Source organism: Priestia megaterium, from assembly GCF_041941685.1.
GTDB lineage: Bacteria > Bacillota > Bacilli > Bacillales > Bacillaceae_H > Priestia > Priestia megaterium_C.
In genome coordinates this window covers 3,114,199-3,170,571 of sequence record NZ_CP130958.1, presented here as the reverse complement: position 1 = coordinate 3,170,571, position 56,373 = coordinate 3,114,199, and the positions used below count along the sequence as shown (strand labels likewise).

The following is a 56,373-nucleotide window of genomic DNA, read 5'->3' as shown; positions in this document are numbered from 1 at the left end:
GCTCTCCATTCAGGGATGAGTTCATCATAGTCAGCAATACTTTGCATGCTATCTACCCATGGGAGCCATTCTTTTAGGTAAGGTCTTGACTCGTTAATAAGAGAAAGCAAGGGGAAAGCGTCAGTTGATTCAATCAAATGCAAACTAACTTCGTCATCAATTTTGTATTCAAACATACGAAAGCCTCCTGTGATGATGGGCCTGCTGAGATAAGCGTAGCGTGTAGGCAGTTCTAACATCTAGTTTTTCTTTATTCTACCACAAGTAACAGAAGGGAGAACGAGGAAGTTTAGGCTAAAAGTAAATAACGCATAAAGTCGATAGGATTTTAATGATTAAAAAAATTAATAATTGAAAGCACTTTTATCAATATTTTTACAGAAAAGAAGCATATACAGTGATACAATGGAAGAAGAGATAAGGCGTTGTATTTATACATACTTTATAACAAACATGATATTGGATTGATAAAAGCAGGTGGTAAAAACATGGATGTACAACTATTAATAACGGTATTTGCACTTGGGTTTTTCGGGTCATTTTTAGCAGGTATGCTTGGGATTGGAGGATCAGTTGTTTTGTACCCGCTGTTGCTATTTGTTCCGCCTCTTGTAGGAGTGGGAATGTTCAGCGCGCACGAAGTAGCTGGTATAGGAGCCGTACAGTCGCTGTTTGCGTCTGTTTCAGGAGCTCTTGCTTACAAAAAGGGCGGCTATTTGAATAAACCGTTAATTTTATATATGGGTATCAGCGTCTTAGTTGGCAGTCTCATTGGTTCAACACTATCAAACTCGTTTTCAGAAGGAATGATCAATTTCATTTACGGCGTGATGGCAACAATTGCTGCAGGATTAATGTTTATGCCAAAAAAATAATCAAGCGGCCGATTCATTCGAAGTGACGTTTTCAAAACCTTTGGCAGCAGTTCTGGCGTTTTTAGTTGGAATTTGCGGAGGGATTGTCGGAGCAGGGGGCGCATTTTTACTTGTTCCTATTATGATTACCGTGTTAAAAATTCCTGTGCGCGTAACGATTGCAAGCTCATTAGCCGTGACGTTTATTTCATCTATGGGAACAACATTCGGTAAAGTAATGACGCATCAAGTCCTTTTGCTTCCGGCGCTCATGATTATCGGAGCAAGCCTGCTAGCAGCTCCGATCGGTGCTTTCGTAGGGCAAAAGACGAAGGTAGCATCACTGCAAGCTATCTTAGCGATCGTTATTACGGCGACTTCGTTGAAAATATGGTTTGATTTACTGATGAAATCCATTCATTAAAAAAAGCTGCCTCTTTAAGAGCAGCTTTTTTTACGTTGTTTTGGATGACACAAGGTGAGCGACTAAAATATAGCGTTCAGGTGCCGAGCCAATGTAATTAAAAGGATAACAGGTACTGACGGTTAAAGTGGCTCTAGGCTTGGGTACAATAACGGTCCGGTCATTCGCATCCACAATTCGTACTTTGTTCACTTTGTATGTGAAGGTGCCTGCTGCCGTATTCACCACGAGCGAATCGCCTTCACCTACGTCACCAAGCTTACGAAAAACTGTATCGCGATGTCCTGATAAAACAGAATTGTCATTTTGACCAGGCAGCACGCTTCCAGCAAAATGACCGACGCCTTTTTCTAATTCATCTTCGTTTGTACCGTGATAAATCGGCAGCTTAGCGTTTAATTTAGGAATATATAATTCTCCCATTAAATCACCGATTTTCGGCTGTTTCGGATAAGAAACATTTGACACTTTTTGCTTTTTTTCTGAGTTAGCAGTACGAGAGTGTACCGCTTTTTTAGCTTCAACAGAAGAAGCTTCAGCAGAAGAGTCTGCTGTTGAATCTTCCTTGCTTTTAGAAACTGAAGCTGCGGCTGGTTCTTCTGTATTCATTGTTTTAAATGCTAAATAGCCTCTTGCAAATTTATAGGCATTTGTTGTTGTAAACCAAAGACCAAAGCAAATGGCGGCGGCTAAAAGGGAAAGAACAATCAACCGCTTTTTGCGATTGATTGTTCTTCTTGTTTTTCTTGGTTCCATTTTATGCGCGTCTCACTTTGCGGAAAAGAACAAAGCCAGCTGCTACAAGCACTAATCCAATTAATGTATTCGTTACATAATTAGAAGCCGTTTCCGGAAGTTTTGCACCTTTAACGGTTTTTTGTACAGCGCTGTTTGTTTGTTTCTTTACCGGTTCTTGCTTCTTTTCAACTGCTGGCTTTTGCGTTTCAGCAGGTTTTACTACAGCTTCAGCAGATTTTTCTACTTCTTTTCCTGTGTCTGTGATGATATCAGAATTGAACATATCGCCTGTGATCACCATGTCTGCTAAAAAATTACCGTCTGTCGTATAAAGAGAAATTTTTAGACTTGCATTTTTTAATTCTTCTAAGTTGATTAAATCAGTAAGAGAAAGCGGTTTTTCATTTCCGCCTTGTACAAGTGAAAATTTAGCGTCTAAATGGAAGATTGATAGCATTTCTTTATAAATAGACATTAATTCGGCGATTTGATCCGCAGATAATTCTGTTGCTGTATCAAAATCTTCGAATGCCGCTAAGCGCTCGCCTAATTGATCTAAGCGGTTAAGCGTCGCTTCGTTTGAAAGCTCATCTTCTAACGATGTAAAATGAGCTTCAATTCGATCTAATTCTTCTGATGTTAAGCCGAATTCAGACTGCATAAATGATAGTAAGCCCGTTAAATCTTCTTCGCTTAATTCATCATCATAAGAAGTGTCTTCTTCGTCATATGATTCATCATCTTCATACCAGTCATCGCCTTCTACATAGAAGCCGACATCATCGTATAAATCATCTAGATACACATAATCATCTAAGCTTTGGCCGTTCTCTTTTAATAACGCATTTAAGCTTGTTTTGTCTAAGTCAAAATCTCCATACACATCTTGCACGTTATGTAAGTCAGCTGCAATTGGCTCACCTAAAAAATCTTCTAAATCTGCGATTGTATCGTAGTTTTCAAGACTATCGTCATACAGTGAAAGTGAATATTCAACGTCGTCTTTGGTTACTTCAAAGCCTCGCGTTTGGCTTACCGATTTTAAATATTTGTTGAAATCTGCGTCAAATGTTGACGTCGCTGCGAATGAAGACGTAGGAAATACGCCAATAAACAGCAGAAATGATAATAAAATTGCCCCCAGTTTTTTCATCAATTTTCTCCTTTTTTTTACGTTTTCTACAAGATTATATAGTAAGAGTTATAAATTTACAATATATACTTATATTATATATACCTTGAATATAGTGGTAATTTTAGGTATTTGTAGAACTATAGATTTTAAAATCGCCGTATAAAAGGGAGTGGAAAGACCTAGATAAAAAAAGAAAAAGATTTATGAAATATTTTTGGTAGAAGCAGAAATAGAAAAAGCATCAAAAAAGAACAGCATTAATAGCCGTTCTTTTTGAAATGATATGTAAGCCGTAGCATAGATAGTTGAAATTCGATACCGTTCCGCTTTAGAAAAAGGTGGTTACGAGTTATGATTTTAGTAAGGATAAAGAAGAAAAGTGAGAGCGCGGTTTTGTCAGCTCTATTTTAATTCCTTTTAGTCTTAAACGTTCTACAAACTGTTTGCGTTTTTTTCGCTTTTCATGCGGGGATTGATTCATATTTGCCTCATCCTCCATATATAGTCAAATAGCTAACATATCATTATCATAATCAAAAGACGACGGTTACACAATAAACATTCTCAAATATTCACAAAGATTTAAAATTTGTTACATTGATAGTGTACATGTACCCGATTCTTTTTTTTTATAACATCTCGATGTGCTGTTTTAAATTGAAATTTTGCAATTCCTATTATATTATCAAAATTTAATTAAAGTAAGTTGATTTCATAAAGATTCGTAGAACTACTATTTATTTTAAGCAGCATATGATTGAACAAGTAGGTAGCTATTAAAATAAAAAAGAAACCCTTATTCATTAAGAGTTTCCGCAGCTCTTGCTTATTGGCATCGAGGCCAGTCCTTATTTTGCTTTATTGATCTTCTGGATCTACTTCAAGGCTTTCAACTTCGTCATTCTTTTTTACTTCTAATCGTACGATTTTATTTTTACTATCTCCTGACATATTATCATTATCTAGCTCAAAGTCTTTCGCTTTTTTATAGGTCTTTTCTCCGCTAGATACTTTTATGGTGAGGTTCTTATCTGTTTCATTAGTTAGTTTTCCAATTACGCTGTAATCTCCATCAGATTCTTTTTCATAGATACCGTTTGAATCAGCTTTTGCTAGAGGCGTTAATTCTAAGCTTTCAGCATTTTGATCTTTAGCATTAATTTCTACTTTTACCTGTTTTCCATCGATGTTCTTAGGTGTATCTTTTTCTTTCTCAAACGAATTCCTCTTAGGTATCTTCACCCGTTTATCATCAATGACAAGCGTTAACTCATCGTTCGTTTCTTTGTCTAAAGTTCCTATTAAATCAAAATCTTCATCCTGTTTACTGTCAGGGTCTTTAGAATACTGCTGTAAATTTGATTTGTTTTCAGAGGAGCTGCTTTCATTTTGAGATGTATTTTGAGATGAATTATCTTGATTGGAGCAACCCGTCAAAGATCCTGCGGCTAAAGCTCCAGCTAATGAAAAGGATAGCGTTAACATTTTTTTGTTCATATGGTTTATTCCTCCTTTTTTACTTATAGTTACTATTGCCTTTCTTTTATAGAAGTAAACAGGTAGAATTTTGACGAAATGTCTTACCAAAATGAACACGCAGACTTTTATATTTTGATTCATTGTGCTTAAAAGCTATACTAGTAGTGCGTATAGAAAAGAGGAAAACGAGATTGTACATCTCATCTATCCATATACAAAAAAGAAAGAGGGATTTTCATGAAAACAGAACAGCAGTATTTTGAAGAAGGAAAATCAATTCAAACATATATGAACGACATGAGTACATTAAAAGAGGAAAGTTTAGCTGTTTATGAACAATTTCAGCTTCCTAAAGATGGACTGGCTGAGAAATTAAAGGCTCACAAGCTTCACTTCTTAGCGATTACTGAAGATTGGTGCGGAGATGCGATGATGATTAACCCAATCATTCGTAAAGTAGCTGAAGCTGCCGGTATTGATGTGCGCGTTGCACTGCGAGATGCGGACACCGAATTAATTGACCGTCACTTAACAAACGGAGGACGTGCCATTCCGATTATTTTAATTTTTAATAATGAAGGGACGTTACTTGGGAAGTGGGGCCCCCGTGCTCCCGAAGTTCAGCAAATCGTCGATGAGCTTCGTGCCACGCTTCCTTCAAAAGAAGATCCTTCGTTTGAAGAAAAACAAAAAGAAGTCTTTTCTTCGTTACGAACAAGATATAAAGAAGAACCGGCTCTTTGGTCGTATGTTTATAACAGCTTTAAAGAAACGGTATTAGCTGTTGTGAAATAACTTAAAAAAGCAGGATAAAATGAAGCATTCATTTTATCTTGCTTTTTTTCTGGTTATCCCATCAAAATACGCTTGTATATCACTTTAACGGAAAGGCTGCTTTTAATAATGTATGTGTTCAAAACGCGCACTTTTAAGTAAGAAAATGTACAAAATTCTAAAAATAAAAATATTTTTTTATTCAAAACGCGTACTTTTTAACTTGATGATGATATAATAACAAATAATAAATGAAGAAAGGGGACGCGTGAATGAATGTAAAAGCTTTTGGTTAGTACTTTTAAGCAGCATTTTTAGAGATCAAAATGAATTTTATTTTTTAAATTTAATGAAAGCGCTTAATAACTAACTTCTCAGAAAATATAGAAGAAAGGTGTTAGATACATGAATAACTTACATAGAAAAATGGGAACGTTTTCTCTCATGATGGTTGGTCTTGGATCTATTATTGGATCAGGATGGCTGTTTGGGGCATGGAGAGCTGCTCAAATTGCAGGTCCCGCAGCAATTGCTTCTTGGATTATTGGAATGGTTGTTATTTTATTTATAGCTCTTTCTTACAGTGAACTAGGATCGATGTTTCCAGAAGCAGGAGGTATGGTTAAGTATACGCAATACTCGCACGGCTCATTTCTGGGCTTTATTGCGGCTTGGGCAAACTGGATTGCAATCGTATCGGTTATTCCTGTTGAAGCCGTTGCTTCTGTTCAGTATATGAGTTCATGGCCGTGGGAGTGGGCGAAATGGACAGGCAGTTTAGTAGAAAACGGGATTCTTACCGGAAAAGGCTTGGCTATTGCTACAGGACTATTAATCATTTATTTTCTTCTAAATTACTGGACCGTAGGCTTATTTTCGAAAGCTAATTCACTTATTACCGTGTTCAAGATTGTAATTCCAGGGCTTACAATTGGTGCTCTTTTATTTGCAGGATTTCACGGAGGAAACTTCTCCTCTGCAGGAGGCGTTGCTCCAAATGGATGGGCAAGCGTTTTGACAGCTGTTGCTACGTCTGGGATTGTGTTTGCTTTTAACGGTTTTCAAAGCCCCATTAATATGGCGGGAGAAGCGAAAAATCCGGGACGCTCTATTCCGATTGCAGTAGTAGGCTCCATTTTAATTGCGACCGTGATCTATGTATTGCTTCAAATTGCGTTTATTGGAGCGGTAAATCCTTCAGAAATCGTAAAAGGATGGAGTCATCTTAACTTTAATTCGCCGTTTGCCGATCTAGCGATTGCGTTAAATATTAACTGGCTTGTTATTGTTTTATATGCCGATGCTTTTGTATCGCCATCAGGAACAGGTATTACGTATACAGCTACCACGTCACGCATGATTTATGGTATGGAAAAAAATAAATATTTGCCGAATATATTGGGACGAGTTCATCCGCTTTATGGAGTTCCTCGTCAAGCCATGTTTTTTAATCTATTTGTCTCATTCATCTTTTTATTTTTATTTAGAGGCTGGGGAATTTTAGCCGAAATTATTTCTGTAGCTACGTTAATTTCATATCTTACTGGTCCTATCACAGCTATGACGTTAAGAAAAACGGGGACCGAGCTTTATAGACCTTTACGTATAAAAGGGTTAAATGTAATAGCGCCTCTTGGCTTCATCTTTGCTTCACTTACTCTTTACTGGGCAAGATGGCCGTTAACTGGACAGGTATTATTTATTATTTTAATAGGGTTACCGATTTATTTTTACTACCAAGCAAAATCAAAATGGAAAGGCTTTGGTCAAAACTTCCGAGCTGGCGTTTGGATGATTGTCTACTTATTATGTATGATGACAATCTCTTGGATAGGAAGTGAAAAGTTCGGGGGACTCAATATTATTAAATACGGCTGGGATATGGGTCTTATTGCAATTGTTGCACTTTTCTTTTATGCTTGGGCACTTAAAAGCGGATACAAAACAGAGTATTTAAAAGAAGCAATCGATGTTAATAATGAAATGAAAGCAGCGGAAGCACAGACTGCCTCAGCTAAAGAACAAATGATAGAAAAACAAATTAAATAAGTAGTAAAAAAGCAGCCTGAATAGTTGAGGCTGCTTTTTTATGAATAGATTTTATTTTTTTGAATACTAGATAGTAAAAAATGCTATAATGGTGGGCAAAATCATGCAGGGGGAGAACGACTTATGGATATCGTATCAATCACTTCTTTTTTAGGCGTAGCCGCTTTGCTTACGGTTATGCCTGGACCTGATAACTTATTTGTTTTAGCACAAAGCATATCAAACGGTAAATATGCAGGAATCTCGACTTCATTAGGGCTTTGTACGGGCTTGCTTGGTCATATAGCTGCAGCAACATTGGGTCTATCCGCTGTTATCTATCAATCGGCTTTAGCGTTTGCTATTGTAAAATACGCTGGAGCAGCTTATTTATTATATCTGGCTTATAAGACGTTTACAGCAAAAGATTCAGCTCTCGCTGTTGAAAACAAAGAAGCGGTTGAGTACAAGGTGCTATATAAAAAAGGAGTGATTATGAATCTGCTAAATCCAAAAGTTTCGCTCTTTTTTCTTGCTCTTTTACCTCAGTTTGTTCATCATTCAACCGGACACGCCACACAGCAAATGCTTGTTTATGGAGCTGTATTTTTAGTTCAAGCGCTGATTATTTTCACGTTAATTAGTCTATTTGCAGGGAAAGTAGGGGAGTTTTTGCGAAAATCTCCAGCGCTGTCTAAGCGGCTTAATCTCGTGCAAGGCTCTATCTTTACGCTTATTGGCTTAAAAATTGCTTTTAGTGAGAAATAGAAGAAGATAAGACGGTAAACCTGCTTTTTATCTCTATTAAAAGGCGTGGACATAGGTTAGTTAAAGGGAGATCCGAACGATAAATCCAATTCGTTCGGATTTTTTATGTCTATAGTAAAAGTAGGTTTCATTTATGTAGTTGCTTCTAGCTGGTGATTGGAGGGCAAGGCGAAGACTCCTGCGGGAAAAGCGAAATAGGTGAGACCCCGCAGAAGCGCAAGCGACGAGGAGTCTTACCGGCCGCCCGCGGAAAGCGAAGTCTTGCACGGAAATCAACAGCGGTGTAACAAGCAGTCCAGCTCATGTATCCCATTTGTTCATCTTTATTTTGTGCTTTAAAACAGCGGAGAATACCTAGCGAAATCCTGCTTTCTTGTGTGAATTTTTTCGAATGTTTTAAGGGGACGAACCCTTCTTGTCCAATCACATATATATATAGAATGAGAGATAAAACATCAGGCAAAGCCGGTGTTAATCACAAGTTCTTTCATATTATGATTGAAAGGAAAGGTTCACATGAAAAAAATATGGCTAGATGCAGGACACGGCGGTACAGATTCAGGCGCTTTAGGAAATAATTTGCGTGAAAAAGATATTACGCTGCAGCTTGTACTACACGCGCGGGCGTATTTAGAACATAACTATTCCGTAGATGTTCAAGTAACTCGTTCAACCGATGTGTTCGTTTCATTATCAGATCGAGCGAACCGGGCTAATGCATGGGGAGCGGATATTTTTGTTTCTATGCACATTAATGCTGGCAGCGGTACTGGATTTGAAACGTATCGGTATCCATCACAAGAGGGAAGTCAATCTTCTCTTTTACAAAAAGAGCTGCATACGGAGATTTTAACAATCATGCGGAAATTTGGAACGATTGCAGATCGCGGTTTAAAAACGGCCAATTACGCTGTACTGAGTGAAACAAATATGCCAGCTGTTTTAACAGAAAACTTGTTTATCGATACGACAGCCGACGCTGAAAAATTAAAAAGCGCTACGTTTCTTCGAGAAGTGGGAGAAGCGCACGCGCGTGGAATTGCTAAGTATTTAAACTTACCTTCTAATCAAGTTACATTCTATACCATTCAATCTGGAGATACATTTTATAGCATTGCAAAGAAGTATAATATCACCGTTCAGCAGCTGCAGGGTGCAAATCCTGGCGTAGATCCTACAAAACTGCAAATTGGTCAGCAAATTGTTCTTCCTGTCACTACGTATACTGTACAAGCAGGAGATACGTTCTATAGCATTGCGAAAAAATATAGCATGACCGTTCAGCAGCTGCAGGATGCAAATCCTGACGCAGATCCTGCAAAATTACAAATTGGTCAGCAAATTATCATTCCAGCTGTTTAATATCTGTAAATAAAAAAGATGACACGGCAGCGTGTCATCTTTTTTATTTATTGAACTAATCTTACAAGCATATGGGCAAGGTGATGCTGCTGTTCTTTGTCTCCAACTCTCCACAGTTCGTGAAGCAGGTTTTCCTCTCGATTGCGCGGCTCTTCGTGCTTAGCAAGGTAATCAGCTACTTTCTGAGCTGTTTTAGCCAGCTGTTCCTCATTCATCCCTAACTTTTCGCCTTTTGAGACCTTGTCCCCTAGATAACTTTTAAATCCTTCGAAGCTAGAGAGAATATCTTCTTTTTTCTCCTCGCTCATAGAATTAATTGCTCCTTCAACTTTTGCTGAATGATTTGTTTCTACAGAATTACTCATAGTTTTTTTCTCCTCTCATGGTTATATTTGGGTGTTAGAAAGCATATTCCCTGAGGATTCAGTAAATAAACGTCCAAATGTGTTATTTTTACATTATGGCGTTTTACAAGGACTTAAAAGCTGGGGTCAAACGAGATTTTATCATTTTTATACTTAAGCATCATACTTCGGGCGTAGGAGTAGGCGTAGCATAGCCTTCCTTATATTTATCATCAATTTCTTGACGAATGTCTTCTATGCTTTTGCCTTTGCTGTAGTCTACTACAGCTTGAGCTGCTATTTCTAAACAGACGCCGCATTTTGTTCCGTGATCATCCCACGTCACTGAGCCGTTTTCTTTGTTTTCGAAGATAAAACAGTCGTAGTTGTTTTGATGATTAGCTTCTTCTCCACATCCGCAGTAGCAAGGAATGTTTTCTAGTAAGGTTTGATGCTTAGCAGCAGCTGCATAAATAAGCTGCATGTCTTCGGGCTTGTCACTCAGAAAAGAGGGAAGAGTTTCACTATTTTTTGTTTCTTCTCGTTTATCACCTAATGTGTGCTGCTGATGTTCTTCATGTTGTGTTGCTTCAGTACGTTTGCTGCCTGAACTTTCTTTACTTTCGTTTCCTCAGCCGGAGACCACGCTTGCTGCAAGGACAACTGTTATGACCTTTGATTTCATCATCAAAATATTCATCCTTTCTTCAATTAAAGATAGACAATAATATGTACATCCATCCTGTTAAAAAGACATAATTCGTCTTTGAAGTCATTCATCAACTTTCTGCAGAATAATTTTCCGATACATACCTTTCAACATGACGCTTGAATTTTCCTTCAAGATAAGCTGATCTCGGCTTGCTTCAAACATATGTTCAAAAGAGAGTCCAATATCCGTTCCTAGTAATTTTACGAAAGGGCGGAATATTTTTTTAGGAAAAGCCGCTGATTTCTTTTTGGTTTCAAATTTATCAAAAATCAGGATAGTGCCCTTAGGCTTTACTACTCTTGTCATTTCTTTTAAAGCTTGCTCCGCAACAGGTACTACGCTAAGAATTAAGCTTGCTACAACCACATCAAACGAAAAAGAGTCGAACGTTAGCTGCTGAGCGTCCATTTGGTGGAAGGTTATAGATGGATTTTTGTATTTATCTTTTGCTTTTTGAAGCATTTCACTGGAATAGTCGATGGCTGTTACATTTACTTCATGAGGAATAAAAGCTAAATCCGCTCCTGTTCCAACGCCTACAAATAAAATGCGCTGTTCAGATGAAAAGTGGACGTCTTGAAAGACTTTTTTTCTGGCTCGATAAAACATCCCGTTATTAAAAAACGCATCATAAAAAGGGGCCCAACACTTATAAATAAATTGATTCCAGCGGTTATTCACGTAAACCCTCCTAGAAAATAAGCTTTCCAACGCCTGCTGGAAAGCTTATGGATTACATTTATTTTTTCATTTTGAGTAAGCGAAGGCTGTTTAAAATAACAAGTAGCGCTGCTCCTGTATCGCTTAAGACGGCAATCCATAGAGTAAGCCAACCTGGGAAGATAAAGGCTAAGGCGATGACTTTAACAATAATAGAAAACCAAATGTTTTGTTTGATGACAGCTAATGCTTTGCGGCTTAGCTTCATCGTATGAGGAAGCTTTTCTAAATTATCTGCCATCAGGACAATATCAGCTGTTTCCATGGCCGTATCAGTACCAGCACCGCCCATTGCAATGCCAAGATCAGCAGTTGCGAGGGCAGGGGCGTCATTAATTCCATCTCCAACCATAGCGGTTTGATACCCTTCATGTTGAAGCTGCTGTATGGCCTTTACTTTGTCTTCAGGCAGCAAATCAGCGAAATAGCGGTCTACCCGAGACTCAGAGGCAATCATTTTAGCTGTTCCTTCGTTATCACCGGTCAACATCACAATTTGCTGCATTCCGTTTTGTTTGAGGCTTTCTAAAGCAGATACGGTTGTATGTCTGATGGTATCAGCTACGCTAATAATGCCTAGAACACTTTTAGCTGTTCCGACAATAACAATCGTTTTACCTTCGTTTTGAAGCTTTTCAATATGAGACCAGCAGTGGGATAGAGGTGTTCCTAAATCTGAGAATAATTTTGCATTACCTGCGTAATAAACCGTTTCTTGAATCGCTGCCTGCACGCCTTTTCCTGTAAGGATTTTAAAATTTGATCCTTGTAAAGAAACGACTTTTTTCTCCTCTGCATAATCCACAATAGCGCGGGCAATGGGGTGATTCGAATAATCTTCAAGCGTTTTTGTTATTGCTAAGAGCTGATTTTCTTCAGCAGCAAGGGAAACAACCTCTGAAACGGCTGGTTTGCCTTCTGTTAGCGTTCCTGTTTTATCAAAAGCAATCGCATTGATTGCACCTGCTTTTTCTAAAAACGTCCCGCCTTTAATGAGCACGCCATTTTTCGCCGCGTTTCCAATCGCAGATACAATGGCGACGGGAGTAGAAATGACTAGCGCACATGGACAAGCCACAACTAATAATTCAAGCCCCTTGTAAAACCAGTCACTCCATGCACCATCAAACAGGGGAGGGATGACCATAATGAATAAAGCTAAAATAAAGACGATAGGCGTGTAAATGGTTGTAAATTTATCAACAAATGCTTGAGTCGGTGCTTTTTTCTCCTGTGCTTCTTCCACTAAATGAATAATTTTAGAAATCGTCGTATCTTCGACTAGCTTTGTTACCTTAATTTCTAACGATCCGTTTTCGTTAATGGTGCCTGCATAAACAGCATCACCGATTACTTTATCAACTGGAATAGATTCACCTGTAATAGGAGCTTGGTTGATACTGGATTCGCCGTTTATAATTTCACCATCTAGCGGAATTCGGTCTCCTGGCTTTACGACAATCGTAGTGCCGATTGAAATATCTTCCGCTGCTTTTTTAATCAGCTGGCTATTTTCTTTCACCCATGCTTCAGAAGGAGCTAAATCCATCAAACCTCGTATCGAGTTTCTTGTTTGTTCAATCGACCTTGTTTGTAGAGCAACACCTAAAGCAAATAGCCAAACGACCGTAGCACCTTCAAGCCATTCACCAATAACAGCTGCTCCAAGTGCTGCAACGGTCATTAAAACATTCATGTCTAAAGAACGGCTTTTAATCCCGTAATAAGCACTTTTAGCCGGCTTATATCCGCTAACAATCATGGCAATAGCGTAGAGTACAGTTGTCATATAAGAAGCAATTCCTGTATGAGAACCGATAAAACCTAATGCGATGAGAATACCCGAAAAAACAATCGGTCCATTTTGGCCTTTATGGTGCCGCGACTCAGCAGACTGCCTGCTGCTGGTTACTAAAGTAGCGGTATACCCAGCTTTAGATACTTCTTTAATAATGTCATCAGCTTCGTTATCGTGCTCAATTTGTGCTTTTCCCGTTGAGAAGTTAACGCGTACATCTTTGACAGCCGGAACTGTTTTTAAATGATTCACAATCGTGTTCGCACAAGCCGCACAGTCCATTCCTTCAATCAAATACGTTTTCATTTTTTTATTTGATTGGATAGGCTCAATGTTAAACCCTAGTTTTTCTACTGAGGTTGGAATGAGTGACAGAGCTGACTCACTTGCCGCCGCCACTTGAAGCTTTCCTGTATTGTAGTTAATGGCTACATGTTGAATATCGTTTAATGTTTTTAAACTTTTTTCAATCGTCGCGGCGCAGGAAGGACAATCCATTCCATATACGCGGTATTCAGCCGTTTCTTCTATGTCACCGTCGCCTGGTACTATGTCCTGATCACTACAGCAAGAATGCTGGCCTTTGTCGGTCGTTAACGCAATCGTATCTGAACAGCAGCTGTAACTGTGTTCATGACTCTTTGTGCCGCAGGAAGAAGGCTCTTCAGTAGATGCGGCTTCTGAAGAAGAGGAGCAGCAGGTCTTGCTTTCAATTTCTGGTGAAGAAGATCCGCTGCAGCAGTTTCCGGTATGCTGATGATTTTTTTTATCTTCGTGTTTCATTGTGTCCCACTCCCTATACGGTAAGAAAAACTTAAATGGTTACGTCTTCTTTTTTAGCAAACATGATATCAATTACTTGTTTAATATGTGCATCTCTTAAAGAATAAAAAGCTAACTTTCCTTCTTTGCGATAATTGGCAATTCCTATATTTCGGAGCAGTCTTAAGTGATGAGAAGCAGTGGCAACTGTAGAGCCTACAATATTGGCTACGTCACATACACATAATTCCTCGCCTTTATACAGAGCCAAGACGATTTTAAGCCTCGTTTCATCTCCTAACGCTTTGAACAGGGTAGAAACACCTTGAACAGCTTCGGCATCGATAGCAGGCTTAATACGATTCACTTTTTCTTCATTAAAACAATAAATATCACAGCGGTCTTTTGGCATGATTTCCTCCTTCATTCAAACATTCAAATGATTGTTTGTTTATAATATATGTCAATTTTAAAAAATGTTCAAACATTTATTGATCATTCGGAATTTTTTTCTGAGCAAAACATAAATATTAGGAAGAATAAATATGGAAAGTATGCCTATTAGTGTATGTACTCTGTACTAAATGGTGCGGGCGAAAAGAGAATGACTTTACATGCAGGCCAAAAACAAAAAGCCACCCTTGTAGGTAGCCTTTTAATGACTTTAAAAATGATAGAAATAATGGAATATAACTTAGACTTTGTTCACTTAATTAGTGTTTTAATCGGTTAAACAATAAATCTGCTGCATTATTTAGCACCTTGTCCGACTCTTTTAATCGTTTGTCCGGGTTTTCTAAATAGGATTGAGCAGATAATACAACATCTAACGGATCCTTGACATTCTTCTTTTCGGTACATACCAAATGCCCTACACCATTTTTCCAATGAATCGTGCATTTAAAATTTACAAATGTATCATCGCTCGTTCTCAAACGCAAATGCCTGATGATGGGGTTAGATGAGGAGTGCTGTGACAGCATCCACATTGCTTGTTTCCGGTCGTCTTTATGAATAATGCTCCACAGACTGGAGACTGACGAAAAATAAGAATGTGCTTGACTAGAAAAATGAAGGATTTCACCTTCTTGATTTAATTGAAAGTAAGGAACGGGGATCCATTTAAGTATGTTACTTTCCATCATGCACCTCTCCCAACTTGAGTAATCTCTTTTACCATATCACAATTACCTAATATTTGTATGATTTTTATTGTTTTCCCCATGCTTTTCCCCGTTTTAAGCTGTAAAAGCTAAAGAATTATTCAGTTTAAAACACTTGAAAAAAGAACATACGTTCGATAAACTAAAAATTAAAGAAGCGAATTCTATGCGACAGCTACTTCAAGAAAGCTACTCTTCAAAACGACCTGTTGAAATTATTTATATGGACGATAAAGGATGTTTGACACAGAGATTTATTATTTTGTATAAAATTTATCCTCAGAGCGTAAAAGCTTGGTGCTTACTAAGGAACGAGAAACGAACGTTTAAAATAGAGAATATCCTTTCATGCGGATTCAGCAATAAAAGGAAAAGCAGTTTTAGGCAGAAAGCTCACTCAATTTAAGAGGGGCTTTTTCATATCATTTCCTCTTATGGCGTGTGAGTTATTTTCATACACTATATCCACCAGAAAGGGGAATGAACATGATATTAAACCAAGGAAATAAAACTAAACACATCGCTAAAGGGAGAACGGAAAAAGATGATACGACAATGCAGGTTGAGAAAAAAAAGCATGAAGCACAAAGTACCTCTTTGTCTCATAATAATTGTCGGGCAAACCTTGATGGAGATTAATCTAAAAAAGGAAAGCTTTCGTTTCCGAAGCTTTCCTTTTTTGTGTATATCGCATTTTTAAGTTAACTCGTATTTTTCTGAGCCAATCACAATATAGTCTCTCGCTTGATATATGAATTTTACGGATTTCTCACAAACTTCGTAAGAGTAACTTTCTAAAACATTGTTTTTTTGATTAATATATTGCATAAAAGCGCTTTGAAAATAACCGTTCTCCACAAAAAGTTCACCGGCTTTGCACAGTTTTTCATGTGCTTCTTCCAGCCATTTTGCAATTTGGCTGTCGTTGTTAGCAAAGGTAAGGATGTGTGCATAGTGATCTGATAAATCTGTCATATCCTCTTTATCCTGGTCAAAATAAAACACTTTTTCTTTTTTTGACTGCAGCCTTTGTTTTTGCAAAGTGATATTTTTTAACAGTTCTTTTTCAACGTCTTCTTCGGGACTTATATAGATGGGGCAGGTGCCTGCTACCTCACCTTGATCTGTAAATAATACAACATAGTACAAATCAAACATTATATCTCTCCCTTCACGTGTTCATACTATTCTATCTCGCATCCTTCATTTTTAGAATCATTTTTCTAACGCTTGTGCAACATTGGTTCTAATGTATTATTCATAAGCGAACCTCAGTTTTAACGGGAAAGAAAAGGGGAAATGAAAATAAAAATTCTGCGTTTCTTCATTATAATAAGAAAAAACGATCTGTTTACTAGTATTTAAATCTTTTGAAAAATCAAAATAAATAATGATTGATTTCGTCACTTTATTGTGGTTTCATAATAAAGTGTAAAAAGACCATTTTTCTTTCAGAGAGAAATGAGATAGAGTACTTCTGTGTTGATTCTTTCTTTTGAATATAGTATACATACAGGGGTATATAAATTAATTGGGAGGAAAACATGGCGATACTATATATGAGCATAGGTATTTTACTTTTATTAATTTGTTACAGTTTTTATAAACGCTATGTGCCGGTGCAGGGAATAAAGAAAGTGACGACCGTCGACTGTGCTTCTACAACGATTTCGTATGTAGATGTTCGTCATTTTCATGAAATGAAACAAAACCCCTGTCAAAAAGCAATCCATATTCCGCTTCCTTATTTAGAGAGACAGCATGCAGAAATTCCATATAAAGAAGTGGTCGTAATTGTTCCTGACAGTATTTCCCGAAATTTAAGCATTCGGCAGCTCAAAAAACATGGGTATCAGGTCAAAGGATACATGTGTGCGGAAAGATGTGTGTAATAAAAAGAACAGCAAATGACCCTTTATAGGGTTTCCTTTTGGAAAGCTGCGATATATAAGCTAAAAGATACCTGTGTCAAAATGGGTATCTTTTTTTGTTATGAAGATAAGAAGGGGGGCAGGGATCGGTTTCTTTTGGTTCAACAGCTACTGAGTCTTTTAGCGTATTTTTATGACAAAAGGTTTGAAAAATCCCTTTTGTGGTAAAAAAAAACGTAGTTCTCCTAGTGCATAGACAGAGGTTTAATAGGAAGTTATAATTTAGGCAATTACATAAAAGGGGAGTAAGCTAAGGAAGGTGAATAGATGTGCGAAAGATAAAGCGGTTGCTATTTCTGTTCATTTGTATAGCGGTTGTAATTGTTGCGTATGAGATGATTCGATATCCGATTGAAAACAATGCTGCAAGTGTGCAGCAGCATTTGCGAAATTGGGAGCATAAAGAAAGCATTGATGGTTCTGCAAGGATTACGCTGCAAGATTTTAAACGGGTTGATCACTCTAATACATACATAGCCTTATTCTCCATACCTGGTGATAAAGAAGGAATGGCCGTATTGAAGCAAGGATGGAACAAACGCCTGCGTATTGAAGTCAGTACCAAAATGAGCAATTTAGTGGATTATGATGATATCCATACAAATAAAGGGACATATGCGCTGTTTACAGGAACAAATAGAAGTAAACAAATTGATCGAGTAAAGGCGGCTTTGGTGCACGATACATATACAATTGATGCCGCGGTCCCAAAAAGTGATTATTTTGTGCTGTATGAAAAGATACCGAGTCATATTAAACATCCGTTTCCAGCAACGACAACGCTGCTAGATAAAGCAGGGGATGATATCACGGTTAAAGAATTTATGGATCAAGAGCTGCGTGAATAACACGCAGCTTTTTTCTATAATAAAAAGCTTTTTAAAAAATTCACGTTTTGTTCATATTTTCGAAAGAAAGAATTTTAAGCAAAAAAATCAAATATTTGCTACAAAGTAAAGGGGAATTAACGGGCAAAATAAGTTTCATACAAGGCGTCACATTTTCTTTGAAAATTTGTCACAAAATATTCAATTATGTCGATGTGTATTGATATATCAATGTTGAAGCAAACATACAAAGCTAATTTTGCAGTTATTCCTAAAGAAATAGTTAAGAAATGGGAGCTGAATCCTTTTATTTACATTTATTCATACCAAATTATGTGATAGAATATCGCAAGGTTGAAGCACTCTAACCCCATTGGTACAGTCACTATATTAGAATATTTTTAATATAAAAAAATAAAGCAAAAGGGACGAAAAAAATGTCATTTTGTATTACAATAGTAGTGGCCTACAAATAAGGGGGAAGAGAGTCTGTATAAAAATGTCGTTATCTAGCGAAAGATAGCGCATTTTGAATGTTCATCAATATAGGCTTCGCATCATGTGTTGTTAGAAAGGAGAGTTTTAAGTGAAACCAAAAAAAGGATTTTGGAAGCTAGTAGGTTTACTATCTGCGCTTTCACTAGTATTTTTGAGCGGTTGTTCAAAGCTTGCTGTATTGAACCCGCAAGGTCCTGTTGCAAAAACGCAATCTGATTTAATCATTTGGTCTATGTGGATGATGTTGATCGTGGTTGTTGTCGTATTTGCTATTTTTATATTTGTTCTTGTCAAATATCGTGAAAAACCTGAAAACATGGACTATGAGCCACCTGAGCAAGAAGGTAACTTAAAGATGGAGGTTATTTGGACAGCATTCCCAATCATCATCTTAATTCTATTAGCAGTGCCAACTGTTAAAGCGATCTATTCTGCAGAAGAAGTACCGGCAGAATCAAAGGATAAAGATCCAATCGTGATTCACGTTACATCTGCAAACTGGAAATGGATTTTCAGTTATCCGGAACAAAATATCGAGACGGTTAACTACGTAAACATTCCAGCGGATACGCCAGTGAAATTTGAGTTGACAGCTCAAGGACCTATGAACTCATTCTGGGTACCAGAACTTGGCGGACAAAAATATTCGATGAACAACATGTCAATGCCATTATACTTAGAAGCTGATAAGCCTGGTTCTTATATGGGACGTAGTGCTAACTTCTCTGGTGAACATTTCACTCAAATGCAGTTCGAAGTTCAAGCTCAAACGGACAAAGACTTCAAAGAGTGGGTTAGTGACGTAAAAGGCACAGCTGGTAAATTGACTGAAAAGAAATATGATCAAATCCTAAGCCCAGGCGTTGTTGGTCGTCAAACTTACAACGGTACACATTTAAAATGGATTGACCATGCAAAAGATGTATACATTCCTGGCAAAGAGCTAGAACGTGGTACAGGACATGATCACAGCAAGATGAAAGAAGACGAAAAAACGAGTAATGAAGAAATGGAAAACATGGATCACTCAAATCATGAATAACATTCATTTATTACACTAAATAACGTAATGATTGGGGGAAGACATAATGAAGCTAGATGAATTTTTCGTCACTGGCGAACCTATGATTTACGCTGCTGATGCAGCAATCGCTATGACGGTCATCGGTATCGTTTTTGTCTTAACATATTTCAAGAAATGGAAATGGTTATGGACAGAATGGTTAACAACAGTTGACCATAAAAGACTCGGTGTCATGTACATCCTTTCAGCTGTATTAATGCTTTTCCGCGGCGGAATCGATGGAATCATGATGCGTATGCAGCTTGCATTCCCGGGTATGAACATTTTAGATGAACATCACTACAACGGAGTCTTCACAGCTCACGGTGTTATCATGATCTTATTCATGGCAATGCCATTTATTATCGGACTAATGAACGTAATCGTTCCATTACAAATTGGTGCGCGTGACGTAGCATATCCGTTCTTAAACGCAATTAGTTTCTGGACATTCTTTATGGGAGCAATGCTATTTAACCTTTCTTTCGTAATCGGAGGAGCTCCTGATGCAGGTTGGACAAGTTACTTCCCGCTTGCAGGTAAAGAATTCAGTGAGGGCATCGGAAATAACTTCTATGCCGTTTCACTACAGATTGCTGGTGCCGGTACATTAATGACTGGTATCAACTTCTTTGTAACAATTTTAAAAATGCGTGCTCCTGGCATGACAATGATGAAAATGCCAATGTTTACTTGGTCAATCTTCATCACATCAATTATTATCATTTTCGCGTTCCCTGTATTAACAGTAGCGCTTGCACTTATGACACTTGACCGTGTATTCGGAACAGCCTTCTTTACAATGGCTAACGGCGGTCTTCCAATGATGTGGGCTAACTTATTCTGGATTTGGGGTCACCCTGAAGTATATATCGTTATTTTACCGGTATTCGGTGTCTTCTCAGAAGTTATCAGTACACATTCTCGTAAGAACTTATTCGGTTATAAAGCAATGGTTGTATCAATGGTCGGTATCGCATTCTTAAGTTACCTTGTATGGGTGCATCACTTCTTTACAATGGGTAACTCACCGTCAGTTAACTCGTTCTTCTCAATTACAACGATGTTAATCGCCGTACCAACCGGAGTTAAAATCTTTAACTGGCTCTTTACAATGTATAAAGGCCGTATCAAATTCACGACTGCGATGCTTTGGTCATTAGCGTTTATTCCAAACTTCGTAATCGGTGGGGTAACAGGGGTTATGCTTGCGATGGCATCAGCCGATTATCAATATCATAACAGTTACTTCCTAATCGCTCACTTCCACTATGTATTAATCTCTGGTACAGTGTTTGGCTGTTTCGCAGGTTTATACTTCTGGTATCCAAAAATTTTCGGTCACACGTTGAACGAAAAATTAGGAAAAATTTCATTCTGGATTTTTGTTGTTGGATTTAACGTATGTTTCTTCCCACAATTCTTCCTAGGTTTAGACGGTATGACTCGTCGTATGCAAACTTATGCGGACAACCTTGGCTGGAACGGATTAAACTTAGTTTCAACAATCGGTGCATTCTTAATGGGTCTTGGCTTCTTCGTATTAGTAGTTAACTTATTATACAGTGCATGGAAAAACAAACGCGACACTGCAAACGATCCTTGGGATGGTCGTACACTTGAGTGGTGGACTAAATCACCAGTTCAAGCTTACAACTTTGCAGTAATTCCTCATGTGAAAGAAATGGATGCATTCTGGCACATGAAAAAACGTAATGAAACAGACATTAAAGCAGAAGACTTAAAACCAATTCATTTACCAAGCAACTCTGGTGTACCGTTTATCTCAGGTATTTTCTGGTTTATCGGTGGATTTGGCTTAGTATTTGAATGGATTCCAATGGCAATCTTCGGTTTAGCAGGTATTTTTGCTTGTATGTTTATTCGCTCATTTGATTATGATCCAGGCTTCTATGTAAAAGTAGATGAAATTAAGAAGGTTGAAGGAATTACAGGGGGTGACAAATAATGGCAGGGCATTTAGATAAATCATTGCCGTTAGAGTATCAAGAAGAACAAAGTCGCCTAAATATCCTTGGATTCTGGATTTTCTTAGGCGCCGAGATCGCGTTGTTCTCTACGCTGTTCGTAACGTACTTAACGTATCATACGCGTACAGCGGGTGGCCCTACTGCAGAAGACTTATTTGTAGTTAAAGATTTTATGATTGAAACATTGCTACTACTATTCAGTAGTTTCACGATGGGGATTGTAGTATTTAAAATGCGTAATAGTGATTTAAAAGGACTTTTAGTCTGGTTTGTTATTACGCTTCTCCTTGGTGGAGGATTCCTTTTCTACGAAATTCGTGAGTTTTATATGTACGCAGTTCACGAAGGTGCAACAATGCAAACAAGCGCCTTCTTATCAGGATTCTTTACACTACTTGGAACACACGGTCTTCACGTAACAGTCGGTGTCTTCTGGGCAATCAGCATTATCATTCAATTAGTAAGACGAGGATTAACACCTGTTACTGCTCGTAAAGTATTTATTATCGGTTTATACTGGCATTTCCTTGATGTTGTATGGATCTTCATCTTCACGCTTGTATACTTGAACGGATTGGTGGGATAAGACATGGAAAATAAACAAGGCCAAAAAGCAGGTTTTCCGCTTAGTCATGTATTTGGGCTTATCCTTTCACTAGCCTTAACATTCGCAGCGCTTGGTTTAGTAGTGCTAGCTGATCTATCAAGAAGCATTACAATGACTCTTATCATGATCCTAGCGTTATTACAAGCAGCAATGCAGCTAGTAATGTTCATGCACATGACTGAAAGTGAAAATGGTAAAGTACAGGTTGCAAACATTCTTTACAGTTTCTTTATTGCCCTTTGTATCGTAGTTGGTACACTGTGGATTCTTGCAGCACACTTTAACCATTAAAAATAAAACCACTTACTTCGGTAAGTGGTTTATTTTTTTTCATTCAGCTTATATTTCAACGTTTGGTACTCTCCCGTATGCACTTTTTTTACTACTTTTCCTTTATCATCGCTGTAGACATTCACTTGCTCGTACACTTCAATTCGGTATCCGCCTTTTTTTCCGTTTTAACATGAACTTCTTTAACCGACATATTTAGCTGTTCCGCTTCGTCTTCATCAGCAGAGGTTTCAACAGCACCTCCATCAAGTGAAAGGTGAGCTAAGCTGTCAAACGACTGCTGGGAATTGTTATCAACATAGCTTGTCACGACTAAAATGCCGGCAAAAAACAATACTAAAAAAAGCGTCCGGACTTTCATCTTCATCTTAAAACACCCCCGTAAACTGACAAACCAGCACGACTGCACCTAATATCCAAACGTAAATTGCAAACGTTTTTAATGAATGATGCTTTAAATAATTAATCATCCATTTTACCGCTACATAACCAAATAAAGCAGATGAAAGAGTGGCGACGAATAAAAAGAAAACGGAAAGCTGCTCGACTTCACCTGTGACTACATCTTTTAACTGAAGTAACACCGCTCCGCAAATGGCCGGAGTCGACAATAAAAATGAAAAGTAAGCGGCTGTTTCACGGTCTAATTTTCGCATTAACGCAGCTACCATCGTTAAGCCAGATCGAGATACAGCAGGGAATATCGCAGCTGCTTGAAACGAGCCGATAAAAAAGGCATCTCCGTATGAAATATGATCCATTTTTTTATAGCCATTTTTTACGGAATCACCAAACCATAACAGCAGTCCTGTCGCAAGAAATTCCCAGCCGATCGTTAAGCCAGATTTAGAAATACTGTCAAAATAGTCTTTGAACAAAAGACCAATCGCAACTGCAGGGATCGTTCCTATCACTAAAAGCCCTGTGAGCTTGCTAAATGGATGACGAATAATATGCCATAGCTCACGCTTATAAAAGACAAACACAGCAAGCAGCGTGCCCATGTGCAGCATCGTATCTAAATACAATCCTGCATCGTCTAAGCCAAATAAGTGGCGCCCTAAATACAAATGCCCCGTGCTGCTTATCGGTAAAAACTCTGTAAGTCCTTGAATGATTCCCAAAATAAATGCTTCAAACCACGACATCTTATCACCTCATACAGCGTGTCCTTATTAGTAGTGTATAGAGGAAGTTCTGTGAACATGACAAAAACATGGAAGTATAGGCATTCATTTAGTGAAATAAATATATAAAAATAGGTCATAGTATAAGAAGAGACGACCATTCTTATCTCCATCTCATCCACAATGGAAAGAGGTGCTGAAAATGATACGAAAATGGGTTGCTGTGTGCGTCGTATTCGCTGCTTTTATTTTTCCGCAGGCAGTAAGTGCTGAACAGCCAAAAGTAGAGGTATTTCAAATTGAAACGGGCAGAGTCGTTCGTTCAACGTCCAAACCTCCAAGTGTTCAAAAAGAAGCCGAAAAAAGTATTGCGTCCATTACTGGTTTATATAAAAAGGCAAGTCCGCTTCCTAAAAAAGGCTATCTTGTTAAAGTACCTCTTGATCCTGCCGTAAAAATTGAAAATAGTGCGGTCAACACGCTGGCAAGTGAAGTTATTTTTGTTCTTGACCCGAACCAAAAACCAATCATGATGGTATTTGACAATGAAAATAGAACCTATTTTTTTGAATTTACTCATGATTTAACTCTTCTCAGAAAAGCATTACAGCTATAAGTCATCGAAATGATGGCTTTTTTTTACATAGGCAGTTGACAGTTTATTATGATAAATGTAATATATTTAGAAAAGTCAGAAATAATAAGGGGGAGAATTATGTGATAGCTCTACGACCGTTCTCCAAAAAAGACTTTAAACAGCTAATGGATTGGATTCCCTCCGAGTCATTTATGGTGCAATGGAGCGGCTCTAGCTTTTCTTTTCCGCTTACTCCTAGACAGTTAAAACACTACATTCGATATGCAAATGAAGATGGTGCTTCTACGTATGCTTTTTCTGTCATAGATGACAATGAACAGCTTATTGGGCATATTTCTCTGGCTCACATTGATTATTATCATAAAACAGGGAGAATTGGCCGAGTGCTGCTTGGTGAAAAGTATAGAGGAAAAGGGCTTTGCTCGAACATGTTTGAAAAAGTGTTAGCTTTCGGTTTTGAAGAACTGGGTCTTCACCGAATTTCGCTCGGCGTCTTTGATTTTAACGAGCGGGCGATTCAGTCCTATGAACGAATTGGCTTTACACGCGAAGGCCTTCTTCGAGATGTCCGGCTTGTAGATGGACAGTACTGGAGCTTAATTGAAATGAGTATGTTAGAAAGTGAATGGGCACAGCGTGATGTGCATCAAAAATCAGGCTGAAATCTACTAGTAAAAAGCCAGCTTCCCAACAAGCAGGCTTTTTTGACGTGTGCTTAAATTTCCCTAAGAAGGTATAAATTTTCATTCATTAAGGCATATAGAGAGTAAGTGATGTGTAAAGGAGACCGTATGAATGAAAAAACACAAAATAGGGATCATAGCGGCATGTATTTTACTTTTAGGAACCGCTGGATTTGGAATTGTCTATCAACAGCAAACATCTGCTAAAGAGCAGCCTCACGCGTTTAATGTACTAGTTATGGGCGTAGATGAAAGGCCAGGAGATACAGGCCGCTCAGATGTATTAATGGTGGTCAACTTAGATACGAGCCACAATAAAGCAAAAGTTATGCCGATCCCTAGAGATACGCGCGTGCACATTGATGGAAAAGGAACGGATGAGAAAATTAATCATGCTTATCGATACGGAGGCATTCCTTTAACCGTGCGCACGGTTGAGAACTTCTTAGATATCGATGTCGATTATTATGTGAAAGTAAATATGGAAGGCTTTAAAGGTGTAGTAGATGAACTTGGCGGAGTGAACGTTAATAACCCGTTTCCTTTTGTGTTTGATTCATTTATCTTTCCTGAAGGAGAAAATGCGTTGAACGGCGAAAAAGCTCTTGCCTATGTGCGGATGAGACACGAAGATCCAAAAGGAGATTTAGGAAGAAATAATCGCCAGCGTCAAGTAGTCGAAGCTCTATTAGATAAAGGAATGAACATGTCAACGGTGAAAAACATTCCTAGTCTCCTCACGCTTGTAAAGAAGTATATTCGAACGAATATTGATGTCAGCGATGCATTTACGATGTATAACATCATTAAGAATGGCCGGCCTGATTTCGAAACGGTAACGGTAAAAGGAGAAGGACAAATGGTAGATGGTACATGGTATTATGTTGTCAAACCATCTGAAAAAAAACAGCTGAGCGCTATGTTTCAACAAACCCATTAATAAAAGAGAGGGCTGAAGAAATTCAGCCCTCTTTTTATTCACCAATTTCTTCTTGACGCTGCAAGCAGGAAATTTGTTTTTTCTCTGGATGGACACCAAATGTATAGCCCCACGTTTGCAATTTATCTAGAATGATTTCGTCTTTTTTAAAGCCAAAGATCATCACTACATCTTGGTTTTCATCTAAAAGCAAATACTTTTCATCTTTGCGCCACATCGTTAAGTTTGACGCATAGAAAAGATTCCAGCCGTTATTCATGCGATGACCGGTTGCTTGGTTTTTATAGTTGACAATCATATTTCTTCCTCCATTAGTGAATCTTTCTAGAAGTAAAACTTCAAAGAATATTATAAACGTTCTATCCATAGAAATCTATTATTTATCCCGTTGAGGGGAACTTGCCGTGATGTTTATAAAATACATGTGATAAAAGATTTAGTATATAAGGATATATTTGTATAAAATGATAGTCAATAAGTAAGAAAACGGATAAAAGAAGGGTCTAAAAGCGTATATAATTGAAAAAAATATAAGTTATCTAGCTTTAAAGGCTTAAAAACACGCTTTTCAGACCATGGACATGCTTTTTCAAATTTCTACCTACAAGAAAGAAGGCAGAAGTGCGAAATGTGTAGGTGAATCTAAATGAGTTTACGGTAAACATGAGGCCCCAAAACGTGGTACACGCTATAAAAGGGGGAAATTCAACGATGTCAAAAAAAACGCTATGGATTAAAAATGCTTCTCAAGTTGTAACGGCCAAAGAAAATAAAGGTCCTTTAGCTGGAAAAGAAATGAGAAACTTAACGGTGATTGAAAATGGCTCAGTCTGGATAGAAGGAGATCAAATTGTGACCGTAGGTACAACAAAAGAGCTAGAACAAAAATATGAAAGGGAAAGAAATGACGCAACGATTATTGATGCTTCACATAAAATTGTGACTCCTGGCCTGATTGATCCCCATACACACGCTGTGTACGCTGGCTCGCGTGAAGAAGAATTTTATAGGCGGTTTGAAAGGCCAACTTCTTACTTGGATTTATTAGAAGAAGGTGGAGGTATTCACTCCACTGTCGTTCAAACACAGGAAGAGTATGCGTACCGGATTTATCAGCAGAGCTATGAGCGTCTTACGTCTTTTCTAGCTCACGGAGTCACAACTATAGAAGTGAAAAGCGGGTATGGCTTAGAACTAGAAACAGAACTAAAGCAGCTGCAAATCGCTAAAATGCTGAATGATACACACGCAGTTGATGTAGTAAGTACCTTTTTAGGAGCACACGTCGTACCTCTTATATATAAAAAAGATACGCAGAAATACGTCAATTTACTTATTCACGAAATGATTCCTCAAATTTCTTCTTATAAGCTCGCAGCATTTAATGATGCTGTATGTCTTCCAAATGCTTTTTCATTCAAACAATGTCAAGAAATACTAGAAGCCGGGAAAAGATATGGCATGCTTCCTAAAATACATGCCGACCCCTTTGAATACTGCAGAGGAGCGGAGCTCGCAGCAGAGGTAGGAGCGATATCAGCAGATTATCTTTTGTATGCTTCTGATGAAGGATTAAAGAAACTGGCTGAAAAACGGATCGTAGCCACACTTTTACCCGGGAATTCCTTATTTGTTGGAATGAAATGGCCAGATGCTAGAAAAATGATCGATTTAGGAGTTCCGGTTACCCTTTCTACAGACTGCAATCCAGGTTCATCTCCAACGACTTCACAGCAATTTGTAATGAATCTGGCATGTATGAATATGAACATGAGTCCTGAAGAAGTGATTGTAGCCACAACCATTAATGCAGCTCATGCTATTAATCAAGGAGATAAGATTGGGAGTATTGAAGCCGGAAAACAAGCGGACCTCGCCATTTTTAATGTTTCTAGCTATCGAACGCTTCAATATCATTATGGCTTAAATCATATTGACAGCGTAGTGAAAAAAGGAGAAGTAGTTGTAGAAAACGGAAAAGTTTTGTAAAACAAGTTTATAGAAAAAGAGAAAAGGGTAAAGAATAGAGAATTTGTCACACATATAAAGGCAGGGAATTTAGATATGATTACAAAACAAAATGTTATTCCATTACTAAAAGAAGCTTGCCCGTCTTTTGAGCCAAGCGAAGAATTCGATCCTAATAATAAAGAAGAGCTGCAGCATGAATTAAACCGCGTTGCGGGGCATTTGATCTCTCTTGAATATAACGGTCAGCTCGAACGTGAACCGGATGTATTTGAAGCGATTGAACAGCTATATATAGAAGGTGAATCTGATGTGAAAGAAGCTGTTACAACGGGGCTTTTTCAAGCAATGCATGAAATGATTATAGATCAGCAAATCAGTCCAGAGGAAATTGGCATGTTATTAAAACCTAATTCACTGAAGTGGTGGAAAACGATTGACCACTTTAGCGAAAACAATGCGGAACAGTAAGGAAAAAGAACGTCATGGAAACATGATGTCCGTGACGTTCTTTTCTTTTACTGTTCTTTTTTCAGCTGGCGTTCTAAAATAAAAGGACCAAATGGAATGACTGACATAAGAAAGGCAAATAACGAGCGGCCAATTGACCACTTATGCGCGAATTTTACATGAACGACTGCAAGTGCGTATAGCACAAAAAGTGCCCCGTGTGCTGCGCCTACAACTGATACAGCTTCTGGCATACCTGCTGCATATTTTAGCGGCATAGCAATACCAAGCAGCAGTAAAAATGAAATTCCTTCTAAAATTCCTACTAAACGCAGGCGACCGATTGGTGATGTAAGAACCATGTTTTCTCCTCCCGTAACGACGGAATAAATTTCTGTATCAATGACAAAAATGTACCATAGCGAGCTCTTCATATACAAGCATCATTTGTATCTGTCACAAAAAAGTCGAAAACGCTTTAATTTGCTCTATAGAAGTATTTTGTTTAAAAAACTGACATACTCTTGTGATGCAAGGGATAAAAGAGCACGCTACGTGTTGACAAGTTATTTTAATTATTTTATATGTATAGTATCGAAAACGTATGAGAGGATTTTTTACCATGACAAACCGAAAACAGCAGAGAGAGAAAATTTTAGATGCTGCTTTTGAAGTGTTCGGATCCAAAGGCTACTATGAAGCAAAAATGATTGATATTGCTAAACTAGCGGGTGTATCTAAAGGAACGCTTTACTTGTACTTTTCGTCTAAAGAGTCGCTTTATATCGCTGTGAACAATCGTTCGTTTGATGAGTTTTTGTATCATGCAAAGCGAAGAACGGATGAATGCCAAACGTTTCATGAAAAGCTGTATTCGATTGCGAAGCATCACCTGCTCTTTTTTTATGAAACTAAAAAATATCCCGACTCTTTTTGGCAAGCCCCTCACCAAATGCCAGAAATGATGGGTCGTCTTCATCAATTTTTTGAGGATTATCACGGGCTTGTTGCTAAATTGATTGAAGAGCAGAAAATAAAAAATGCTTTTTTACACTCAAAAGCGTTTTGCAGCATGTTAAATGGGTATAGGATGGATATCGTTTCCGATGATGATATAACAGAAGAAGATATCATGAACTATGCGGAGTTCATTGTGAACTTATACATTGAAGGCTGCTATTTTGAGACCCAAAAATGACTCGTCGGTACTGGTTGATAATGGAGGGATATGATGAATACCAGCAGCACAGTAATTAATTTTTCATATTTTCAAGAACAAACCGTTACCAAGGTGAACACAGACAATACCCTGCCGTTTTCTCTTGGATTTAGTAAAGGTGGACTTGTGGCAGAATGTCCATGGAGACTAAAAAACAAACGCAGCATCTTGCTTGGTCAAGCGGACTGGAAATCGCTACATTCTGCCGAGCAGCGTCAGCAAGTCGAAGCGCTGCTGCTTGGCCAGCACATTATCTCTATACAGTGGTATGAAGATATCGGTATACTTCGAATTACGTTTTCTAATGGGTATGCGCTAGATATGTTTCACGACAGCTCTTTTTTTGAAGGTTGGGATTTATATGGTCAAGATGGCTTTTCCTTTATCTCGCTGCCAGGGGGAGCGTGTGACCATCAAATTTCAGTTTGTATAGACAGCTCATCAGCACATGAAAGGAGGTGAGTTTTTTTTTGCGAAAAACTGACCCGTGGGTACTCTAAAATTGTTGAAAAATTAAAACGGGTCTGCAGCTATTAAAGGATGAAGGCTTCTCAAATAACTTAGTTACGTAACGGAGGAAAAAGATGAATTTTTTGACGAGATTTAGTTTGAAAAATGCGGTAGCTGTGTTTATCGTTTCATTTTTACTTATTTTAGCGGGGCTATACTCATTTTCAAAACTAAAAATTGATTTACTGCCGAATATCGAATTTCCGCAGTTGTCCATTTAAGCAACGTATCCCGGGGCTTCTCCTGATGACGTAAATGAAAGCGTCACGTCGAAAATCGAAGACCAAGTGAAAGGAATTGAAGGCGTTAAAAGCGTACAAAGCGTATCGTATGAAAACGTCGGTATTATTAATTTAGAATTCCCGTTTAATACGGATTTAGATAAAGTTGAACAGCAAATTAACTCGTCGATAAAAGAATTAGATTTACCAGAGTCATCAAATGTAGACGTAAACCGTTTTTCATTTGGTTCATTCCCGATTTTCAACATTTCACTGTTTGCGAAAGATGGTGCAAATCTTGAAAAAGTATTAAACGATGAAGTGATTCCTGAATTGAATAAAATTCAAGGTATTAACTCCGTCTCAGTTGGCGGCGTGAAAGAGGACCTTTTACAAATTACGGTCGATAAAGAAAAAGCAGCTCAAGCTGGCTTAACGCTTGATGAGATGAAAGAACAAATTAATCAAAAAGCTGTTTCATTCCCAGCAGGAACATTAAACGGAAAAGAGCTTCAAATTCCAGTGCGAGTAGAAGAAAAAGTTGCGACGATCGATGCATTAAAGAAAATCCAGCTGAAATCTACGATGAATCCTGAAGCAAAGCCTGTGAGGCTTGGCGATATTGCCAAAGTCGAAGCCGTAACAGAACAAGGCGAATATACGCGCTATGACGGCAAAGATGCGCTGTCGATGGCCATCACAAAAAAACAAGATGCCAATACGGTTGAAGTGGCCAGCGAAACGATGAAAATTTTGAAAGAATATGACGATCAGTTAGACTACGCAATCGGCTTTGACTCAGCTGACGGCATTGAAAAGTCTGTTGAAACATTAGTGCGCGAAGGATTGCTCGGAGCATTATTTGCGTCACTCGCCGTGCTGATTTTCTTGCGTAACTTCCGCGCTACGATCATTGCGATTATATCGATTCCATTATCGCTGTTAGTATCAGCTATTTTCTTAAACCAGCTTGATATTTCACTTAACATTATGACACTAGGCGGAATGGCTGTAGCCGTTGGGCGCGTAGTGGATGACAGTATTGTTGTTATTGAAAACATTTTCAGACGCGTTCGCCGTTCAGAAGAAGGCATGAGCAATGAGCTTGTCGAATCGTCCACAAAAGAGATTTTAAAAGCTATCACCTCGTCTACAATTACAACGGTTGTCGTATTCTTACCAATCGGCTTTGTAGGAGGAATTACAGGAGAGTTCTTCTTACCGTTTGCCTTAACAGTTGTTTTTTCACTGTTAGCATCTCTTCTTGTAGCGATTACAATCGTGCCGATTCTAGCAAAGTTTGCATTTAAAAAAGTACCGCCTGAAGAAAAAGAAGGAAAGCTGCAGCTCGGGTATGCAAAAGCGATTGCATGGTCGCTTAATCATAAAATTAAAATTTTAATTTTATCCTTTATTTTACTGTTTGGTTCATTTGCGCTTGTGCCTTCATTAGGCTTTACGTTTATTCCAAATGAAGAACAAAAAATGCTTCAGGCCAACGTTCAGTTACCGGCATCTACATCACTTGAAAAAATAAACGACGTATCTTTAAAAATTGAAAAGATGTTTGCAGATCAAAATGAAATTTCAGATGTGACCACGGAAGTTGGATCACGCGACTTTTCAACAGGTGTCAAACGCTCGAACCAAGTTGGCTATTTCTTGAACGTAAAAGAAGGTGTGAATGTTGATACGTTTATTGATAAAGTTCAAAAGAAAATGGAAAGCATCCCAAAAGAAGAATCACCGAAAGCAACAGTTAATGTGCAAGAAGCATCAACAGGAGGGCCTCCTACAAATAATAACGTAACGGTTGATTTATATTCTTCTAATTTAGATGACTTGCAAAAGGCCGCTAAGCAAGTGGAAAACCACTTAAACAAAGACAAACGTCTTAAATATGTAACAAATAACTTCTCAGATAAGCAAAAGCAGCTTGTAGTAGAAGTAAATCCTGATAAAGCGACAGAGTACGGAGTATCTGGATTTCAGCTGCTTGGTACAATCTCCGATCAAACCAAACCGGTATCCGTTGGAGACTTAAAATTAGATAATACAAAACGAGCGGTTCAGCTTTCGTACGATAAAGACCTTAGTTCAGTAAAAGAAATTAAAGATCTTCAAGTGTTTACAGAACGAGGACCTGTGTTAGTAAAAGATATCGCTGACGTTCGTACAATTGATACGTTCACTTCTATTCAAAAGCTTGACGGCAAAGTATTTGCGCGAGTAGAAGCAGACATTAAAGGCGATGATGTTCAAGCTGTGACCAAAGATGTTGTAGATGGAGTGAAAAAGTTAGACTTGCCAAAAGATGTGAGCTTGGACGGTGGAGGCGGCAGCGACGAGACAGTGGAAGTCTTCCAATCTCTAGGTCTAGCTATTTTAACAGCAATCGGTCTTGTGTATTTAACGATGCTCGTTACGTTTGGAAAAGCACGTATTCCATTTATCATTTTATCGTCACTCATTTTTGTGCCAATCGGTTCGTTAGTTGGTCTAGTCCTTGCAAAAGAACCGCTGTCTGTCAGCGTCATGATTGGATTCTTAATGCTGATTGGAATTGTTACAACAAACGCGATTGTACTTGTAGATCGAATTACCCAAAATCGTGAACAAAAAGGCATGACGATCCGCGAATCCCTTATTGAAGCTGGGAAAACGCGCTTGCGTCCAATTTTAATGACGGCATTTGCTACCATTGCTGCATTAATTCCGCTGGCGCTTACTACATCAAGCGGAACGCTGATTTCAAAAGGCTTAGCTATCACAGTAATCGGAGGGCTTGCGTCATCTACCCTTCTTACCTTAATTATTATTCCAGTGGTATACGAACTCTTCTTCGCAAAGCAAGTGAAAAGAGAAAAACAGCTGGAAAAAGAAACGACATAAGAACTATTTTCTAATAGAGGAAAATATGACCATGTACTATATGTTATAATAAAAGTACGTTTTAACCCCTTATATTATAGAAAAAGAAGCGGCGCTTTCGAGCGCCGCTTCTTTTTTATGTAAAATCATTATTTACAAAAAATGATTAAATGTCTTGTATGGAGGGAAAGAGTGTTAACAGGAAGCTTTACTATATCATCGTAGAGTTATCTAAAAAACATACAAAGTACAGGAGTGTCGTTTTCGTGAGTTCAACAAAGAAAGTTGTATTTATCAGTTCCATTATTTTAAATGTCCTTTTCCTAGGTGTTTTTGCTTTTTATGCAACAAGCAGCAGCGCGATGAAAAATCCGCTGTCATCTAAGGATTCATCTAAGCAAAGCTATAGAGATAATCCTTATTACATTGAACGGACCACTTTGTTCAAGCAATTAAGTATTCCTAAAGAGTCAATCGTATTTCTCGGTGATAGCATTACCCAGCGCTCTGAATGGAGCGAACTTTTTCATAATAAGCAGATTGTCAATCGAGGCGTAGCCGATGATACAACAGAAGGGGTATTGCATCGTCTAAAAAGTATTACAGATGCTAAGCCAAGAAAGATTTTCTTAATGATTGGCATTAACGATTTAAATGAGCAAAAATCTGTAAAAAAAACCAAAGCCAATTATGCTGAAATTCTTGAACGTATTCATAAAGAATCACCGAATACAAAAGTCTATATTCAAAGTGTACTGCCCGTGAACAATAAAAAATGCGGCGACGCAGTGGACAATAAAGATGTTATCGCATTAAATAACTATTTAGAGCGTCTAGCTAAGAAACACAATGATTCTTACATTGACCTGTATTCGAAAGTATCCACACATAATCAGTTAAAAAGTAATTTCACGGTTGATGGTCTTCATTTAAAAGGCCAAGGCTATGCTATTTGGAAACAAGAAGTTCAGGCATACATAAACCAATAAAAAAAGCGCTCCGAAAGGAGCGCTTTTTTAGATAAGCTCTGGTAAATGTTTTTTAGCATCGTATTCGACAAGAGCATCTCCGTTTTTGATGCGCTGTAAATAATCAGGATTTGAAATAAGCGGGCGGCCAATAGCAGCAACGTCGATCCAGCCGGCTTGCAGCGCTTTTTCAGCTGATTCAGGCGTTAAGTCGCCTACACCGATAATCGGTCCATCCCAATACTTACGCGTAATTTCATAAAGATTTTGACCGTTTTGAACATCTTCATAAAAATCCAGCATAGACGGATGAATGATCTCAATTCCTGTTTCTTTAAATGCTTCTGTATACGTTTGAATAGCTTTTTCAGTGTCGTCCCAGCGATAGTCGGGTTTATCAAGCTTATGAGGAGAGAAGCGAATCACGACGCGCTCTTTTCCAATGGCGTCGATAACAGCGGAAATCACTTCTTTCATAAACGTTAAACGCTGTGCAAGGTCGCCTCCGTATTCATCAGTGCGTTTATTAGACCAATCCGAATTAAACTGATCGATTAAATAGCCGTGAGCACCGTGAATTTCAACGCCGTCAAATCCTGCTTCAATGGCATTTTTAGCGGCTTGAGCGTACTGTCCTACAACTTCTTTAATATCTTCTTTTGACATTTCTTCAGGCTCTTCGTAGGGCTTGCGGAAACGGGGCACTTGGCCTTGTGCTGCAATAGCGGAAGGAGCCTGAGGCTTATGCCCATTGATTAACCCGGAATGACTCAAGCGGCCAACGTGCCAAATTTGAGCGATAATCGTGCCGCCTTCTTCATGAACAGCTTCTGTTACAGACTTCCATGAATCAATTTGTTCTTGGGTATAGATACCGGGAACGCCAGGATTTCCTTTTGCGCGTTCGCTGATAACAATTCCCTCACTAATAATTAAGCCAATACCATCCTTTGCGCGGCGGCGGTAGTAGTCTACAACGTCTTGACCGACTACGCCTGTCTCTGGATCAGCAAAGCATCTTGTCATCGGTGCCATTGCTGTACGAGTGTGTAAATCAAATGCTTCAATGTTTGTTGGTTGGAATAGTTTTTCAAATTTACTCATTTTATATTCAGCTCCTTAAGAGGAAAGTATAGCTGCGAACGTTTTGCAGCGGGTTCAGTTTATTGTAACAGGGGATTTGTTTTATCTTCAAACATTTCGACTTCCGAAAAAAGTTCAAAAAAAAAGCCGGCTGTCTTTACAGCCAACTTTTACAATATTAATGCTGTTTATTAGGAAGTTTTTTCTCAGGATGTCCAGTAGCTTGACCCTGCTTGTTTTTACGCTGCTTTTCTTGATTATCGTTCAGCTTTTGAACAAATTCATTTGTGTTGTCCATATTATCTAAACCTCCTTTATGAGTCTTTCCCTGTTACTATAACCCATTGCACTCAAAAACATGACGCCAATCCGCTAAAAGCCGCTCCATGTCTACACCGGTATATAGAAATTAACAGGAAAATCGTGTATACTGTTGTAAAAATAACGTTAATGTTTCGTGAGTTTATAATTTCTTATTCATTCATGAACAAGAAAAGGTGTTACGCAATGAGTGATTTTTTTAGCGGGAAAGAAATGTCGTTTATTTTGATTTTGACATTCAGCGTGTACATATTTGTCTGGAATGTGCCCCTTCAGGCGACAAACGCCATGATGATCTACTTTATCCTGCTGTTTTTGTATACAGTCAGTAAGCTGCTTTTTTCTCCTCAGTTCCGGCAATTTCCGCTTGTTAAGGTGCTATTGTCCATTTTATTCGTTCTTATGCTGGCTGAAATAATCGTTGCTTACAGCACTCATAGCATAAAGATTACAGATTTAAATCATATTTTCGATTATTTCAGTCATATGGATTTGTATTCGTAAGTTTTTTAGCCGTCGTTTTGCTAATCATTGGCGTATATACAGTTTGTACATAGCTGGTTTAATGAAAAAAGGTGCACAAATGTGCACCTTTTCTTTATGAATGCTGCTTCACTACGTGATTTACTATTTTTTCGGCTGCAGCGGCGGGGCCAGCTGCCTGTTCGAAACTTACGTTGATTTCTTTTATCCCTTTCTTGTAGCGGTCGTCATGTATGACTTCGTCAACTGCATTCCTTAAAAGAGAAGCATTTACCGTTTCTTTTGCTAAGCGATACCCGGCGTTTAGTTCCACGAGCCTTTGAGCAACGAGAGGCTGGTCTTTCCCATGAGGTAAAACGACTAACGGTACGTTAAAATGAATCCCTTCATTTACGCTGTTCATACCTCCGTGCGTGATAAAAACATCAGCTTCTTTTAGCACGTCAAGCTGTGGAACATAGGGCGAAATAATAAAATGCTCCGGTGCTTTTTTTATTTTTTTAAAATCAGCCCGGTCTCCTGCTGCAATCACAACTTTTCCATCAAAGTCGCTAAATGCGTCGATGCAAAGGTTGAAAAAGCCTTCTACATCATGAAGTACCGTTCCCATTGAAATATAAAGAACTTTTTCGTCTTTTAGCTTTTCTAGAGGGAAATCATGAGAGCCGTGACGCTTTGGAAAGCTTGGCCCAATAAATAAACACGAGTCATCAAAATGTTCATGAAGCGGCTGAAAAAAGCGGCTTGTATATACGACCGTTAATTCGCCTTCATTGTTCATAAATTGAAGCAGATTTTTAGGTTCTACGCCAAACTGCTTTTTTAGCAAGCTGAGCCCGTACTGAGCTTTTTCGTCAGGTTTAAATGGAACGCCTGAATCCGGATGCAGAGGCATCATTGCTAAGCGTTCTTTTGGCATTAAAAAAGAAGCAGAGGATACAATTCCGGGAATCCGCAAATAATCACGCACTAATTCGCCTGCTCCAAACTTGTCGTAAAACACAAAGTCAAAGTCAATTTTTTTTGATAGTGTATGAACAAGCTTCAGCGTATCTAAAGACGTTTGGATGTGGATATTTAAAAAAGCGTTGATTCCTTGAGGAGTTTCAGGCTTGATGGATACACCGCTTAATAAGTCTGGGTGAGTATGTACGATAGCTCCGGCGTTTTCAAGACGCTCTTTAAAACGATCTGCCGTAATATAATGGACGGCATCACCTCGATCTGAAAAAGCTTTTACCATTCCAATTGTCGGGTTTACGTGACCTTCAGCGGGAAAGTTAATCATTAAAACGTTTGCCATTTTCTCACTTCACTTTCGATAAGATTTCTTCAAGCGTAATCAAATATAAGGAAGTTGACAACTAATTTGGTTAGCGTATTTATTTTTCAAAGCCCTATATGTGTGTATAAAATGTGAAAAAATATAACTTTTTTCCTAAAAAATAACATGCTTAATCAAAGTTTATGATAGAATTTTGAGAGCAGTAGAGAGAAAGAATCATTTTTGGAGGTTGCTTATTTTGAGTACGTTATCAACAAATTCAGAACCGGTTTTAAAGCCTAAAAAGAAAAAAGCGTTCACTTACATCACGCTGCTTCTATTTATTGTATTGGGCTTTGGACTGCAAATCATAGCGGGAATCGGAGTAGCTATTTACGACGAGGTTACAGGTTCAAATATAACAGGAATTTTATTAGAAGGACCATACGCCTTGCTGGTCGACGCGGCGTTTTTTCTAGGCGTGGCGGCACTATATAAACCCGTTCGCAGATTTTTAAAGCCTATGTGGAACTTCTCAGTATTAAAAGAAAGAAAAACGTATGTATATATTGTAGTAGGCTTTTTAATTGTAGCCGCGGTGCAGTACGTGATGCTTTCATTTTTAAACGTAGAAAGCGCAGATCAGCAGCAAAAAGATTTAAATCAAGGCAGTTTTAATCAAACGCTGCTTTCGAGCTGGATATTTTTTATAAGTGTAGCAGTTGTCACGCCTATTAAAGAAGAGCTGCTTTATAGAGGTGTTTTATGTGGTTTCTTAACCAAACGCCACCACGTGCTTGTGGGCATTTTCGTTTCCGCTCTTGTATTCGGTCTTTTACATATTGGCTTTCCGATTACAGCTACCGTCATGGGACTTGTCTTTGCTACTATTTATTACCGAACAAAATCTATTTTTCCATCTATGATTTTACATATGCTGTGGAATGGATTAGTGAGTATAACCGTCTTCTTTTAAAAGCCGCTTAAGCGGCTTTTTTATTTGGATAAAGACGCAGAATGCTTTACGCGAATTTTCCCAACTATTAATAATCCAAGAGGGTAAAATAGCCCAAATAACAGACTGTACGGAATCCACGTATCTCTGTCCCACGTTTGTTCATATGGAATGCTTGGATACACGATAAGTGAAAATGTAACGGCAATAATGCCTAGCGGAAGAGTTAAAACTCGGTAGTTTTTTAATTCAAGAATTTGAGCGAGTCCAGAAACGGTCGCATAATAGTAGAGAGATGTTTTAAAATAAAGAGATAAAAACCACATAATAACCATAATTACTTCAATGTTTTTTAGAAAATCCGCAACTTCGATCCGTCTTGCAAGCTCATAGCTTGGATATAAAGCAATACGTGTATACGTATTTCCAAGTACAAGAATGCCAAGCAATAAGATAATAATCATAATGCCTCCGCCGATTAAGCTTCCCGTAAAAAAAGCGCGGTTTCGCTGGTCTGGTTCCGCTAAGTGAGCAGGGAAAACGGTTAGCAATACAATAAAAGTGAGAGACGTAATACTTGTAAATACCAGAATAGATCTGATAATAGGCTTAACGCCTACCTCTAACAAAGGCTGCAAATTCTCATAATGAATTTGAGGGAAGATCGAAAAAACTAAGATTAAGAACGGAATAACAAACCAAGGAAAGAGAATTTCAGCACAGCGGGCAATCGTTTCAATGCCAAGCCGAACGCCGACAATCACAATTCCCATAAACAAAATATGAACAGCAAGCATAGGTGTTTGAATAATAATGCGAGTTGTTAGAAACGAGCCCACGTAAAACAAAACTTGACTGCAAAAAAGAAGAGTAGAAGCGACAAATAAAAGAGAGACGAACTTTCCTTGCCACTTGCCTAAAATGGCTTCGTTTAGTTCCATGAGCGTTTTATTAGGATAAAGGCTAGAAAGTTTGATATACATCCATACAAGAAAAACGCCTACACCTACGCCTAAAATAGCTGGAATCCATGCCTCTTGTTTAGAATCAGCCGTTAAGCTTCCAGGAACGACTAAAATGGTGTCGCCTAAACTATAAAAAATGACGAGTATTCGAAACTGTGCTGCGGATAAATTCATCTGACTATGCACGTTGTTCACTTCCTTTTATTTCAACCGACTGAACAAAAAATCACTAAAAGGTTTTAATAAAAAAGCAATGCCGTCTCCGGGGTTAGGGATCTCCACACCGCCGTATTTTAAACTAACAATTAAAATACTTACTGTGAACAAACTCCAAAAAATTTGCTTTTCTTTTTTACTGTTCACTTTTTTTAAATAAGGTATTTCTACTAAACAAACAGCTGCACAAAGTAAAAAAATCCCTAAAAATATAAGCATGTATCAACCTCAATAGTAACCCTTTAAAAATGATGAAGGGAAGTTAAAGACGCCTGTGTTTCAAAGATAGTATCACCTAAAAAGGCTTGATTTATGAAAAGTAAGACTAAAGACAGGGCAAAACCGTGTTATAATGACCAAGTTGAGCGTTATAATAGAGAAAAAACAGCATGACTACAAACAAGTAGATACATAACAAGGTAAGGATGGGAGAGATATATATGGCAGATGAGCTCAAAAAAATGCTAGATGACAAAGAAAAGGTGCAGCTTATTATCGCCGCTGTTGTCATGCTTGGAGGCCTGGTCGTTTTGTTAAAAAGTGTTGCAACGGGTCAGGCAATGGGCCAAAAATGGCTAGAAAGTCAAGGGAACGCAGACACAGATCTGTATCTTGAAACGATAAAAAGCTACATACATCTGTATCAAATTGTGGGTGGCGTCATGTTTGGAGGAGGCCTCCTCACGTTACTTCGTGCTAAGCTAAAGAAATGAAGCGACTGAAAAATAAAAGATCATAGTCCAAAAGAAGTGTCATATCTTTTTAATAACTTAAAAAATAGTGAAAAGGAGTTATGTATGAATAATGAAGAAAATACACCGGCTTATCATCTGTTTATGATGATAGGAGCGCTTGCTATGCTGATTTTTGGTGTTGTCGGTTTCTTTATTCAGTATCCTGCTACGTTAAGTTTTGTGATGTGTATTGGCGGAAGTATTATATTTTTGCTGCATTTATTTGAATATATGAAACCTAAAAATGAACTATAGCATCTTCAAACGAGGAAATCTAGAAGCAAAGGAAGATGAGAAATGCGGAAACACCGTACGTATGAAACGCTAGTTGATCTTTATCAAAAAAGCGCCAAAATTCATTATGAAATCGATTATCGAAATAAAAAATCTGTAAAAAAAGGCAATCGAGCTGCAGAAGATTTGAAAAAAATTGCGCAGCTCATTCATTTATATTATCCAGGCATGCTGTTTGAATTTGCAACACTGCTGACGAATCCTACTTATCGAATTGACTTATGGGCTGCACATCATATTTTAGAAATCATGAGCTATTCACCAATGCTTGAGGACAACGCGCTTTCCGTCATTGAACGCTACGCCGACGAAAATGATTTTACAGCTTTAGGAAATCGCATGTGGTTAGACCAGTGGAAAGAAAAACAGCGCTAAAATTGGGCTAAGCAAACAAGAATAACCAAAAGGAAGATAGGTATATGAGTCTACGTATATTAAAGAACGGTATAGGCGTCAGCATTCGAGAAGCAGCACCGAAAGACGCAGAGAAAATGATTGCTTTTTACAACCGGGTAGGAGGAGAAAGCGATTTTCTTTCATTTGGAGAAGGTGAGTTTCTTACACCTCTTTCAGAGTACGAACTGTTTTTAGCTTCTGTAAAACAAGAGCAAAATGCTCTTATAGTTGTGGCTGAAAAAGAAGAGAAAATCACTAGTATCGCATCCATCACCTCGTCTCAAAACCCGCGTAATAAGCATGTGGGAACCCTCGGTATTGTAGTAGAGAAATCTTATAGCGGGCTAGGGTTAGGCAGACAGCTAATGATTGAGCTGATTGAATGGGCACGTACGAATAAACAAACAAAAAAAATCGAACTTGTGACGCGAGAAGATAACCAAAGAGCTATTTCTTTATACAGGGAGCTAGGGTTTCAAACAGAAGGATTAAAAGAAAAAGACACCTATATAAATGGCGTGTACTATAATACAGTGCTTATGGGTCTTCACTTATAAAAGAGGCTGGGACAAAAGTATATTAAGTGAATGAAAATCCGAACGATGAATCGTTCGGATTTTTTCATTGTGGTGATGAACATAGGCTTCCTATAGGTAGGTGCTTCTAGCGGTTTTGGAGGCTCAGCGGCGCCCGCGGAACGCGAAGCCTTGGACGGAAATCAACAGCGGCGGAACAAGCAGGTCAGATCATATATGCTAATTGTTCGTCTTTAGTTTGAATTGACATAGTTATATCTCAGTCTTTTTGTTTATTGTTTTTTAGCGTCCGCAAATACACTCATCGCCTCGTTCATAAATTTGGCTAATCCTTTTCCATAGCGGTCAATGTTAGTTGTAAATCGCTCATCTTGCACATACATTTTTCCAAGAACTTTAAAGGCTTCTAATGAATATGTTCCAAAGTTCTCATTTAAAAATTGATACCATGTCGCAATAGCTTTTTGAGCTTCTGTAGAGGATGGTGACAGATCACGAAGCGAAGCTAAGTGAGTGTAGATACTTTCCCATTCGTTTGACATGTGCTGCTGTTCTTCTTGTGAAAAGCTTTGTACTTTTTCGTTCGCTTCATCTACCCGCTGGTTTCCCCAGCGCTTCCGTGCTTCTTCTTCGTATGGGGTATGCGAAAAATCCAGTCCGTTAAACCGCTCTTTTTCGTTCATTTCAATCGCTCCTTTTTCATATTGAATCGTTTTATTAATGGTTACAATCATTTGATCGAGCCGACTGCGTTTTTCAATCAGCATGTTTTTTTGCAAAATTAATGCTTCTGTGCGATTAAACGTCGGGTCTGTTATAATCTCGTGAATTTGTTTTAAGGGGAAGCCAAGTTCTTTAAAAAATAATATTTGCTGAAGCATATCAAGGTTAGCCGGTGAATAAAGCCGGTAGCCGGATTCACTGACGGCATCAGGTTTTAATAATCCAATTTCATCATAGTGATGCAGCGTGCGGACGCTGATTCCTACTAAGTCAGCAACTTCTTTTACTTTTCTGTTCATTCTTTCATCTCCCTTCTGAAATCTACTATAAAATATAACGCAGCGTAAGGGTCAATACTAAAAAAGAAATAATTGACTTTTAGTTTATATGCATTTATATTTAATTAGCATTAACTATTTATGATATGAAATAAATAAGCAAGCCTGGAGGAATAGATGTGACAAAAAGCAATCAGTATCTTGGAGAGATTCGTTCGTCGCTTCAAGTGCTATTTGAAAAAATGCAGCCCGAAATGATGGAGAGCCTAAATGAGCACGAGATGACTCCTACGCAATTATTTGTTCTTTCTTATTTAAAGAAAGTAGGGAGCAGTAAGGTTTCTCAAATTGCAGAACTCATGGATGTCAAACCGAGCGCCGTGACTCTTTTAGTAGATCGTCTTGAACAACACAATTTTGTTGTAAGAGAACATAATAAAGAGGACAGACGAGTCGTTGATATTACCTTAACGGAGTTTGGGCATCGCAAGCTTGAAGATGTGCTGAATGGTCGAAAAGCCATTATAGACCGCTATCTTTTGCATTTAACAGAAGAAGAGCTTTCTATGATGGCTTCTATTACGAAAAAGCTTGCAACGTCAGCTGCTTCTTATAAAGATAAGCAGCAGTAACAAAAAAGAGGAGAGACACACGATGGAAAATCAAAAAAATTCAAAGCGCACGCTTTTATTAATTGGGTTAATTATTGCGATGTTCTTTTCTGCACTTGATGGAACCATTGTCGGAACAGCTATGCCAAGAATCGTAGGAGATCTTGGTGGTTTAAGCATGATGACATGGCTGACAACAGCCTATCTATTAACGTCGACAACGGTTGTTCCGATTGCAGGGAAGCTCGCTGATTTAGTAGGACGCAGAGTAATTTATGTTACAGGACTTATTATTTTTATGGTTGCCTCTGCTCTATGTGGAATGGCAAATAACATGACAGAGCTTATTTTATTCCGTGCATTACAAGGAATTGGCGGCGGCGTTATGATGCCGATGGCAATGATTGTAATCGGTGATTTATTTACAGGAAAAGCACGAGCAAAATTTCAAGGAGTATTCGGAGGAATTTACGGTCTTGCTTCTGTCATTGGTCCACAAATTGGCGGATGGATTGTTGATTCACTGAATTGGAAATGGGTGTTTTACATCAACTTGCCGGTAGGGATACTCGCTACCGTTTTTATTGCACTGGGACTTCAAGGAAAGAAACATACGGGACCTGTGAAATTCGATGTAGCGGGTATGTTCACAATGGTAATCGGAGTAGTGAGCTTGCTTCTGGCCCTGAGCTTTGGAGGAAAAGACTACGACTGGAACTCTTGGCAAATTGTTAGTCTATTTACACTGGCTGTTGTTGGGATCATAAGCTTTATTATTGTGGAAACGAAAGCGAAAGAGCCGATTCTTCCGATGTATTTATTTAAGAACCGAACGTTTACGCTTTTAAATATCATTGGCTTTTTTATGAGCATCGGCATGTTCGGAGCCATTACGTTTGTTCCGTTCTTTATGCAAGGAATCGTTGGAGTCAGCGCCTCGGAATCAGGTACTATTATGACGCCGATGATGATTTCAATGATTGTAACAAGTATTATTGGAGGACAGCTTGTTTATAAAGTTGGAATCAAGCCTCAAATTGTTACGGGTATGCTCATTATGGCAGGAGGGTTCTTTTTATTAACAACATTAGACCTTCACACTAGCAAGCTTGTTGCTACTTCTTATATGGCCATAATCGGTTTAGGAATGGGTCTTGTGATGCCAATTTTAACACTTGCTCTTCAAGAAAGCTTTTCAAAAGAAGAGCTCGGTGTGGTTACATCATCAAGTCAATTTTTCCGTTCAATTGGAGGAACGTTCGGTATTACTATCTTAGGAGCGGTAATGAATGCAAAATCAGGTACGCTTCTTACTGACAAACTCGTTCCATATTTAAACACATTGCCTGCTCAAGCAAGTGCTTTTGCGGACGGATTTAAAAAAGCGATTGATACGAATCCTGAAAGTGTGCTGCAGATGCTGTTTAGCCCTCAAGCGCTAAAGAGTATTCCATCTGCGCTTTCAGACAGCATTGTGCCAATTTTGAAGACCTCGCTAATGAGCGCATTGCACAGCGTCTTTTTCATGGGCTTAGCTTTTATTATTTTAGGAGCGGTATGCACATTGTTCTTAAGGCAGATCAAGCTTTCAAATAAAAAAGCCGAAGAAAAACCAGAAGAAGGCATTGCTGAAGTAGAGCCATCACATTAAAAAAAGCGCACAAATTTGTGCGCTTTTTTCTATATTAACTAGTTGTTTCATTAGGCTTACGAAGAAAAGTGGATTGTTTAGACGTGTCATACGAAATTTGATCAAGCAAATACGTTAAATATAAGTTCAGTTCAAACCGATCTTCCGACACAAAATCTGTAAGCGCTTGCTTATTATCTTTCCACATGGTAATTCCTCCTTAATTTTACATACTAATGAATGGATTTAATATCAGAAAGCAAAAGGGAAACAACGGCTTCATTTTCGTCTTTTACGGATAGAATTTGCTGATGGAGATTTAAGTTGTGCACGCGGCCTTTGCACGTTTGCAACGTCCCATCTTTATAGTAAGAAACAGTTATCGTCCCACTTTTCGTTAATTCTCGTAAAAACATTCAAGAAGCCTCCTTAAAAAAGATTACCTGATTTAAAAGCCAGTCCTTTCATTTGAGATGAGCAAAAGGGAATTGTATGTACTGCAAGCTTGTTGCTACTTCTTATATGGCCATAATCGGTTTAGGAATGGGTCTTGTGATGCCAATTTTAACACTTGCTCTTCAAGAAAGCTTTTCAAAAGAAGAGCTCGGTGTGGTTACATCATCAAGTCAATTTTTCCGTTCAATTGGAGGAACGTTCGGTATTACTATCTTAGGAGCGGTAATGAATGCAAAATCAGGTACGCTTCTTACTGACAAACTCGTTCCATATTTAAACACATTGCCTGCTCAAGCAAGTGCTTTTGCGGACGGATTTAAAAAAGCGATTGATACGAATCCTGAAAGTGTGCTGCAGATGCTGTTTAGCCCTCAAGCGCTAAAGAGTATTCCATCTGCGCTTTCAGACAGCATTGTGCCAATTTTGAAGACCTCGCTAATGAGCGCATTGCACAGCGTCTTTTTCATGGGCTTAGCTTTTATTATTTTAGGAGCGGTATGCACATTGTTCTTAAGGCAGATCAAGCTTTCAAATAAAAAAGCCGAAGAAAAACCAGAAGAAGGCATTGCTGAAGTAGAGCCATCACATTAAAAAAAGCGCACAAATTTGTGCGCTTTTTTCTATATTAACTAGTTGTTTCATTAGGCTTACGAAGAAAAGTGGATTGTTTAGACGTGTCATACGAAATTTGATCAAGCAAATACGTTAAATATAAGTTCAGTTCAAACCGATCTTCCGACACAAAATCTGTAAGCGCTTGCTTATTATCTTTCCACATGGTAATTCCTCCTTAATTTTACATACTAATGAATGGATTTAATATCAGAAAGCAAAAGGGAAACAACGGCTTCATTTTCGTCTTTTACGGATAGAATTTGCTGATGGAGATTTAAGTTGTGCACGCGGCCTTTGCACGTTTGCAACGTCCCATCTTTATAGTAAGAAACAGTTATCGTCCCACTTTTCGTTAATTCTCGTAAAAACATTCAAGAAGCCTCCTTAAAAAAGATTACCTGATTTAAAAGCCAGTCCTTTCATTTGAGATGAGCAAAAGGGAATTGTATGTACTGCAAGCTTGTTGCTACTTCTTATATGGCCATAATCGGTTTAGGAATGGGTCTTGTGATGCCAATTTTAACACTTGCTCTTCAAGAAAGCTTTTCAAAAGAAGAGCTCGGTGTGGTTACATCATCAAGTCAATTTTTCCGTTCAATTGGAGGAACGTTCGGTATTACTATCTTAGGAGCGGTAATGAATGCAAAATCAGGTACGCTTCTTACTGACAAACTCGTTCCATATTTAAACACATTGCCTGCTCAAGCAAGTGCTTTTGCGGACGGATTTAAAAAAGCGATTGATACGAATCCTGAAAGTGTGCTGCAGATGCTGTTTAGCCCTCAAGCGCTAAAGAGTATTCCATCTGCGCTTTCAGACAGCATTGTGCCAATTTTGAAGACCTCGCTAATGAGCGCATTGCACAGCGTCTTTTTCATGGGCTTAGCTTTTATTATTTTAGGAGCGGTATGCACATTGTTCTTAAGGCAGATCAAGCTTTCAAATAAAAAAGCCGAAGAAAAACCAGAAGAAGGCATTGCTGAAGTAGAGCCATCACATTAAAAAAAGCGCACAAATTTGTGCGCTTTTTTCTATATTAACTAGTTGTTTCATTAGGCTTACGAAGAAAAAGTGGATTGTTTAGACGTGTCATACGAAATTTGATCAAGCAAATACGTTAAATATAAGTTCAGTTCAAACCGATCTTCCGACACAAAATCTGTAAGCGCTTGCTTATTATCTTTCCACATGGTAATTCCTCCTTAATTTTACATACTAATGAATGGATTTAATATCAGAAAGCAAAAGGGAAACAACGGCTTCATTTTCGTCTTTTACGGATAGAATTTGCTGATGGAGATTTAAGTTGTGCACGCGGCCTTTGCACGTTTGCAACGTCCCATCTTTATAGTAAGAAACAGTTATCGTCCCACTTTTCGTTAATTCTCGTAAAAACATTCAAGAAGCCTCCTTAAAAAAGATTACCTGATTTAAAAGCCAGTCCTTTCATTTGAGATGAGCAAAAGGGAATTGTATGTACTGCAAGCTTCCCTTTATATTCTTCAATGTGTATGAATAGATCGAATAAAAGGTTGCTAGCTCACCTATAAACTGTCCTAAGTTTCAGAATATACTGTCTTTTACGTATAGTGTTTTTTAAAAGGATTAATGTTACATTTATTATGTAACATTCTGATGAGAAAGAAAACCGTTTCTACAAAACTTCTCTAAAAATTACAAAATATTCATATTCATGTGAAGGATGCAGAATGAACAAATATGGAAGGAAACGCGTTTATAAAAAACGTAACGACAGCTTCAATTATTAATGATCTTAATACTAGTTATCAATTATATGTATTTTACTAATTTATTCTTCTCCGATAAAATGCAGGTAGACGAATTTGATAAGAATTTTCTAATGATTTATATAATTAAATTTGATATAATCTATAGGAATAATAATGTATGAAGGGAAACATCATTGATTAATTAGACACAGGTATTAAATGTTGTTGAAGATGATTCGTAAAAACATACATATTTAAATTATATATTTTTGTGAGGTGGACAGTGTTGCAACTTAAGGTAGTAAACAGCCCTTTTAATCAAGAACAAGCAGATTTGCTTAATCGCCTTCTGCCGACATTAACAGAAGCACAAAAAATGTGGTTGAGCGGTTATTTAACAGCATCTCAATCTACGTCTGCCGAAGGAACGCCAGACGTTTCTACAGCAGCGCCTGATCAAACGAAGCAGACAGTTTCAAAAGACGTAACGATTCTTTACGGATCACAAACAGGAAATGCTCAAGGACTTGCTGAAAATACAGGCAAAACGCTTGAAGCAAAAGGTTTTAATGTAACTGTATCTTCTATGAATGATTTCAAACCAAATAATTTAAAGAAACTTGAAAATTTATTAATTGTCGTAAGTACACATGGAGAAGGAGAGCCGCCTGATAATGCGCTATCTTTCCATGAATTTCTTCACGGCCGTCGAGCGCCAAAACTTGAGAACTTCCGTTTCTCTGTCTTATCGCTTGGAGACAGCTCATACGAATTTTTCTGTCAAACAGGAAAAGAATTTGATGTGCGCTTAGCAGAACTTGGCGGTGAAAGACTGTATCCGCGCGTTGACTGTGATTTAGATTTTGAAGAGCCTGCAAATAAATGGCTTAAAGGTGTTATTGACGGATTAAGCGAAGCGAAAGGACACAGCGCTTCGGCAGCTGTTCCAGCGGAAGCGCCTGCAGGAACTTCACCATATTCAAGAACAAATCCTTTTAAAGCAGAAGTGCTTGAGAACTTAAACTTAAACGGCCGCGGATCAAATAAAGAAACGCGACACTTAGAACTATCTCTAGAAGGTTCAGGTTTGACGTATGAACCAGGAGACAGTTTAGGTATTTATCCTGAAAATGACCCGGAGCTTGTTGATCTTCTTCTTAACGAATTCAAGTGGGATGCAAGTGAAAGTGTAACGGTTAATAAAGAAGGAGAAACGCGTCCTCTTAGAGAAGCGCTAATCTCTAATTTTGAAATTACCGTTTTAACAAAGCCGCTTTTAAAGCAAACAGCTGAGCTTACTGGAAACGATAAGTTAAAAGCGCTTGTAGAAAATCGCGAGGAATTAAAAGCATACACACAAGGCCGTGATGTGATTGACTTAGTTCGTGACTTCGGCCCATGGAACGTATCGGCACAAGAGTTTGTAGCCATTTTACGTAAAATGCCAGCGCGCCTTTACTCGATTGCAAGCAGCTTATCAGCAAACCCTGATGAAGTTCATCTAACAATCGGAGCGGTACGCTACGAAGCGCATGGACGCGAGCGTAAAGGTGTTTGTTCAGTCCTGTGTTCAGAACGTTTGCAGCCAGGCGATACGATTCCTGTATACCTTCAAAGCAATAAAAACTTTAAGCTTCCTCAAGATCAAGAAACGCCAATTATTATGGTAGGACCTGGTACAGGTGTGGCTCCGTTCCGCTCATTTATGCAAGAGCGTGAAGAAACAGGGGCAAAAGGCAAGTCATGGATGTTCTTTGGAGATCAGCACTTCGTAACGGACTTCCTTTACCAAACAGAATGGCAAAAGTGGTTAAAAGATGGCGTACTGACAAAAATGGACGTGGCGTTTTCACGCGATACAGAAGAAAAAGTATACGTACAAAACCGTATGCTCGAACATAGTAAAGAATTATTCCAATGGTTAGAAGAAGGCGCATCTTTTTATGTGTGCGGAGATAAAACAAATATGGCACGCGACGTGCACAACACGCTAGTTGAAATTATCGAAACAGAAGGCAAGATGAGCCGTGAACAGGCGGAAGGTTACCTTGCTGAAATGAAGAAACAAAAACGTTATCAGCGTGATGTATACTGAGGATTGAAAGGAGATTTTCAACATGGTAAACAAAATTTTAAAAGCGCCCGAAGGTCCTCCAAGTGACGTTGAGCGCATAAAAGATGAAAGTAATTATTTGCGCGGTACATTAGGAGAAACAATGCTCGACCGCATCAGCTCAGGTATTTCTGAAGACGATAATCGTTTGATGAAGTTCCACGGAAGCTACTTGCAAGATGACCGAGATCTTCGTAATGAACGTCAAAAACAAAAGCTAGAGCCAGCTTACCAATTCATGCTTCGCGTCCGTACACCAGGCGGTGTTTCAACACCAGAACAGTGGCTAGTGATGGATGATTTAGCACAAAAATACGGAAATGGAACGTTAAAGCTGACAACTCGTCAAGCATTCCAAATGCACGGCATTTTAAAGTGGAACATGAAGAAAACGATTCAAGAAATTCATGCTTCTTTATTAGATACAATTGCAGCTTGCGGAGATGTAAACCGTAACGTAATGTGCAATCCGAATCCGTATCAGTCAGAAGTACACGCTGAAGTATTTGAATGGTCAAAAAAATTAAGTGATTACTTATTGCCTCGTACAAGAGCGTACCACGAACTTTGGCTAGATGAAGAGAAAGTGATCAGCACACCGGAAGTGGAAGAAGAAGTGGAACCAATGTATGGTCCGCTCTATTTGCCAAGAAAGTTCAAAATTGGCGTAGCTGTTCCACCGTCTAACGATATTGACGTGTATTCACAAGACCTTGGCTTTATTGCCATTTTAGAAGACAAGAAACTTGTTGGGTTTAACGTAGCAATCGGCGGCGGTATGGGTATGACGCACGGAGATAAAGCAACTTACCCTCAGCTTGCAAAAGTGATTGGGTTCTGTCGACCTGATCAAATTCTAGAAGTAGCTGAAAAAATCATTACGATTCAACGTGATTATGGAAACCGCTCTGTACGTAAAAACGCTCGTTTTAAATACACGGTTGATCGTCTTGGATTAGAAACGGTAAAAGAAGAGCTTGAAAATCGTCTGGGCTGGAGCTTAGACGAAGCAAAATCTTATCACTTTGATCATAACGGCGACCGCTACGGCTGGGAAAAAGGTGTAAAAGGAAAATGGCACTTTACTCTTTTTGTTCAAGGTGGACGTATTGCTGACTTTGAAGACTATAAGCTTATGACGGGTCTTCGTGAAATTGCAAAAGTTCATAGCGGTGATTTCCGTTTAACGGCCAATCAAAATTTAATTATCGCGAACGTATCAACTGAAAAGAAAAAACAAATTAGTGACCTCATCGAACAATATGGACTAACTGACGGCAAGCATTATTCGGCTCTTCGCCGCAGCTCATTAGCTTGTGTATCGCTTCCAACTTGCGGGCTTGCTATGGCGGAAGCTGAGCGTTATCTCCCAGTTCTTCTTGAGAAAATTGAAGCAATTGTAGATGAAAACGGCCTTCGCGATAAAGAAATCACCATTCGTATGACGGGCTGTCCTAACGGCTGTGCACGTCCTGCTTTAGGTGAAATTGCTTTTATCGGTAAAGCACCGGGTAAATACAATATGTATCTTGGAGCAGCATTTGATGGCAGCCGCTTAAGCAAAATGTACCGTGAAAATATCAGTGAAGAAGAAATTTTAAACGAACTGCGCGTCTTACTTCCTCGCTATGCAAAAGAGAGAGAAGAAGGCGAGCACTTTGGTGACTTTGTCATCCGCGCTGGTGTAATCGAAGCTGTAACAGACGGCACGAATTTCCACGCATAATACGTATGAAGGGACCTTTCTAAACTTACAGAAAGGTCCCTTTTTTCTATTTTAATATTCTCTAACAAATACAGCTACTCCAAATACTCCTAATCTTTCAGCGGTAATTTGTTCAAAGCCGTTCACCTATGCCTAACTCGGCTGATTTCATAGCAATGAGGTGATTAATAGAAACGGCTGGTAGAAAAAAAGAATGCTATAATGTAAAAGAAAGGAATTTTCATTAAGGAGGGAGAAACATGCAGCAAAAACGAGTAGCGGTTATTACAGGGGGAGCAAGCGGAATTGGCAAAGAAACTGCCTTAAAGTTTGCGCAAAAAGGAGACACGGTGGTCATTGCTGATTATGATAAAGGGAAAGGAAAAGAGACTCTTCAAAAAATTGAAGAAGCTGGAGGGAGCGCTTTATTTGTGCAAACGGACGTCACAAAGTTTGAAGAAGTGGAAGCACTGATTGAAGAAACTGTGAACCGCTTTGGGCGAATTGATGTGATGTTTAACAATGCAGGTATTGGACGCCCTACATCTATTTTAGATCAAGACTTAGAAGAATATCACCGTATTATTAATGTGAATCAGCACGGGGTTACATATGGGATTATGGTAGCGGGCAGGAAAATGAGAGAGTTAGGTATTAAAGGCGTCATTATCAATACGGCATCTATTTTTAGCTTCTTAGCCTCACCTGGTACCTATGCCTATCACGCAACGAAAGGAGCTGTTGTGATGATGACGAAATCAGCTGCGCTAGATCTCGCTAAATACGATATTCGTGTCGTCGCCATTGCGCCAGGATTTGTTGATACGCCCATTATTCAAGGCTATAAAGACAACGGTATGATTGAAGGAATGAAAGCGAACACGATGAGCAGAGAGCTCACTACACCAAAACAAATTGCAGATATGGTTTATTTGCTTTCCTTAGAAGAAGCGGGAGCTGTAAACGGCAGCGTCATCATGGCTGATGATGGGTATGCGGCATTTAAATAAAACGAAAAAGGATTCTTTTTAAGAAAAGAATCCTTTTTTATTATGTAGTAGGCAGTGAACTATAAACAAGCGTATCGTGAGCTTTTCCGTTTTGATACATATAGTTTTTTAACACGCCTTCTTTTTGAAACCCGAGCTTTTCAAGCACATGCTGTGATGCTTTGTTTTCAAGAAACACAACAGCTCCAATCCGCACTAGCTGAAGGGTATCAAAGCCATAAGCCATAACAGCCGAAGCAGCTTCCGAAGCATAGCCGTGACCCCAGTGCTGAGGGTGTAGCTCATAGCCAATTTCCGCACGCTTATGCTTTTGGTTCCAATGATTAAATCCAACTGTCCCAATTAATTCACCCGTATCGAGCCGTTCGATTCCCCAGCGCATGCCTTTTTGATTTCTGTAATTTTCAGCAAAAATATCAATCAGCACTAATGCTTCTTGGATAGTTTTGAATTTTTCTTGCCCGTAATATTTGATAACTTCTTTCTGCGAGAAGCAGTCAAAGATAGTATCTGCATCGACTTCTGTTATTTCACGCAGTGTAGTGCGAGGTGTAAGAAGAATAGGAAACATACTTTTCTCCTTTCTATTTTATATAGAAAGATTTCGGCAGCTCAGAGAAAATTCCTTTTATTTTATTTTTCTGTTATAAATTAAGTAGAGATATGAGCTAAACGACTGAGAAAAAGACAGGAAAAACTTCTAAATAACGCAAACAGTTGTTACGTACTAGCACTAAAAACAGTATACTAAAAAAACAAATAGAGCTAGCTGCACGTAGAGCAGCTAGCTTTCCTGTAGGAGAGAACTTATTTTTTAGTTAACTGATTACGATCTTCAATTTGAGGAGGCTCTTCAAGCCACCCGTTTTGAATCATAATTTTGCCGCCTTCTTTCGCCAAACTGTAAATGTCTTTTGCAAGCTGGAGCATCTTTAATGGCAAATCACTTCTTAAACTAAAGGCTCCTCCTAAAGCATTACTCCCCAGACCGAACGTACTCAAAAGACTCGTATTGTACATCATCAGCTTATCTGAAAAAGGAGGAACGGTTGAATTCGTCGCTTTTCCGGCATGAGTAGCCGGGGGTTCTATGTAGCTATGGCGTAAAATATCACCTAATTCTGTTTCAATTTTCTTCGAAAGCTTCATACCCCTGACAAAATGCTGCTGTGCCTCTTTGTTGTTGGCCACTTGAGCAAAACCAATCATCAGCTGCATTCCTACAAGATTTGTATCAACAGCATGTTGAATAAGTGACACTTCAATGGTATTCAGCGATCTTTTTTCGCTAAACCAGCTCAATCCGCCTATATAATTTTGTGCATGGACAAAATGGACTTCCTTAGGCATAGAAACGTATGGGGGTTTTGCAATGACACCCGTTTCTAACAATACTTGTGTGGATTGATTGTATATGTCCTGTGCTTCTGCTGTTGCTTCTACGAAGAAATTCCGGACATCTTCTCGGTAAGACATAGCCGAATGCAAAGCAAACAGTCCTGTTTCAATTTGAGACATTAAGCGTATATACATGACTTCGAACATGTGGTCATATAGTTTAGGAACTCCTACATTCACGTCATCTTTTGTAAAACCAATTGGGATAACAGCGCCTTCGTTCTCAAATATTTCTTTAATTCGCGCTACGCTTTTTAAAGATCGGCTATAATACAGCTCAAAAAGTTCTTTGTAATCTTGTTTATCTTCCAGAAAATATTCTAAAAACCTCAAAATCATCGTTTTTTCCTGATAAGTCATCCATAAGTTAGCAAGCTCCGAGGACGTGAGCGGCGGAAGTTTTGATGTGCTCATTGTACACATTCCTCCTGAAAATAGTGATAGGTAAATATGTATAGCATCATTAGTATTTCTTTTATTTATAGGAATATTCTTCTTTTTAATTTATTGAAAAGCTTCAGTAGTGGTTATTATAGTAAGATAGTTGAAAGAAATAAACCTTACCAACAAGTCAGTTGTATGATAACTGATATGAATAAAACTAAGTTTTTCTATTACTTTAAATAATTTGACAATTGATGTTATTCTTACTATTATGAAAACATAAGTTTTACATATATTGCTAGAGTTCATTGCTAGAGTTCGGCAACACATTCTAGCAGCACTATAAGTAAGGAGCTTACGATGAAGCACGTTGTCCAAGCAACAGATCATCCTAGAACGAAAGATACATTAAAAGAAGAATTACGCAGGTTAGGCATAACACAAGGGATGACTATCATGGTTCATTCTTCGCTATCTTCATTAGGGTGGGTAAACGGAGGTTCAGTAGCCGTTGTTCAAGCTTTAATGGAGACAGTGACAGAGGAAGGAACGATCGTTATGCCGTCACAGTCGGTCGATCTTTCGGATCCATCAGAATGGGGCAATCCGGCTGTGCCAAAAGAGTGGTGGGAAACTATTCGGGAAACGATGCCTGCATATGATCCAGCTCATACACCAACAAGCGGTATGGGACAAATCGTAGAAACTTTTCGAACATACTCTGGCGTAAGAAGAAGCAGCCATCCAATGTATTCATTCGCCGCTTGGGGAAAGGACAGCGAAGACATCTTAAGAGATCCTCCCCTTGAATTCAGTTTAGGCGAAAATTCTCCTCTTGAAAGGCTTTACAAAAAACATGCCTTTGTTTTATTATTAGGTATCGGGGTTGGGAACAATACTTCTTTTCATCTAGCAGAATATCGTATTCCATATCGAAACGTGATTCAAAAAGGATCTCCAGTTATGGATGCAGGAAAGCGAGTATGGAAGACGTATAAGGAATTAGAGTTTCGAGAAGAGCTGTTTGAAAAGATAGGTGAAGCGTTTATTGAAGCAAAAGGAATAAAAGCTGAAAACATCGGTTCAACATGTGCATACTTCTTTTCAATGCCTAAAGCCGTCGATTTTGCTGAAACGTATTTGAAAGCGCTATAGTGAGCGGTTGTATTCTTTTTAAGTTGTCTGTATATCAGACAACTTAAAGTGAGACAAACATGAGTTGCCGCCGCGTCTAGACTTTATATTAACAAAGCGCAGAAGTGGTTTAAGCAAGATAGTTTACTTTTTATATTCCTTGTTTCATAATGGCACTTGTCAGTGAATTTATTCGGTCAGGTTGTCTTACAATTATGGAGATAAAAAGCAAGTGTTAAATAAATTCATTAAAAAATTCAAATGTATAGAAAAAAAGGAGAGAATACAATTATGTCACTACGTGATCAAGCACTACATATGCATCAAGAAAAACAAGGTAAGTTAGAAGTTAAATCAAAAGTTGAAGTTCAAAATGCTCAAGATTTAAGCTTAGCTTACTCTCCAGGAGTAGCAGAACCTTGTAAAGAAATTCATGAACATCCAGAAACGGTGTATGATTACACAATGAAAGGAAACATGGTCGGCGTTGTGACAAATGGTACCGCTGTTCTTGGTCTTGGAAACATCGGACCTGCGGCTTCACTTCCCGTTATGGAAGGAAAAGCAATTTTATTTAAAAGCTTTGCAGGCGTAGATGCATTCCCAATTACACTTGATACAACAGATACAGATAAAATTGTGGAAACTGTGAAATTAATGGCTCATACATTCGGAGGCATTAACTTAGAAGATATCGCAGCTCCGCAGTGCTTTGAAATTGAAGAGCGCCTGAAAAAAGAAGTAGATATTCCTGTGTTCCATGATGATCAGCACGGCACAGCGATCGTAACAGTAGCAGGACTTGTAAATGCACTAAAAATTGTCAATAAATCAATGAAAGACTTAAAAATCGTCTTAAACGGAGCAGGAGCGGCCGGCATTGCCATTACAAAGCTTCTTTATTCTTACGGTGTACGTGACATGATTATGTGTGATACAAGAGGTGCTATTTATGAAGGACGCTCTCAAGGTATGAACAAAGTGAAAGCTGAAGTGGCTTCTTATACAAACGTAAACAAAGAAAGCGGTACGCTAAGCGATGTAATTAAAGGCGCAGATGTATTTATCGGTGTATCTGCAGCAGATGCATTATCTCAAGAGATGGTTAAATCAATGAATGAAGATGCAATTATCTTTGCGATGGCAAATCCTAATCCAGAAATCAAGCCAGACGCTGCAAAAGAAGCGGGAGCGGCTGTTATTGGAACAGGTCGTTCAGACTTCCCTAACCAAGTAAATAACGTTCTTGCATTCCCTGGAATTTTCCGCGGTGCGTTAGACGTTCGCGCTACTCATATCAACGAAGAAATGAAAAAAGCTGCTGTTGAAGCAATTGCAGCCCTTATTACAGAAGAAGAGCTAAACGCAGATTACGTTATCCCTGGACCATTTGATCCTCGCGTAGCGCCAGCTGTAGCAGAGTCTGTAGCAAAAGCGGCAATGGATTCAGGCGTTGCCCGCATTACAATTGATCCAGCACGTGTAAAAACACATACAGAACAATTAACAAAAATC

61 protein-coding genes and 6 pseudogenes (2 of these 67 cut by a window edge) are annotated in these 56,373 nt (G+C 38.5%); 37 read left to right on the top strand and 30 right to left on the bottom strand.

Annotated features, from left to right (window positions below):
- Window positions 1–176, bottom strand: partial view of a GNAT family N-acetyltransferase gene (locus Q5794_RS16535; protein ID WP_192994255.1) — the 5' portion only. Its footprint begins 394 nt before the window's first position; only the first 176 of its 570 coding nucleotides appear in the window; it begins with the start codon at window positions 174–176; its stop codon lies off the left edge, out of view.
- Window positions 177–488: 312 nt separating this feature from the next.
- Between Q5794_RS16535 and Q5794_RS16530 the strand changes: the two are divergent.
- A pseudogene (locus Q5794_RS16530) lies at window positions 489–1,278 on the top strand (sulfite exporter TauE/SafE family protein).
- A gap of 30 nt (window positions 1,279–1,308) precedes the next feature.
- Here the strand turns inward: Q5794_RS16530 and Q5794_RS16525 are convergent.
- The 4 genes from Q5794_RS16525 to Q5794_RS16510 all read right to left on the bottom strand — a co-directional run bounded on the left by Q5794_RS16525 (window position 1,309) and on the right by Q5794_RS16510 (window position 4,648).
- The gene (locus tag Q5794_RS16525; RefSeq protein WP_374988162.1) at window positions 1,309–2,034 is read right to left on the bottom strand and encodes a class D sortase; all 726 of its coding nucleotides are present in this window, start codon (window positions 2,032–2,034) and stop codon (window positions 1,309–1,311) included.
- Between the two features lies 1 nt (window position 2,035).
- Window positions 2,036–3,169 (bottom strand): processed acidic surface protein, encoded by a 1,134-nt coding sequence (locus Q5794_RS16520; protein ID WP_214988353.1) that lies wholly within the window; start codon window positions 3,167–3,169, stop codon window positions 2,036–2,038.
- A 331-nt stretch (window positions 3,170–3,500) separates the two neighbouring features.
- Window positions 3,501–3,632, bottom strand: a complete 132-nt coding sequence (locus tag Q5794_RS16515; RefSeq protein ID WP_013057845.1) for a hypothetical protein — start codon at window positions 3,630–3,632, stop codon at window positions 3,501–3,503.
- A gap of 377 nt (window positions 3,633–4,009) precedes the next feature.
- Window positions 4,010–4,648, bottom strand: a complete 639-nt coding sequence (locus tag Q5794_RS16510; protein ID WP_226897285.1) for a hypothetical protein — start codon at window positions 4,646–4,648, stop codon at window positions 4,010–4,012.
- A 219-nt stretch (window positions 4,649–4,867) separates the two neighbouring features.
- Here Q5794_RS16510 and Q5794_RS16505 point away from each other — a divergent pair, with 219 nt between their 5' ends.
- The 5 genes from Q5794_RS16505 to Q5794_RS16485 all read left to right on the top strand — a co-directional run bounded on the left by Q5794_RS16505 (window position 4,868) and on the right by Q5794_RS16485 (window position 9,562).
- A complete protein-coding gene (locus tag Q5794_RS16505) occupies window positions 4,868–5,425 on the top strand; it encodes a thioredoxin family protein (RefSeq protein ID WP_192994247.1) in 558 nt (185 codons plus the stop codon).
- A gap of 384 nt (window positions 5,426–5,809) precedes the next feature.
- On the top strand, window positions 5,810–7,453 hold the full coding sequence (locus tag Q5794_RS16500) for an APC family permease (RefSeq protein ID WP_192994245.1): 1,644 nt from the start codon (window positions 5,810–5,812) through the stop codon (window positions 7,451–7,453).
- A gap of 123 nt (window positions 7,454–7,576) precedes the next feature.
- The gene (locus Q5794_RS16495) at window positions 7,577–8,200 is read left to right on the top strand and encodes a LysE family translocator (RefSeq protein ID WP_192994243.1); all 624 of its coding nucleotides are present in this window, start codon (window positions 7,577–7,579) and stop codon (window positions 8,198–8,200) included.
- A 152-nt stretch (window positions 8,201–8,352) separates the two neighbouring features.
- Window positions 8,353–8,487, top strand: a complete 135-nt coding sequence (locus tag Q5794_RS16490) for a hypothetical protein (protein ID WP_285229696.1) — start codon at window positions 8,353–8,355, stop codon at window positions 8,485–8,487.
- Window positions 8,488–8,716: 229 nt separating this feature from the next.
- On the top strand, window positions 8,717–9,562 hold the full coding sequence (locus tag Q5794_RS16485) for an N-acetylmuramoyl-L-alanine amidase (protein ID WP_374988161.1): 846 nt from the start codon (window positions 8,717–8,719) through the stop codon (window positions 9,560–9,562).
- A 47-nt stretch (window positions 9,563–9,609) separates the two neighbouring features.
- On the opposite strand, the gene Q5794_RS16480 is transcribed toward Q5794_RS16485, so the two are convergent.
- From Q5794_RS16480 to Q5794_RS16455, 6 genes and pseudogenes are all read right to left on the bottom strand, one after another.
- A complete protein-coding gene (locus Q5794_RS16480; protein ID WP_192994239.1) occupies window positions 9,610–9,927 on the bottom strand; it encodes a DUF3243 domain-containing protein in 318 nt (105 codons plus the stop codon).
- Between the two features lie 160 nt (window positions 9,928–10,087).
- A pseudogene (locus tag Q5794_RS16475) lies at window positions 10,088–10,504 on the bottom strand (PCYCGC motif-containing (lipo)protein); the annotation flags it as partial.
- Window positions 10,505–10,678: 174 nt separating this feature from the next.
- Entirely contained in the window at window positions 10,679–11,299 is a 621-nt protein-coding gene (locus Q5794_RS16470) for a class I SAM-dependent methyltransferase (protein WP_214988357.1), read from the bottom strand.
- Window positions 11,300–11,357: 58 nt separating this feature from the next.
- The gene (locus Q5794_RS16465) at window positions 11,358–13,919 is read right to left on the bottom strand and encodes a heavy metal translocating P-type ATPase (protein ID WP_214988359.1); all 2,562 of its coding nucleotides are present in this window, start codon (window positions 13,917–13,919) and stop codon (window positions 11,358–11,360) included.
- Window positions 13,920–13,950: 31 nt separating this feature from the next.
- Complete coding sequence (locus Q5794_RS16460; protein WP_074895007.1) at window positions 13,951–14,310, bottom strand: metalloregulator ArsR/SmtB family transcription factor; 360 nt, start codon at window positions 14,308–14,310, stop codon at window positions 13,951–13,953.
- A gap of 301 nt (window positions 14,311–14,611) precedes the next feature.
- Complete coding sequence (locus Q5794_RS16455) at window positions 14,612–15,043, bottom strand: PAS domain-containing protein (RefSeq protein WP_214988361.1); 432 nt, start codon at window positions 15,041–15,043, stop codon at window positions 14,612–14,614.
- A gap of 504 nt (window positions 15,044–15,547) precedes the next feature.
- On the opposite strand from Q5794_RS16455, the gene Q5794_RS16450 reads away from it, so the two are divergent.
- Window positions 15,548–15,700, top strand: a complete 153-nt coding sequence (locus Q5794_RS16450) for a hypothetical protein (protein ID WP_214988363.1) — start codon at window positions 15,548–15,550, stop codon at window positions 15,698–15,700.
- Between the two features lie 57 nt (window positions 15,701–15,757).
- On the opposite strand, the gene Q5794_RS16445 is transcribed toward Q5794_RS16450, so the two are convergent.
- The gene (locus Q5794_RS16445) at window positions 15,758–16,219 is read right to left on the bottom strand and encodes a hypothetical protein (RefSeq protein ID WP_214988365.1); all 462 of its coding nucleotides are present in this window, start codon (window positions 16,217–16,219) and stop codon (window positions 15,758–15,760) included.
- 386 nt (window positions 16,220–16,605) lie between these two features.
- Here Q5794_RS16445 and Q5794_RS16440 point away from each other — a divergent pair, with 386 nt between their 5' ends.
- The 6 genes from Q5794_RS16440 (at window position 16,606) to qoxD (ending at window position 22,269) form a co-directional block, all read left to right on the top strand.
- Window positions 16,606–16,953: a hypothetical protein gene (locus tag Q5794_RS16440; protein ID WP_013057829.1), complete on the top strand. Its 348-nt coding sequence runs from the start codon at window positions 16,606–16,608 to the stop codon at window positions 16,951–16,953.
- A gap of 308 nt (window positions 16,954–17,261) precedes the next feature.
- Window positions 17,262–17,840, top strand: a complete 579-nt coding sequence (locus tag Q5794_RS16435; protein WP_057244438.1) for a hypothetical protein — start codon at window positions 17,262–17,264, stop codon at window positions 17,838–17,840.
- A gap of 565 nt (window positions 17,841–18,405) precedes the next feature.
- Complete coding sequence (qoxA, locus tag Q5794_RS16430; RefSeq protein ID WP_013057827.1) at window positions 18,406–19,359, top strand: cytochrome aa3 quinol oxidase subunit II; 954 nt, start codon at window positions 18,406–18,408, stop codon at window positions 19,357–19,359.
- A 46-nt stretch (window positions 19,360–19,405) separates the two neighbouring features.
- Window positions 19,406–21,349 carry a cytochrome aa3 quinol oxidase subunit I gene (gene qoxB / locus Q5794_RS16425; RefSeq protein ID WP_214988367.1) on the top strand — a complete coding sequence of 648 codons (1,944 nt, stop codon included), beginning with the start codon at window positions 19,406–19,408 and terminating at the stop codon, window positions 21,347–21,349.
- The gene (qoxC, locus tag Q5794_RS16420; protein WP_192994219.1) at window positions 21,349–21,957 is read left to right on the top strand and encodes a cytochrome aa3 quinol oxidase subunit III; all 609 of its coding nucleotides are present in this window, start codon (window positions 21,349–21,351) and stop codon (window positions 21,955–21,957) included. Before qoxB ends, qoxC begins: the two co-directional genes overlap by 1 nt.
- Window positions 21,958–21,960: 3 nt before the next feature.
- A complete protein-coding gene (gene qoxD, locus Q5794_RS16415; RefSeq protein WP_013057824.1) occupies window positions 21,961–22,269 on the top strand; it encodes a cytochrome aa3 quinol oxidase subunit IV in 309 nt (102 codons plus the stop codon).
- Window positions 22,270–22,390: 121 nt separating this feature from the next.
- On the opposite strand, the gene Q5794_RS16410 is transcribed toward qoxD, so the two are convergent.
- A complete protein-coding gene (locus tag Q5794_RS16410; protein WP_374988160.1) occupies window positions 22,391–22,636 on the bottom strand; it encodes a hypothetical protein in 246 nt (81 codons plus the stop codon).
- A 1-nt stretch (window position 22,637) separates the two neighbouring features.
- A complete protein-coding gene (locus tag Q5794_RS16405) occupies window positions 22,638–23,417 on the bottom strand; it encodes an undecaprenyl-diphosphate phosphatase (protein WP_025751115.1) in 780 nt (259 codons plus the stop codon).
- A gap of 181 nt (window positions 23,418–23,598) precedes the next feature.
- Here Q5794_RS16405 and Q5794_RS16400 point away from each other — a divergent pair, with 181 nt between their 5' ends.
- The 3 genes from Q5794_RS16400 to Q5794_RS16390 all read left to right on the top strand — a co-directional run bounded on the left by Q5794_RS16400 (window position 23,599) and on the right by Q5794_RS16390 (window position 25,617).
- Window positions 23,599–24,012, top strand: coding sequence for a hypothetical protein (locus tag Q5794_RS16400; protein WP_214988369.1), 414 nt, complete (start codon window positions 23,599–23,601; stop codon window positions 24,010–24,012).
- A 101-nt stretch (window positions 24,013–24,113) separates the two neighbouring features.
- Window positions 24,114–24,656, top strand: coding sequence for a GNAT family N-acetyltransferase (locus tag Q5794_RS16395; protein WP_214988371.1), 543 nt, complete (start codon window positions 24,114–24,116; stop codon window positions 24,654–24,656).
- Window positions 24,657–24,789: 133 nt separating this feature from the next.
- Complete coding sequence (locus tag Q5794_RS16390; RefSeq protein WP_214988373.1) at window positions 24,790–25,617, top strand: LCP family protein; 828 nt, start codon at window positions 24,790–24,792, stop codon at window positions 25,615–25,617.
- Window positions 25,618–25,651: 34 nt separating this feature from the next.
- On the opposite strand, the gene Q5794_RS16385 is transcribed toward Q5794_RS16390, so the two are convergent.
- On the bottom strand, window positions 25,652–25,915 hold the full coding sequence (locus Q5794_RS16385) for a hypothetical protein (protein WP_013057818.1): 264 nt from the start codon (window positions 25,913–25,915) through the stop codon (window positions 25,652–25,654).
- Window positions 25,916–26,328: 413 nt separating this feature from the next.
- Between Q5794_RS16385 and hutI the strand changes: the two genes are divergently transcribed.
- Both hutI and Q5794_RS16375 read left to right on the top strand, forming a co-directional pair.
- Window positions 26,329–27,606, top strand: coding sequence for an imidazolonepropionase (gene hutI / locus Q5794_RS16380; RefSeq protein ID WP_214988375.1), 1,278 nt, complete (start codon window positions 26,329–26,331; stop codon window positions 27,604–27,606).
- Window positions 27,607–27,681: 75 nt separating this feature from the next.
- Window positions 27,682–28,056, top strand: coding sequence for a hypothetical protein (locus Q5794_RS16375; RefSeq protein ID WP_214988377.1), 375 nt, complete (start codon window positions 27,682–27,684; stop codon window positions 28,054–28,056).
- A 47-nt stretch (window positions 28,057–28,103) separates the two neighbouring features.
- On the opposite strand, the gene Q5794_RS16370 is transcribed toward Q5794_RS16375, so the two are convergent.
- The gene (locus tag Q5794_RS16370) at window positions 28,104–28,397 is read right to left on the bottom strand and encodes a DUF3817 domain-containing protein (RefSeq protein ID WP_071273081.1); all 294 of its coding nucleotides are present in this window, start codon (window positions 28,395–28,397) and stop codon (window positions 28,104–28,106) included.
- Between the two features lie 260 nt (window positions 28,398–28,657).
- Here Q5794_RS16370 and Q5794_RS16365 point away from each other — a divergent pair, with 260 nt between their 5' ends.
- The 4 genes and pseudogenes from Q5794_RS16365 to Q5794_RS16350 all read left to right on the top strand — a co-directional run bounded on the left by Q5794_RS16365 (window position 28,658) and on the right by Q5794_RS16350 (window position 33,845).
- Window positions 28,658–29,233, top strand: a complete 576-nt coding sequence (locus Q5794_RS16365; protein ID WP_050691432.1) for a TetR/AcrR family transcriptional regulator — start codon at window positions 28,658–28,660, stop codon at window positions 29,231–29,233.
- A 30-nt stretch (window positions 29,234–29,263) separates the two neighbouring features.
- Entirely contained in the window at window positions 29,264–29,716 is a 453-nt protein-coding gene (locus Q5794_RS16360) for a DUF6188 family protein (RefSeq protein WP_231101751.1), read from the top strand.
- A gap of 122 nt (window positions 29,717–29,838) precedes the next feature.
- A pseudogene (locus Q5794_RS16355) lies at window positions 29,839–32,877 on the top strand (efflux RND transporter permease subunit).
- Between the two features lie 245 nt (window positions 32,878–33,122).
- Entirely contained in the window at window positions 33,123–33,845 is a 723-nt protein-coding gene (locus Q5794_RS16350; RefSeq protein ID WP_214988380.1) for a GDSL-type esterase/lipase family protein, read from the top strand.
- A gap of 27 nt (window positions 33,846–33,872) precedes the next feature.
- On the opposite strand, the pseudogene Q5794_RS16345 reads toward Q5794_RS16350, so the two are convergent.
- Together Q5794_RS16345 and Q5794_RS16340 are read right to left on the bottom strand one after the other, a co-directional pair.
- Window positions 33,873–34,913: pseudogene (locus tag Q5794_RS16345) on the bottom strand (alkene reductase); the annotation flags it as partial.
- A gap of 172 nt (window positions 34,914–35,085) precedes the next feature.
- Window positions 35,086–35,205 carry a DUF4023 domain-containing protein gene (locus Q5794_RS16340; protein WP_192994203.1) on the bottom strand — a complete coding sequence of 40 codons (120 nt, stop codon included), beginning with the start codon at window positions 35,203–35,205 and terminating at the stop codon, window positions 35,086–35,088.
- A gap of 209 nt (window positions 35,206–35,414) precedes the next feature.
- Here Q5794_RS16340 and Q5794_RS16335 point away from each other — a divergent pair, with 209 nt between their 5' ends.
- The gene (locus Q5794_RS16335) at window positions 35,415–35,732 is read left to right on the top strand and encodes a hypothetical protein (protein ID WP_192994201.1); all 318 of its coding nucleotides are present in this window, start codon (window positions 35,415–35,417) and stop codon (window positions 35,730–35,732) included.
- Between the two features lie 94 nt (window positions 35,733–35,826).
- Here the strand turns inward: Q5794_RS16335 and Q5794_RS16330 are convergent, their stop codons facing one another.
- Window positions 35,827–37,014: a macrolide family glycosyltransferase gene (locus tag Q5794_RS16330; RefSeq protein ID WP_374988159.1), complete on the bottom strand. Its 1,188-nt coding sequence runs from the start codon at window positions 37,012–37,014 to the stop codon at window positions 35,827–35,829.
- Between the two features lie 220 nt (window positions 37,015–37,234).
- Between Q5794_RS16330 and Q5794_RS16325 the strand changes: the two genes are divergently transcribed.
- Window positions 37,235–37,951 carry a CPBP family intramembrane glutamic endopeptidase gene (locus Q5794_RS16325; RefSeq protein WP_192994197.1) on the top strand — a complete coding sequence of 239 codons (717 nt, stop codon included), beginning with the start codon at window positions 37,235–37,237 and terminating at the stop codon, window positions 37,949–37,951.
- A gap of 20 nt (window positions 37,952–37,971) precedes the next feature.
- On the opposite strand, the gene Q5794_RS16320 is transcribed toward Q5794_RS16325, so the two are convergent.
- On the bottom strand, window positions 37,972–39,081 hold the full coding sequence (locus tag Q5794_RS16320; RefSeq protein ID WP_214988386.1) for an endospore germination permease: 1,110 nt from the start codon (window positions 39,079–39,081) through the stop codon (window positions 37,972–37,974).
- Window positions 39,082–39,096: 15 nt separating this feature from the next.
- Window positions 39,097–39,330 carry a hypothetical protein gene (locus tag Q5794_RS16315; protein WP_214988388.1) on the bottom strand — a complete coding sequence of 78 codons (234 nt, stop codon included), beginning with the start codon at window positions 39,328–39,330 and terminating at the stop codon, window positions 39,097–39,099.
- A 221-nt stretch (window positions 39,331–39,551) separates the two neighbouring features.
- Between Q5794_RS16315 and Q5794_RS16310 the strand changes: the two genes are divergently transcribed.
- The 4 genes from Q5794_RS16310 to Q5794_RS16295 all read left to right on the top strand — a co-directional run bounded on the left by Q5794_RS16310 (window position 39,552) and on the right by Q5794_RS16295 (window position 41,092).
- Window positions 39,552–39,824 carry a hypothetical protein gene (locus Q5794_RS16310; RefSeq protein ID WP_025751130.1) on the top strand — a complete coding sequence of 91 codons (273 nt, stop codon included), beginning with the start codon at window positions 39,552–39,554 and terminating at the stop codon, window positions 39,822–39,824.
- 84 nt (window positions 39,825–39,908) lie between these two features.
- A complete protein-coding gene (locus tag Q5794_RS16305) occupies window positions 39,909–40,100 on the top strand; it encodes a hypothetical protein (RefSeq protein WP_014459359.1) in 192 nt (63 codons plus the stop codon).
- Between the two features lie 42 nt (window positions 40,101–40,142).
- Entirely contained in the window at window positions 40,143–40,514 is a 372-nt protein-coding gene (locus Q5794_RS16300) for a hypothetical protein (protein WP_116071220.1), read from the top strand.
- A gap of 44 nt (window positions 40,515–40,558) precedes the next feature.
- The gene (locus tag Q5794_RS16295) at window positions 40,559–41,092 is read left to right on the top strand and encodes a GNAT family N-acetyltransferase (RefSeq protein ID WP_192994191.1); all 534 of its coding nucleotides are present in this window, start codon (window positions 40,559–40,561) and stop codon (window positions 41,090–41,092) included.
- A 251-nt stretch (window positions 41,093–41,343) separates the two neighbouring features.
- Here the strand turns inward: Q5794_RS16295 and Q5794_RS16290 are convergent, their stop codons facing one another.
- Window positions 41,344–42,093, bottom strand: coding sequence for a MerR family transcriptional regulator (locus Q5794_RS16290; protein WP_214988389.1), 750 nt, complete (start codon window positions 42,091–42,093; stop codon window positions 41,344–41,346).
- Between the two features lie 158 nt (window positions 42,094–42,251).
- On the opposite strand from Q5794_RS16290, the gene Q5794_RS16285 reads away from it, so the two are divergent.
- Together Q5794_RS16285 and Q5794_RS16280 are read left to right on the top strand one after the other, a co-directional pair.
- Window positions 42,252–42,704, top strand: a complete 453-nt coding sequence (locus tag Q5794_RS16285; protein ID WP_192994189.1) for a MarR family winged helix-turn-helix transcriptional regulator — start codon at window positions 42,252–42,254, stop codon at window positions 42,702–42,704.
- Window positions 42,705–42,726: 22 nt separating this feature from the next.
- Window positions 42,727–44,334 (top strand): MDR family MFS transporter, encoded by a 1,608-nt coding sequence (locus tag Q5794_RS16280; RefSeq protein ID WP_192994188.1) that lies wholly within the window; start codon window positions 42,727–42,729, stop codon window positions 44,332–44,334.
- A gap of 34 nt (window positions 44,335–44,368) precedes the next feature.
- On the opposite strand, the gene Q5794_RS16275 is transcribed toward Q5794_RS16280, so the two are convergent.
- Entirely contained in the window at window positions 44,369–44,521 is a 153-nt protein-coding gene (locus tag Q5794_RS16275) for a hypothetical protein (protein ID WP_192994187.1), read from the bottom strand.
- Window positions 44,522–44,546: 25 nt separating this feature from the next.
- Window positions 44,547–44,729: a YolD-like family protein gene (locus Q5794_RS16270; RefSeq protein WP_013083869.1), complete on the bottom strand. Its 183-nt coding sequence runs from the start codon at window positions 44,727–44,729 to the stop codon at window positions 44,547–44,549.
- Window positions 44,730–44,814: 85 nt separating this feature from the next.
- Here Q5794_RS16270 and Q5794_RS16265 point away from each other — a divergent pair.
- Window positions 44,815–45,360, top strand: a pseudogene (locus Q5794_RS16265) (MFS transporter); the annotation flags it as partial.
- A 34-nt stretch (window positions 45,361–45,394) separates the two neighbouring features.
- On the opposite strand, the gene Q5794_RS16260 reads toward Q5794_RS16265, so the two are convergent.
- Together Q5794_RS16260 and Q5794_RS16255 are read right to left on the bottom strand one after the other, a co-directional pair.
- Entirely contained in the window at window positions 45,395–45,547 is a 153-nt protein-coding gene (locus Q5794_RS16260; protein ID WP_192994187.1) for a hypothetical protein, read from the bottom strand.
- 25 nt (window positions 45,548–45,572) lie between these two features.
- Window positions 45,573–45,755: a YolD-like family protein gene (locus Q5794_RS16255; RefSeq protein ID WP_013083869.1), complete on the bottom strand. Its 183-nt coding sequence runs from the start codon at window positions 45,753–45,755 to the stop codon at window positions 45,573–45,575.
- 85 nt (window positions 45,756–45,840) lie between these two features.
- On the opposite strand from Q5794_RS16255, the pseudogene Q5794_RS16250 reads away from it, so the two are divergent.
- Window positions 45,841–46,386: pseudogene (locus tag Q5794_RS16250) on the top strand (MFS transporter); the annotation flags it as partial.
- Between the two features lie 56 nt (window positions 46,387–46,442).
- Here the strand turns inward: Q5794_RS16250 and Q5794_RS16245 are convergent.
- A complete protein-coding gene (locus Q5794_RS16245; protein WP_374988158.1) occupies window positions 46,443–46,574 on the bottom strand; it encodes a hypothetical protein in 132 nt (43 codons plus the stop codon).
- Between the two features lie 25 nt (window positions 46,575–46,599).
- Window positions 46,600–46,782: a YolD-like family protein gene (locus Q5794_RS16240; protein ID WP_013083869.1), complete on the bottom strand. Its 183-nt coding sequence runs from the start codon at window positions 46,780–46,782 to the stop codon at window positions 46,600–46,602.
- 618 nt (window positions 46,783–47,400) lie between these two features.
- Between Q5794_RS16240 and Q5794_RS16235 the strand changes: the two genes are divergently transcribed.
- From Q5794_RS16235 to Q5794_RS16225, 3 genes are all read left to right on the top strand, one after another.
- Window positions 47,401–49,209, top strand: coding sequence for an assimilatory sulfite reductase (NADPH) flavoprotein subunit (locus Q5794_RS16235; RefSeq protein WP_374988157.1), 1,809 nt, complete (start codon window positions 47,401–47,403; stop codon window positions 49,207–49,209).
- Window positions 49,210–49,231: 22 nt separating this feature from the next.
- Window positions 49,232–50,953, top strand: coding sequence for an assimilatory sulfite reductase (NADPH) hemoprotein subunit (cysI, locus tag Q5794_RS16230; RefSeq protein WP_374988156.1), 1,722 nt, complete (start codon window positions 49,232–49,234; stop codon window positions 50,951–50,953).
- Between the two features lie 239 nt (window positions 50,954–51,192).
- The gene (locus tag Q5794_RS16225; protein WP_214988393.1) at window positions 51,193–51,942 is read left to right on the top strand and encodes an SDR family NAD(P)-dependent oxidoreductase; all 750 of its coding nucleotides are present in this window, start codon (window positions 51,193–51,195) and stop codon (window positions 51,940–51,942) included.
- Between the two features lie 40 nt (window positions 51,943–51,982).
- Here Q5794_RS16225 and Q5794_RS16220 read toward each other — a convergent pair whose 3' ends face one another.
- Together Q5794_RS16220 and Q5794_RS16215 are read right to left on the bottom strand one after the other, a co-directional pair.
- Window positions 51,983–52,513 carry a GNAT family N-acetyltransferase gene (locus Q5794_RS16220; protein ID WP_057235223.1) on the bottom strand — a complete coding sequence of 177 codons (531 nt, stop codon included), beginning with the start codon at window positions 52,511–52,513 and terminating at the stop codon, window positions 51,983–51,985.
- A gap of 236 nt (window positions 52,514–52,749) precedes the next feature.
- On the bottom strand, window positions 52,750–53,754 hold the full coding sequence (locus Q5794_RS16215) for a DUF3231 family protein (protein ID WP_214988395.1): 1,005 nt from the start codon (window positions 53,752–53,754) through the stop codon (window positions 52,750–52,752).
- Between the two features lie 330 nt (window positions 53,755–54,084).
- Between Q5794_RS16215 and Q5794_RS16210 the strand changes: the two genes are divergently transcribed.
- The gene (locus Q5794_RS16210; RefSeq protein WP_214988397.1) at window positions 54,085–54,879 is read left to right on the top strand and encodes an aminoglycoside N(3)-acetyltransferase; all 795 of its coding nucleotides are present in this window, start codon (window positions 54,085–54,087) and stop codon (window positions 54,877–54,879) included.
- A 270-nt stretch (window positions 54,880–55,149) separates the two neighbouring features.
- Window positions 55,150–56,373, top strand: partial view of an NADP-dependent malic enzyme gene (locus Q5794_RS16205; RefSeq protein WP_013057787.1) — the 5' portion only. Its footprint extends 9 nt past the window's final position; the window shows 1,224 of its 1,233 coding nt (coding positions 1–1,224); its start codon is at window positions 55,150–55,152; the stop codon falls past the right edge of the window.

Coding starts and splice junctions, on each gene's coding strand:
- Q5794_RS16525 (WP_374988162.1), bottom strand. CDS start 2,034: ATGGAACCAAGAAAAACAAGAAGAACAATCAATCGCAAAAAGCGGTTG.
- Q5794_RS16520 (WP_214988353.1), bottom strand. CDS start 3,169: ATGAAAAAACTGGGGGCAATTTTATTATCATTTCTGCTGTTTATTGGC.
- Q5794_RS16515 (WP_013057845.1), bottom strand. CDS start 3,632: ATGAATCAATCCCCGCATGAAAAGCGAAAAAAACGCAAACAGTTTGTA.
- Q5794_RS16510 (WP_226897285.1), bottom strand. CDS start 4,648: ATGAACAAAAAAATGTTAACGCTATCCTTTTCATTAGCTGGAGCTTTA.
- Q5794_RS16505 (WP_192994247.1), top strand. CDS start 4,868: ATGAAAACAGAACAGCAGTATTTTGAAGAAGGAAAATCAATTCAAACA.
- Q5794_RS16500 (WP_192994245.1), top strand. CDS start 5,810: ATGAATAACTTACATAGAAAAATGGGAACGTTTTCTCTCATGATGGTT.
- Q5794_RS16495 (WP_192994243.1), top strand. CDS start 7,577: ATGGATATCGTATCAATCACTTCTTTTTTAGGCGTAGCCGCTTTGCTT.
- Q5794_RS16485 (WP_374988161.1), top strand. CDS start 8,717: ATGAAAAAAATATGGCTAGATGCAGGACACGGCGGTACAGATTCAGGC.
- Q5794_RS16480 (WP_192994239.1), bottom strand. CDS start 9,927: ATGAGTAATTCTGTAGAAACAAATCATTCAGCAAAAGTTGAAGGAGCA.
- Q5794_RS16465 (WP_214988359.1), bottom strand. CDS start 13,919: ATGAAACACGAAGATAAAAAAAATCATCAGCATACCGGAAACTGCTGC.
- Q5794_RS16460 (WP_074895007.1), bottom strand. CDS start 14,310: ATGCCAAAAGACCGCTGTGATATTTATTGTTTTAATGAAGAAAAAGTG.
- Q5794_RS16455 (WP_214988361.1), bottom strand. CDS start 15,043: ATGATGGAAAGTAACATACTTAAATGGATCCCCGTTCCTTACTTTCAA.
- Q5794_RS16450 (WP_214988363.1), top strand. CDS start 15,548: ATGATATTAAACCAAGGAAATAAAACTAAACACATCGCTAAAGGGAGA.
- Q5794_RS16445 (WP_214988365.1), bottom strand. CDS start 16,219: ATGTTTGATTTGTACTATGTTGTATTATTTACAGATCAAGGTGAGGTA.
- Q5794_RS16440 (WP_013057829.1), top strand. CDS start 16,606: ATGGCGATACTATATATGAGCATAGGTATTTTACTTTTATTAATTTGT.
- qoxB (WP_214988367.1), top strand. CDS start 19,406: ATGAAGCTAGATGAATTTTTCGTCACTGGCGAACCTATGATTTACGCT.
- qoxC (WP_192994219.1), top strand. CDS start 21,349: ATGGCAGGGCATTTAGATAAATCATTGCCGTTAGAGTATCAAGAAGAA.
- qoxD (WP_013057824.1), top strand. CDS start 21,961: ATGGAAAATAAACAAGGCCAAAAAGCAGGTTTTCCGCTTAGTCATGTA.
- Q5794_RS16410 (WP_374988160.1), bottom strand. CDS start 22,636: ATGAAGATGAAAGTCCGGACGCTTTTTTTAGTATTGTTTTTTGCCGGC.
- Q5794_RS16405 (WP_025751115.1), bottom strand. CDS start 23,417: ATGTCGTGGTTTGAAGCATTTATTTTGGGAATCATTCAAGGACTTACA.
- Q5794_RS16400 (WP_214988369.1), top strand. CDS start 23,599: ATGATACGAAAATGGGTTGCTGTGTGCGTCGTATTCGCTGCTTTTATT.
- Q5794_RS16390 (WP_214988373.1), top strand. CDS start 24,790: ATGAAAAAACACAAAATAGGGATCATAGCGGCATGTATTTTACTTTTA.
- Q5794_RS16385 (WP_013057818.1), bottom strand. CDS start 25,915: ATGATTGTCAACTATAAAAACCAAGCAACCGGTCATCGCATGAATAAC.
- hutI (WP_214988375.1), top strand. CDS start 26,329: ATGTCAAAAAAAACGCTATGGATTAAAAATGCTTCTCAAGTTGTAACG.
- Q5794_RS16375 (WP_214988377.1), top strand. CDS start 27,682: ATGATTACAAAACAAAATGTTATTCCATTACTAAAAGAAGCTTGCCCG.
- Q5794_RS16370 (WP_071273081.1), bottom strand. CDS start 28,397: ATGGTTCTTACATCACCAATCGGTCGCCTGCGTTTAGTAGGAATTTTA.
- Q5794_RS16365 (WP_050691432.1), top strand. CDS start 28,658: ATGACAAACCGAAAACAGCAGAGAGAGAAAATTTTAGATGCTGCTTTT.
- Q5794_RS16360 (WP_231101751.1), top strand. CDS start 29,264: ATGATGAATACCAGCAGCACAGTAATTAATTTTTCATATTTTCAAGAA.
- Q5794_RS16340 (WP_192994203.1), bottom strand. CDS start 35,205: ATGGACAACACAAATGAATTTGTTCAAAAGCTGAACGATAATCAAGAA.
- Q5794_RS16335 (WP_192994201.1), top strand. CDS start 35,415: ATGAGTGATTTTTTTAGCGGGAAAGAAATGTCGTTTATTTTGATTTTG.
- Q5794_RS16330 (WP_374988159.1), bottom strand. CDS start 37,014: ATGGCAAACGTTTTAATGATTAACTTTCCCGCTGAAGGTCACGTAAAC.
- Q5794_RS16315 (WP_214988388.1), bottom strand. CDS start 39,330: ATGCTTATATTTTTAGGGATTTTTTTACTTTGTGCAGCTGTTTGTTTA.
- Q5794_RS16310 (WP_025751130.1), top strand. CDS start 39,552: ATGGCAGATGAGCTCAAAAAAATGCTAGATGACAAAGAAAAGGTGCAG.
- Q5794_RS16305 (WP_014459359.1), top strand. CDS start 39,909: ATGAATAATGAAGAAAATACACCGGCTTATCATCTGTTTATGATGATA.
- Q5794_RS16300 (WP_116071220.1), top strand. CDS start 40,143: ATGCGGAAACACCGTACGTATGAAACGCTAGTTGATCTTTATCAAAAA.
- Q5794_RS16295 (WP_192994191.1), top strand. CDS start 40,559: ATGAGTCTACGTATATTAAAGAACGGTATAGGCGTCAGCATTCGAGAA.
- Q5794_RS16290 (WP_214988389.1), bottom strand. CDS start 42,093: ATGAACAGAAAAGTAAAAGAAGTTGCTGACTTAGTAGGAATCAGCGTC.
- Q5794_RS16280 (WP_192994188.1), top strand. CDS start 42,727: ATGGAAAATCAAAAAAATTCAAAGCGCACGCTTTTATTAATTGGGTTA.
- Q5794_RS16275 (WP_192994187.1), bottom strand. CDS start 44,521: ATGTGGAAAGATAATAAGCAAGCGCTTACAGATTTTGTGTCGGAAGAT.
- Q5794_RS16270 (WP_013083869.1), bottom strand. CDS start 44,729: ATGTTTTTACGAGAATTAACGAAAAGTGGGACGATAACTGTTTCTTAC.
- Q5794_RS16260 (WP_192994187.1), bottom strand. CDS start 45,547: ATGTGGAAAGATAATAAGCAAGCGCTTACAGATTTTGTGTCGGAAGAT.
- Q5794_RS16255 (WP_013083869.1), bottom strand. CDS start 45,755: ATGTTTTTACGAGAATTAACGAAAAGTGGGACGATAACTGTTTCTTAC.
- Q5794_RS16245 (WP_374988158.1), bottom strand. CDS start 46,574: ATGTGGAAAGATAATAAGCAAGCGCTTACAGATTTTGTGTCGGAAGAT.
- Q5794_RS16240 (WP_013083869.1), bottom strand. CDS start 46,782: ATGTTTTTACGAGAATTAACGAAAAGTGGGACGATAACTGTTTCTTAC.
- cysI (WP_374988156.1), top strand. CDS start 49,232: ATGGTAAACAAAATTTTAAAAGCGCCCGAAGGTCCTCCAAGTGACGTT.
- Q5794_RS16225 (WP_214988393.1), top strand. CDS start 51,193: ATGCAGCAAAAACGAGTAGCGGTTATTACAGGGGGAGCAAGCGGAATT.
- Q5794_RS16220 (WP_057235223.1), bottom strand. CDS start 52,513: ATGTTTCCTATTCTTCTTACACCTCGCACTACACTGCGTGAAATAACA.
- Q5794_RS16215 (WP_214988395.1), bottom strand. CDS start 53,754: ATGAGCACATCAAAACTTCCGCCGCTCACGTCCTCGGAGCTTGCTAAC.
- Q5794_RS16210 (WP_214988397.1), top strand. CDS start 54,085: ATGAAGCACGTTGTCCAAGCAACAGATCATCCTAGAACGAAAGATACA.